58 protein-coding genes and 1 pseudogene (2 of these 59 running past the window's edge) are annotated in these 57,671 nt (G+C 41.2%); 23 read left to right on the top strand and 36 right to left on the bottom strand.

Features of this window, described 5'->3' with window-relative positions:
* The 5 genes from arlF to arlJ form a co-directional block, all read left to right on the top strand.
* Nucleotides 1-290: the 3' portion of an archaellum stator protein ArlF gene (gene arlF / locus PBV53_RS04530; RefSeq protein ID WP_270095992.1), read on the top strand. Its footprint begins 151 nt before the window's first position; only the last 290 of its 441 coding nucleotides appear in the window; its start codon lies off the left edge, out of view; the stop codon is at nt 288-290.
* 44 nt (nt 291-334) lie between these two features.
* Nucleotides 335-838, top strand: a complete 504-nt coding sequence (gene arlG, locus PBV53_RS04525; protein ID WP_270095991.1) for an archaellum stator protein ArlG — start codon at nt 335-337, stop codon at nt 836-838.
* Between the two features lie 11 nt (nt 839-849).
* Complete coding sequence (gene arlH, locus PBV53_RS04520; protein ID WP_270095990.1) at nt 850-1,545, top strand: archaellum protein ArlH; 696 nt, start codon at nt 850-852, stop codon at nt 1,543-1,545.
* A 65-nt stretch (nt 1,546-1,610) separates the two neighbouring features.
* Nucleotides 1,611-3,218 carry an archaellum flagellar ATPase motor FlaI gene (gene flaI, locus PBV53_RS04515; protein WP_270095989.1) on the top strand — a complete coding sequence of 536 codons (1,608 nt, stop codon included), beginning with the start codon at nt 1,611-1,613 and terminating at the stop codon, nt 3,216-3,218.
* Nucleotides 3,219-3,227: 9 nt separating this feature from the next.
* Nucleotides 3,228-4,883 (top strand): archaellar assembly protein ArlJ/FlaJ, encoded by a 1,656-nt coding sequence (arlJ, locus tag PBV53_RS04510; RefSeq protein WP_270095988.1) that lies wholly within the window; start codon nt 3,228-3,230, stop codon nt 4,881-4,883.
* A gap of 55 nt (nt 4,884-4,938) precedes the next feature.
* On the opposite strand, the gene PBV53_RS04505 is transcribed toward arlJ, so the two are convergent.
* From PBV53_RS04505 to galU, 4 genes are all read right to left on the bottom strand, one after another.
* Nucleotides 4,939-5,934: an isocitrate/isopropylmalate family dehydrogenase gene (locus tag PBV53_RS04505; RefSeq protein WP_270096655.1), complete on the bottom strand. Its 996-nt coding sequence runs from the start codon at nt 5,932-5,934 to the stop codon at nt 4,939-4,941.
* A gap of 16 nt (nt 5,935-5,950) precedes the next feature.
* Nucleotides 5,951-6,811, bottom strand: coding sequence for a DUF7714 family protein (locus tag PBV53_RS04500; protein ID WP_270095987.1), 861 nt, complete (start codon nt 6,809-6,811; stop codon nt 5,951-5,953).
* An 8-nt stretch (nt 6,812-6,819) separates the two neighbouring features.
* Nucleotides 6,820-7,311, bottom strand: coding sequence for a LeuD/DmdB family oxidoreductase small subunit (locus PBV53_RS04495; protein ID WP_270095986.1), 492 nt, complete (start codon nt 7,309-7,311; stop codon nt 6,820-6,822).
* 89 nt (nt 7,312-7,400) lie between these two features.
* Nucleotides 7,401-8,267, bottom strand: coding sequence for a UTP--glucose-1-phosphate uridylyltransferase GalU (gene galU / locus PBV53_RS04490; protein WP_270095985.1), 867 nt, complete (start codon nt 8,265-8,267; stop codon nt 7,401-7,403).
* Between the two features lie 131 nt (nt 8,268-8,398).
* Between galU and PBV53_RS04485 the strand changes: the two genes are divergently transcribed.
* The gene (locus PBV53_RS04485; RefSeq protein ID WP_270095984.1) at nt 8,399-9,514 is read left to right on the top strand and encodes an RNA-guided endonuclease InsQ/TnpB family protein; all 1,116 of its coding nucleotides are present in this window, start codon (nt 8,399-8,401) and stop codon (nt 9,512-9,514) included.
* Between the two features lie 171 nt (nt 9,515-9,685).
* On the opposite strand, the gene PBV53_RS04480 is transcribed toward PBV53_RS04485, so the two are convergent.
* The 13 genes and pseudogenes from PBV53_RS04480 to rfbA all read right to left on the bottom strand — a co-directional run bounded on the left by PBV53_RS04480 (nt 9,686) and on the right by rfbA (nt 25,808).
* Nucleotides 9,686-12,142 carry an oligosaccharyl transferase, archaeosortase A system-associated gene (locus PBV53_RS04480; protein WP_270095983.1) on the bottom strand — a complete coding sequence of 819 codons (2,457 nt, stop codon included), beginning with the start codon at nt 12,140-12,142 and terminating at the stop codon, nt 9,686-9,688.
* Nucleotides 12,143-12,477: 335 nt separating this feature from the next.
* Complete coding sequence (locus PBV53_RS04475; protein ID WP_270095982.1) at nt 12,478-13,491, bottom strand: glycosyltransferase family 2 protein; 1,014 nt, start codon at nt 13,489-13,491, stop codon at nt 12,478-12,480.
* Entirely contained in the window at nt 13,484-14,674 is a 1,191-nt protein-coding gene (locus tag PBV53_RS04470; protein WP_270095981.1) for an AGE family epimerase/isomerase, read from the bottom strand. The genes PBV53_RS04475 and PBV53_RS04470 overlap by 8 nt, the downstream gene beginning before the upstream one ends.
* A gap of 1 nt (nt 14,675) precedes the next feature.
* Complete coding sequence (locus PBV53_RS04465) at nt 14,676-15,569, bottom strand: glycosyltransferase family 2 protein (RefSeq protein WP_270095980.1); 894 nt, start codon at nt 15,567-15,569, stop codon at nt 14,676-14,678.
* Nucleotides 15,570-15,594: 25 nt separating this feature from the next.
* Nucleotides 15,595-16,554: pseudogene (locus PBV53_RS04460) on the bottom strand (IS630 family transposase).
* A gap of 764 nt (nt 16,555-17,318) precedes the next feature.
* Entirely contained in the window at nt 17,319-18,482 is a 1,164-nt protein-coding gene (locus tag PBV53_RS04455) for a TDP-N-acetylfucosamine:lipid II N-acetylfucosaminyltransferase family protein (RefSeq protein WP_270095979.1), read from the bottom strand.
* Nucleotides 18,483-18,728: 246 nt separating this feature from the next.
* Nucleotides 18,729-20,210, bottom strand: coding sequence for a lipopolysaccharide biosynthesis protein (locus PBV53_RS04450; protein ID WP_270095978.1), 1,482 nt, complete (start codon nt 20,208-20,210; stop codon nt 18,729-18,731).
* A gap of 110 nt (nt 20,211-20,320) precedes the next feature.
* Nucleotides 20,321-20,725 (bottom strand): GNAT family N-acetyltransferase, encoded by a 405-nt coding sequence (locus PBV53_RS04445; RefSeq protein ID WP_270095977.1) that lies wholly within the window; start codon nt 20,723-20,725, stop codon nt 20,321-20,323.
* A gap of 59 nt (nt 20,726-20,784) precedes the next feature.
* A complete protein-coding gene (locus PBV53_RS04440; RefSeq protein WP_270095976.1) occupies nt 20,785-21,507 on the bottom strand; it encodes a WbqC family protein in 723 nt (240 codons plus the stop codon).
* The gene (locus PBV53_RS04435) at nt 21,508-22,815 is read right to left on the bottom strand and encodes a polysaccharide pyruvyl transferase family protein (protein WP_270095975.1); all 1,308 of its coding nucleotides are present in this window, start codon (nt 22,813-22,815) and stop codon (nt 21,508-21,510) included. It abuts the gene before it with no gap.
* An 11-nt stretch (nt 22,816-22,826) separates the two neighbouring features.
* Nucleotides 22,827-23,894 carry a DegT/DnrJ/EryC1/StrS family aminotransferase gene (locus tag PBV53_RS04430; protein ID WP_270095974.1) on the bottom strand — a complete coding sequence of 356 codons (1,068 nt, stop codon included), beginning with the start codon at nt 23,892-23,894 and terminating at the stop codon, nt 22,827-22,829.
* On the bottom strand, nt 23,891-24,946 hold the full coding sequence (rfbB, locus tag PBV53_RS04425) for a dTDP-glucose 4,6-dehydratase (protein WP_270095973.1): 1,056 nt from the start codon (nt 24,944-24,946) through the stop codon (nt 23,891-23,893). The genes PBV53_RS04430 and rfbB overlap by 4 nt, the downstream gene beginning before the upstream one ends.
* Nucleotides 24,939-25,808, bottom strand: a complete 870-nt coding sequence (gene rfbA / locus PBV53_RS04420) for a glucose-1-phosphate thymidylyltransferase RfbA (protein WP_270095972.1) — start codon at nt 25,806-25,808, stop codon at nt 24,939-24,941. The genes rfbB and rfbA overlap by 8 nt, the downstream gene beginning before the upstream one ends.
* Before the next feature lie 279 nt (nt 25,809-26,087).
* On the opposite strand from rfbA, the gene PBV53_RS04415 reads away from it, so the two are divergent.
* Nucleotides 26,088-27,215 carry a glycosyltransferase gene (locus PBV53_RS04415; protein WP_499846409.1) on the top strand — a complete coding sequence of 376 codons (1,128 nt, stop codon included), beginning with the start codon at nt 26,088-26,090 and terminating at the stop codon, nt 27,213-27,215.
* A gap of 158 nt (nt 27,216-27,373) precedes the next feature.
* Here PBV53_RS04415 and PBV53_RS04410 read toward each other — a convergent pair whose 3' ends face one another.
* Nucleotides 27,374-27,769 (bottom strand): DUF5658 family protein, encoded by a 396-nt coding sequence (locus PBV53_RS04410; RefSeq protein ID WP_270095970.1) that lies wholly within the window; start codon nt 27,767-27,769, stop codon nt 27,374-27,376.
* A gap of 166 nt (nt 27,770-27,935) precedes the next feature.
* On the opposite strand from PBV53_RS04410, the gene PBV53_RS04405 reads away from it, so the two are divergent.
* The 5 genes from PBV53_RS04405 (at nt 27,936) to PBV53_RS04385 (ending at nt 32,096) form a co-directional block, all read left to right on the top strand.
* Nucleotides 27,936-29,111 (top strand): M24 family metallopeptidase, encoded by a 1,176-nt coding sequence (locus PBV53_RS04405; protein ID WP_270095969.1) that lies wholly within the window; start codon nt 27,936-27,938, stop codon nt 29,109-29,111.
* Nucleotides 29,112-29,146: 35 nt separating this feature from the next.
* On the top strand, nt 29,147-30,040 hold the full coding sequence (gene map, locus PBV53_RS04400) for a type II methionyl aminopeptidase (RefSeq protein ID WP_270095968.1): 894 nt from the start codon (nt 29,147-29,149) through the stop codon (nt 30,038-30,040).
* A gap of 12 nt (nt 30,041-30,052) precedes the next feature.
* Nucleotides 30,053-30,670: a hypothetical protein gene (locus PBV53_RS04395; RefSeq protein ID WP_270095967.1), complete on the top strand. Its 618-nt coding sequence runs from the start codon at nt 30,053-30,055 to the stop codon at nt 30,668-30,670.
* A 95-nt stretch (nt 30,671-30,765) separates the two neighbouring features.
* Nucleotides 30,766-31,053, top strand: coding sequence for a YunC family protein (locus tag PBV53_RS04390; RefSeq protein ID WP_270095966.1), 288 nt, complete (start codon nt 30,766-30,768; stop codon nt 31,051-31,053).
* 8 nt (nt 31,054-31,061) lie between these two features.
* Nucleotides 31,062-32,096, top strand: coding sequence for a THUMP domain-containing protein (locus PBV53_RS04385; protein ID WP_270095965.1), 1,035 nt, complete (start codon nt 31,062-31,064; stop codon nt 32,094-32,096).
* A 26-nt stretch (nt 32,097-32,122) separates the two neighbouring features.
* Here the strand turns inward: PBV53_RS04385 and PBV53_RS04380 are convergent, their stop codons facing one another.
* On the bottom strand, nt 32,123-32,686 hold the full coding sequence (locus PBV53_RS04380; RefSeq protein WP_270095964.1) for a M48 family metallopeptidase: 564 nt from the start codon (nt 32,684-32,686) through the stop codon (nt 32,123-32,125).
* A complete protein-coding gene (gene truA / locus PBV53_RS04375) occupies nt 32,683-33,513 on the bottom strand; it encodes a tRNA pseudouridine(38-40) synthase TruA (protein ID WP_270095963.1) in 831 nt (276 codons plus the stop codon). The genes PBV53_RS04380 and truA overlap by 4 nt, the downstream gene beginning before the upstream one ends.
* 206 nt (nt 33,514-33,719) lie before the next feature.
* Here truA and PBV53_RS04370 point away from each other — a divergent pair, with 206 nt between their 5' ends.
* A complete protein-coding gene (locus PBV53_RS04370; RefSeq protein ID WP_270095962.1) occupies nt 33,720-34,787 on the top strand; it encodes a formate--phosphoribosylaminoimidazolecarboxamide ligase in 1,068 nt (355 codons plus the stop codon).
* A 143-nt stretch (nt 34,788-34,930) separates the two neighbouring features.
* Here the strand turns inward: PBV53_RS04370 and PBV53_RS04365 are convergent, their stop codons facing one another.
* Nucleotides 34,931-35,413, bottom strand: a complete 483-nt coding sequence (locus PBV53_RS04365) for a hypothetical protein (RefSeq protein WP_270095961.1) — start codon at nt 35,411-35,413, stop codon at nt 34,931-34,933.
* A gap of 44 nt (nt 35,414-35,457) precedes the next feature.
* On the bottom strand, nt 35,458-36,063 hold the full coding sequence (locus tag PBV53_RS04360; protein WP_270095960.1) for a hypothetical protein: 606 nt from the start codon (nt 36,061-36,063) through the stop codon (nt 35,458-35,460).
* A 51-nt stretch (nt 36,064-36,114) separates the two neighbouring features.
* Between PBV53_RS04360 and PBV53_RS04355 the strand changes: the two genes are divergently transcribed.
* The 8 genes from PBV53_RS04355 to PBV53_RS04320 all read left to right on the top strand — a co-directional run bounded on the left by PBV53_RS04355 (nt 36,115) and on the right by PBV53_RS04320 (nt 42,805).
* Nucleotides 36,115-36,360 carry a hypothetical protein gene (locus PBV53_RS04355; RefSeq protein WP_270095959.1) on the top strand — a complete coding sequence of 82 codons (246 nt, stop codon included), beginning with the start codon at nt 36,115-36,117 and terminating at the stop codon, nt 36,358-36,360.
* A 39-nt stretch (nt 36,361-36,399) separates the two neighbouring features.
* A complete protein-coding gene (locus PBV53_RS04350; RefSeq protein WP_270095958.1) occupies nt 36,400-37,401 on the top strand; it encodes an ATP-binding protein in 1,002 nt (333 codons plus the stop codon).
* Nucleotides 37,401-38,342 carry an aminopeptidase gene (locus PBV53_RS04345; RefSeq protein WP_270095957.1) on the top strand — a complete coding sequence of 314 codons (942 nt, stop codon included), beginning with the start codon at nt 37,401-37,403 and terminating at the stop codon, nt 38,340-38,342. The genes PBV53_RS04350 and PBV53_RS04345 overlap by 1 nt, the downstream gene beginning before the upstream one ends.
* A 122-nt stretch (nt 38,343-38,464) precedes the next feature.
* On the top strand, nt 38,465-38,947 hold the full coding sequence (locus tag PBV53_RS04340; RefSeq protein WP_270095956.1) for a 3-isopropylmalate dehydratase small subunit: 483 nt from the start codon (nt 38,465-38,467) through the stop codon (nt 38,945-38,947).
* A 103-nt stretch (nt 38,948-39,050) separates the two neighbouring features.
* On the top strand, nt 39,051-40,178 hold the full coding sequence (locus PBV53_RS04335) for an isocitrate/isopropylmalate dehydrogenase family protein (RefSeq protein ID WP_270095955.1): 1,128 nt from the start codon (nt 39,051-39,053) through the stop codon (nt 40,176-40,178).
* 148 nt (nt 40,179-40,326) lie between these two features.
* Nucleotides 40,327-40,500, top strand: coding sequence for a hypothetical protein (locus PBV53_RS04330; RefSeq protein WP_270095954.1), 174 nt, complete (start codon nt 40,327-40,329; stop codon nt 40,498-40,500).
* Nucleotides 40,501-40,614: 114 nt separating this feature from the next.
* Nucleotides 40,615-41,970 carry an AAA family ATPase gene (locus PBV53_RS04325; protein WP_270095953.1) on the top strand — a complete coding sequence of 452 codons (1,356 nt, stop codon included), beginning with the start codon at nt 40,615-40,617 and terminating at the stop codon, nt 41,968-41,970.
* Entirely contained in the window at nt 41,948-42,805 is an 858-nt protein-coding gene (locus PBV53_RS04320; protein ID WP_270095952.1) for a DUF4435 domain-containing protein, read from the top strand. The genes PBV53_RS04325 and PBV53_RS04320 overlap by 23 nt, the downstream gene beginning before the upstream one ends.
* Nucleotides 42,806-42,811: 6 nt before the next feature.
* On the opposite strand, the gene PBV53_RS04315 is transcribed toward PBV53_RS04320, so the two are convergent.
* The 11 genes from PBV53_RS04315 to PBV53_RS04265 all read right to left on the bottom strand — a co-directional run bounded on the left by PBV53_RS04315 (nt 42,812) and on the right by PBV53_RS04265 (nt 53,084).
* Nucleotides 42,812-43,786: a DUF128 domain-containing protein gene (locus tag PBV53_RS04315; RefSeq protein WP_270095951.1), complete on the bottom strand. Its 975-nt coding sequence runs from the start codon at nt 43,784-43,786 to the stop codon at nt 42,812-42,814.
* Nucleotides 43,787-43,897: 111 nt separating this feature from the next.
* Nucleotides 43,898-45,577, bottom strand: a complete 1,680-nt coding sequence (locus tag PBV53_RS04310) for an ABC1 kinase family protein (RefSeq protein ID WP_270095950.1) — start codon at nt 45,575-45,577, stop codon at nt 43,898-43,900.
* A 90-nt stretch (nt 45,578-45,667) separates the two neighbouring features.
* Nucleotides 45,668-45,979 (bottom strand): phasin family protein, encoded by a 312-nt coding sequence (locus tag PBV53_RS04305; RefSeq protein WP_270095949.1) that lies wholly within the window; start codon nt 45,977-45,979, stop codon nt 45,668-45,670.
* Between the two features lie 107 nt (nt 45,980-46,086).
* Nucleotides 46,087-47,808, bottom strand: coding sequence for an ABC transporter ATP-binding protein (locus tag PBV53_RS04300; RefSeq protein ID WP_270095948.1), 1,722 nt, complete (start codon nt 47,806-47,808; stop codon nt 46,087-46,089).
* Between the two features lie 29 nt (nt 47,809-47,837).
* The gene (locus PBV53_RS04295) at nt 47,838-48,581 is read right to left on the bottom strand and encodes a phosphoglycerol geranylgeranyltransferase (RefSeq protein WP_270095947.1); all 744 of its coding nucleotides are present in this window, start codon (nt 48,579-48,581) and stop codon (nt 47,838-47,840) included.
* An 8-nt stretch (nt 48,582-48,589) separates the two neighbouring features.
* Complete coding sequence (locus tag PBV53_RS04290; protein ID WP_270095946.1) at nt 48,590-48,739, bottom strand: 50S ribosomal protein L40e; 150 nt, start codon at nt 48,737-48,739, stop codon at nt 48,590-48,592.
* Nucleotides 48,740-48,893: 154 nt separating this feature from the next.
* Complete coding sequence (locus PBV53_RS04285; RefSeq protein WP_270095945.1) at nt 48,894-49,055, bottom strand: hypothetical protein; 162 nt, start codon at nt 49,053-49,055, stop codon at nt 48,894-48,896.
* 209 nt (nt 49,056-49,264) lie between these two features.
* The gene (gene gatB / locus PBV53_RS04280) at nt 49,265-50,776 is read right to left on the bottom strand and encodes an Asp-tRNA(Asn)/Glu-tRNA(Gln) amidotransferase subunit GatB (protein WP_270095944.1); all 1,512 of its coding nucleotides are present in this window, start codon (nt 50,774-50,776) and stop codon (nt 49,265-49,267) included.
* Nucleotides 50,777-52,204: an Asp-tRNA(Asn)/Glu-tRNA(Gln) amidotransferase subunit GatA gene (gene gatA / locus PBV53_RS04275; protein ID WP_270095943.1), complete on the bottom strand. Its 1,428-nt coding sequence runs from the start codon at nt 52,202-52,204 to the stop codon at nt 50,777-50,779.
* Nucleotides 52,205-52,212: 8 nt separating this feature from the next.
* Nucleotides 52,213-52,494: an Asp-tRNA(Asn)/Glu-tRNA(Gln) amidotransferase subunit GatC gene (gene gatC / locus PBV53_RS04270; protein WP_270095942.1), complete on the bottom strand. Its 282-nt coding sequence runs from the start codon at nt 52,492-52,494 to the stop codon at nt 52,213-52,215.
* Between the two features lie 233 nt (nt 52,495-52,727).
* Nucleotides 52,728-53,084 (bottom strand): pyridoxamine 5'-phosphate oxidase family protein, encoded by a 357-nt coding sequence (locus tag PBV53_RS04265; RefSeq protein WP_270095941.1) that lies wholly within the window; start codon nt 53,082-53,084, stop codon nt 52,728-52,730.
* A 128-nt stretch (nt 53,085-53,212) separates the two neighbouring features.
* Between PBV53_RS04265 and PBV53_RS04260 the strand changes: the two genes are divergently transcribed.
* On the top strand, nt 53,213-53,974 hold the full coding sequence (locus PBV53_RS04260) for a winged helix-turn-helix domain-containing protein (protein WP_270095940.1): 762 nt from the start codon (nt 53,213-53,215) through the stop codon (nt 53,972-53,974).
* A 559-nt stretch (nt 53,975-54,533) separates the two neighbouring features.
* On the opposite strand, the gene PBV53_RS04255 is transcribed toward PBV53_RS04260, so the two are convergent.
* The 3 genes from PBV53_RS04255 to PBV53_RS04245 all read right to left on the bottom strand — a co-directional run bounded on the left by PBV53_RS04255 (nt 54,534) and on the right by PBV53_RS04245 (nt 55,949).
* On the bottom strand, nt 54,534-54,701 hold the full coding sequence (locus PBV53_RS04255) for a hypothetical protein (protein WP_270095939.1): 168 nt from the start codon (nt 54,699-54,701) through the stop codon (nt 54,534-54,536).
* 15 nt (nt 54,702-54,716) lie between these two features.
* On the bottom strand, nt 54,717-54,884 hold the full coding sequence (locus tag PBV53_RS04250) for a hypothetical protein (RefSeq protein WP_270095938.1): 168 nt from the start codon (nt 54,882-54,884) through the stop codon (nt 54,717-54,719).
* A gap of 219 nt (nt 54,885-55,103) precedes the next feature.
* Nucleotides 55,104-55,949 carry a DMT family transporter gene (locus tag PBV53_RS04245; RefSeq protein WP_270095937.1) on the bottom strand — a complete coding sequence of 282 codons (846 nt, stop codon included), beginning with the start codon at nt 55,947-55,949 and terminating at the stop codon, nt 55,104-55,106.
* Nucleotides 55,950-56,164: 215 nt separating this feature from the next.
* On the opposite strand from PBV53_RS04245, the gene hcp reads away from it, so the two are divergent.
* A protein-coding gene (gene hcp, locus PBV53_RS04240; RefSeq protein ID WP_270095936.1) for a hydroxylamine reductase crosses the window boundary here: on the top strand, nt 56,165-57,671 show its 5' portion. It continues 182 nt past the right edge of the window; only the first 1,507 of its 1,689 coding nucleotides appear in the window; its start codon is at nt 56,165-56,167; the stop codon falls past the right edge of the window.

Raw genomic sequence — 57,671 nt, 5'->3', positions numbered from 1 at the left:
GCGCAATTGAGATCGATTCAATGATATTGGACAATACGAGCTCAACTTTGAATTTAAACATCACCAACAATGGAAATATTGTACTTGATTCTGATGAAATGAGCATACTCTTAGATGGAAGAGTGATCAGCCACACATATACCCCTAACACTGTAAAATGGTATCCAGGTGAAACCAAGATATTTTCAGTAACAGATGACTCTGGAGACACATACAAAAGAGTGAAAGTTGTAACAGATATTGGTATAATTGCATATGGAACTGGTCATCCGGACATATCTGCAAGTTAAAGATAAGTCATCTGATTTTTTACCCCCATCCTTAAGGTGTATAAATGGCATTCACAAAAAAGTTACATATTTGCACTTTTGCTGATGATAGAAGAGCAGAGACTGCAATTACCCACATGATATTTTTCATAACTGCGATACTCATAGCCATGACAGTTGTAGCGATAATGACATCCAATGTTCAATCCCTCACCAGTTCAAGTGCATCAAGCAGTAAGGTGCTGTCCGAACAACTAAAAACGGATATTACTATCATAAGTGATCCTGAACTTATACCTTATGACACCACCACAAAGGAATACACTTTCTATGCCAAGAACACAGGAAGGACAGAACTCGATACTGAGTATATGGATATCCTCATCGATGGACTATATGTATATTCCGATGACCTCGAGATTTCATTGTTCGACCAAGATGTGCTTTGGCGACCAGGGTATTTGCTGATGATCAATGTCACGGTCACTGAACCATTAAGTAATGGAGACCACAGATTGCTTATAGCCGCAGAGAACGGTAAGTCAGATTCAATGGATTTCAGGATATAAGGGAGGGAAAAATGTCAACAGTTTATTCTTTTGAGATCCAGAGTGATGAATTAAACGACAAACTTGGAGGAGGATTCCCCAAAGGTTCCCTCGTAGTTATCGAAGGTGGCAGTGGTGGTGGAAAAAGTACCATATGCCAGCGTATAACATACGGTCTGATAGAAAAAGATACGAGTGTCACATTCGTCTCGACCCAACTAACAACAAAGGGATACATCAACCAGATGTATTCACTTAATTACCCCATAGCATCACATCTTTTGAAAGGTAGACTACTCTACATTCCGGTCATGCCATTGGTACAGTCTGCAAAATCAAGAATTGATTTCATTGAAAGGCTGATGGGTGCAAAAGAGCTTTTCGAAAAGGATGTTATCGTAATAGACACGATATCCTCACTGATAAAGTACAGCGCAAATACTGAAAAAAGCCTGGAACTCATCTCATTTTTCAAAAAGCTCAACGGAATGGGAAAGGTCATTATACTGACAATAGAACCAAGTGAGCTTGGAGAGGATCTCGCATCCATGTTCCGATCTTCCTGTGATATCTACATGACATTACACTCGAAAGCATTGGGTGCTGAAGTAAAACGTAAGGTAGTTGTGAATAAGTTCACTGGTGCAAAAGGACCTGTTGGGCAGATGATAGGCTTTAGGATAGAACCAAAGGTCGGGCTTGTAGTGGAAATTGCATCTGTAGGCTGAGGCCATGAGTAGAGGTGTTTTAAGTGGAACCTGAGTATCAGAAAGCATTACAAAGAAACCCACATTTGGGGACATATATAAAAGATTTTGTAAACAGAACAGGACATCAACCGGAATTTGTTGCTGGTCTCTCAAAGGAACTGCAGGACGAAGAATATGTCAACGTAATTTTTCCCGTTGGAGACCCGGTCTTTATTCATATTTATGGAACTCCGGAAATGGGAGAGATAGGATACTATTCCATTGAGCCCTTACTTAACGATCTTGAAAAAAAGAAGTATGATGCAATAATGGACCTGATCCTTGAAAGATCGGCAAACGAACCGGTCCCTAAGGACGAGGAAGAACTTAAAGAACTTATTGTCAAACTTTTGAATAGTGCGATCAATGTTGGTGCAGGTGGTCAGATCGATGGAGAAAAAGTGAGCATCATCGAAAAAATACTGCCAAAAATAAAAACCATACCTGTAACACAGCAGGAACTCAACAATCTCCAGTACCACATCGAAAGGAACATTATCGGATCCGGTCCACTTGAACCGATAATCAGAGATCCATATCTTGAAGATATTCATAGCATTGGAATAGTCGGTATTTTTATCGTACATAAGATATTTGGAATGATGAAGACAGACCTTTCCTTCGGAGACGAGGCAGGCCTTGACCAATGGCTCAGGAGCATGAGTGAAAGGATAGGAAGACCTGTCAGTGATGCAAAACCAATTGCTGATGGTGCACTGCCGGATGGATCCCGTATCAATATCATTTACAGTCTTGATGTCAGTAAGCGTGGTAGTAGTTTTACCATGCGTAAGTTCAGTGAAGTTCCTGTAAGTATCATAGAACTTATCATGTGGGGAGCACTCAGTTCTGAAATGGCCGCTTACATGTGGATGTGTCTTGAGAATGGAATGAGCATATTCTTTAGTGGTGAGACTGCTAGTGGAAAGACCACCATGCTGAATGCTTGTCTTCCTTTCGTCAACCCTACTTCCAAGATATTCACAGCAGAAGATACAGCTGAGGTCCAGCCCCCTCACCCAGTATGGCAGCAGTTGATAACACGTGAGGATGGGCCACCCGAATCGAGAGTTGACACTTTCGCTCTTCTAAAAGCGGCTCTAAGGTCCAGACCGAACTATATTATCGTAGGTGAAATTCGTGGTGCAGAAGGAGCAGTGGCTTTCCAGGGTATGCAGACAGGTCACCCTGTATTGGCTACCTTCCACGCATCTGCAGTAACAAAGATGATACAGCGTCTAACAGGTGACCCCATAAATGTTCCTGTCACCTTCATCGATAACCTCAATGTTGCGATGATATTGTCCGCTGTATATCGTAAAGGAAAATTCCTCAGACGATGTCTCGCAGTTGAAGAAATAGAAGGATACTACGAAGATGCTGGCGGTGTGGTCACAAGAGCTGTATTCCAGTGGGATCCGGAAACCGATTCCCATACTTTCAGAGGATTGAACAACAGTTTCATTCTTGAGAACAAGATAGCTACACAGCTTGGATATGAAGATAAAAGGGATATTTACAAGGATCTGATGTTAAGGGCAAGGATACTTGATGAAATGAAAGAGAGAGGCATCAAGGATTATTACGATGTACTCGAGATCATCGTGAACTTCTATAAACATGGTATTGATGGATTGCCATTTGCAGTATGAGGCATATAAATGGATTATCTAAAGGCATTCAATGCAATGGAAATGAACCCTAGGGACTATGCAAGGAAAATTGCAGTTCCAGTAGTAGCTTTTGGATTTATATTCTCAATTGTAATTTATGTATTGTTGCCTGGTCTTTTCACAGGGAACACTATGATGCTTCCGGCACTTCTCCCTGTGATCTGTATAATTTTTGTGTTCTATTACCCATTCTCCATACTTGGAGGGAAAGCCTCCGAAATAGACAACAATATGCACTATTACATTACACATATGGGTGTAATCTCAACCGCGGACACACCAAGACTTGATATAATCAAGATAGTTTCCCAGAATGAGAGTTATGGGTTCCTTGCAAAGGAAAGTGAGAAGATATATGATCTGGTCACGGTATGGAACATGAGCTTGGCTGATGCATGCCGTTTTGGATCGAAAAGAACACCATCTGTCCTTTATGAGGACTTCCTTGACAGATTTGCACACGGACTTCAGTCAGGAGAAGATATACAATCATTCCTTAAAGCCGAACAGAACGTTGTAATGAATGAATACGAAGCAATGTATAACAGTGCCCTCTACGCTGTAGAAGTTATCAAAGAACTGTTCATATCACTTATCATGGCGCTGATATTCCTTGCCTCCTTTGCAATAATCATGCCGGTCATAACCGGAATGGATGTAATAATGCTCATGTCAGTAGTTGTTGTCGTTTTCATTGGTACTGATATGGTAATGATAGCATTTACAAGATCAAAGGTGCCAAATGATCCTATCTGGCAACAAACAAAGATATTGACAAAATCAAAGATCAGACTATATCAGTCAATTCCAATATCAATTGCAGGATGTATCGTTGCAGCTATTGCAGTCATCTTATATGGAAAGCTCGACCTGCCTATCGCTGTTGCCGTGGTACTAACACCTCTTTTCTATATGGGCCATGTTGCATCAGATATAGAAAAGGATATCAAAAGGAAAGACGAGAACTATCCTTCCCTTATACGTTCTCTCGGAAGTTCCGCAGGTGCAAGAGGCGGACTCATAGATGAGGCACTCAAAGCCCTGCGAATACATGATTTTGGTCCCCTTACCAAAGATGTGAATGCATTGTACAAAAGATTGAATACCCGCGTGGATAAGAAAAAATCATGGAACTTCTTTGCAGCTAATACAGGAAGTAATCTTATACAACGTTTCAGTGGCATGTTCGTTGAAGCAACTAACCTCGGCGGAAAACCGGAGGTCATCGGAGAGATGATAGCCAACAACTTTCACCGTATTGTGAGTCTGAGAAAAAAGAGATACCAATCTGCATCGAGCCTCGTAGGAGTGCTTTACGGACTTACAGGTGGCATAGGATTCACACTTTATATTTCGATCGGTGTGGTCGATCTAATGCAGGACATGTTCTCAACGGTCTCCATTCCCGAGGGCATGAGCATGGGCATGGTCATAAACCCTGACATCGGTAGCATAGAGGTGCTCTCTGCAATGATATTGCTCATCATGGTCGCACACTCATTAATGTCAGCCCTCCTCCTACGCTTCGTTGATGGTGGGCACATCCTAAGGGCATCAAAGGACTTTGTGATAATGGTCTGGGTATCAGCATTCAGTGCAGTCATCACAGTTTCAGGAGTTGCAACCTTGTTAGGAACTTCCTGAGAGGATCTTTCAAAAGATATGAACCCCTTGGAATAAGGGGTTACAATTCTATTTTTCAGAGATTGTTCCGAATGTGATCAGCCATCAATTTACCTACATCGGAAGTACTGGAGCTGCCACCAAGGTCAGGGGTAGTAATGTTTTCCTTTATGCTGAATTCCACTGCACTCTCTACCAGAGCCGCTTCCCTTTCGTAGCCCATCCATTCAAGCATCATTTTCATACTAAGGATAGCTGCAATTGGATTTGCGATCCCTTTTCCTGCAATATCCGGAGCACTGCCATGTACCGGTTCAAAAAAAGCATATTTGTCGCCGATATTCGCACTTGGCACAAGCCCAAGGCTACCAACAAGAGCTGCCGACATGTCACTGAGTATATCACCAAAAAGATTCGTGGTCACCACCACATCATACCTTTCCGGATATGACATCAGACTATATGCCATGGCATCCACAAGCATATCCCTGTACTCCACTCCCTCAGAGGCAGCGACCTCCCGGCAAACCCCAAGGAAAAGGGTATCGGATTTCAAAACGTTGGACTTGTGTACGATGGTGATCTCATTCTTTCTATCTTTTGCCAGCTTACATGCGCTTCTTGCAATGCGCTCGGACCCTTTACGGGATACGACACGCTTTGTATATGCAACGTCATCGTGTATCTCTTCAATGGAAGAATACATCCCTTCGGTGTTCTCCCTCACGATCACAAGATCAAAGTCATTCTTTCCTGTCACTCCGACCAGCCCGGGAAGCGGTTTTATCGGGCGAATGTTGGCATACATGTCAAGTTCTTTGCGAATGGTAAGAAGAACACTTTTGTAATTAGGATCAGTAGGAGTGGTGATCGCACCGAATAGCACACAATCACAGCTTTTCAGTATTTCGAGATCCTTCTCATCAATGGCGACACCGCATTTTTCCCATTTACCATATCCAAGTTCAAGCGGGACCTTCTCAATGGGAAGGTCAAGCGCATCAAGAACCTCTACTGCCGCAGGAATAACTTCTTTCCCGATACCATCGCCTTCAACTATCGCAACCCTCATTATTTTAACCATAACATCATGCCTTTTTCTTTGCAATATCAAGTGCCAGGTCCCTGACAGCCTCTGAGACGAAATACTCCGAAGCACCCCAGTGGACCACTACCCCTTCCACACCATTGATGGTGACCCTGCCTGACTTTTCTGAACGGCAACATCGGGTTATGAAAGGCTTTGTCGGTTTGAAAATATCGGACTTGAAAGGACAGATGTTCACCATTGAATAGCTGATATCAGGAAAACGCGTCTCGAAAAGTTTTTTAGAGATCTCACAGCCAACAAGCAATGCCCCATCTTCCATTACAGTATCGCAGTCAAGGAACTTGCCCTTCAGACCGGAACACGAACAAGGGAACACAGTGTTCTCACCCTCGAACTGTGAAAGGTCAATGACATTCTCAGTAAAACGAACTCCAAGGTCCCCGAAAATGCCACTCGTTTCGAGCCGTCTTATAACATGGGAAAGCCACGAAGGGACCGGAGGTATAACATCGACTATTTCGATCTCCACGATCTCAGATAATGACGGAGAGTGGACAAAGGTCACGTGGTTATCAACGCCTGTAAAGATCACAGTGGTCACATCGCCTTTGCACAATTCCACTGCTGTGTCTATAAGAAGGGTCCTGTCCTTTATGTTCAGTTGAGGTCCATATTTTATGACCTGTCCCTTCGAAGCGATAAGCTCAATGCTCTCAATTTCACGCAGAAGGTCAGTTCCTTTCTTGTTCACATGATAAACGGAATATTCGATCTCGGACTCACTTAGTTGATCTTCAACGACCATGTAGTCCGAAAGGAAATAGATAATGTCCTCGTGCACTTCATCAGGAGAGATCCCGGTCACACCTACACACTTATACTCATCAGGAAATATCATAATATCATTTATTGTTCCTTTTTTTGCAACGCTTTCCTGTGCTCAACAAGGCCGCCATCGGTCAGGATCTCAAGAAGGAAATCAGGAAGTTTGTTGCCTTTGAAAACTTTACCGTTAACGGTCACCAAGCCTTCATGCAGATCGACCTCAACAGTATCACCTTCATTGCACTCAATATCAGCCTCCATGAGAGGAAGGCCTACATTGATAGCATTACGGAAGAAGATACGCCCAAAGAACTTCGCGATAACACAAGAAACGCCCCCATATTTTAAAGCAAGAGCTGCCTGTTCCCTTGAAGAACCGCAACCAAAATTGCTTCCACCAACGACCACATCGCCTTTGTGGACCTTCTTCGAAAAATCAGGATCTATGCCCTCCATCGCATGGTCAGCGAAAACCTGCATATCAGTTGTCCTGAGATACTTACCAGGGATAATGACATCAGTATCGACATCATCGCCAAATACCCAAGCTTTTCCTTTGATCTTACTTTCCAATGTTGTCACCTGAAGAGTAGGTTTTACACAATGATATTAGTAAGTAGCGGAAAAAAAGAAAAAAGAATGGAAATGTTATCAGATGTTGATCATATATCTGGAATGGTCTTCAGATAGTCCCTTACCTTAGGCCCGAAGTCCTCATTGCATAATGCAAAGTCAATGACCGCCTGAACATACCCGAACTTGTCCCCGGTATCATATCGCTTCCCTGCAAACTTGTAAGCATAGACCTTCTGCATATCATTGAGCATGCGTATACCATCTGTTAGCTGGATCTCCCCACCAGCGCCCACTCCAGCATCTTTGATACAATCGAATATCTCCGGAGTGAACACATACCTGCCTATGGCACCAATGTTCGAGGGTGCTTCTTCAATGGAAGGCTTTTCCACAATGTCTTCGAGAATACTCAATGAACCTTCCAGTGGTTTACCCTTAATAATACCATAACTGCTTACCTTCTCCCGTGGAACTTCTTCAACTGCAATGGTAGAGCACCTGTATTTTTTAAAGACCTCGATGAGCTGCCGGATGCAAGGGGTATGGTTGACAATGATATCATCACCAAGAAGAACTGCGAAAGGATCCCCACTAATGTGTTTCCTGGCGGTCATGATAGCATCCCCTAGCCCTCTTGGCTCTTTCTGCCTGATGTAGTGAATGTCCACCATAGAAGAGATATCCTCCACCATTTTCAGAAGATCATCCTTATGTTGCTCCTTAAGGTGCATCTCCAGCTCAGGGGAACCATCAAAATAATCCTCAATAGAACGTTTGCTCCTCCCCGTAACAAAGATAATATCATTAATACCAGATGCAATAGCCTCCTCCACAACATAGTGAATCACCGGTTTGTCAATTATTGGAAGCATTTCTTTAGGCATGGACTTTGTCACCGGCAAGAACCGGGTCCCAAGACCTGCAACAGGAATTACAGCTTTTTTTATATCCATCAAATTCCCTCCTGGGACTCCTTGCATAAGCTGGGAGGGGATGGAGTGGTTATCTTATTTTTGTTCATGTTATCACTTCTTGTATATTCAAGTTAACTATCCTTTTAAGCTATCCGTGCATATATATGTACATGGATAGAACCATTAAACTTAAGCTAGAGATGCCGGATGAAGGCAAAGAAAATCTCAGGCAGACAGTTGTACTTTTCAACCAAGTTTTCAACGAGGTTGCTAAGTATGGGTTTGAGAATCATACTTATTCCAAAGTTTCTATCCACCATGCTACTTATTATGACATTCGTGAACGGTACCCTGAACTCAATTCCTCTCATGTTCAGGGTGCTCGTGATGTTGCATGTGAAGCTCTTAAGGGTGTCAAACTTAAGAGACTTCCACAGAGTTTCCCTTTCTCTGCAATCAGATACAACAAGAATACAATCCGTATTGTTTTCGAACATGGATATGCTTCTGTTTCGTCAGTTAATGGCAGAGTCAAGGTTTGCTTTACAATTCCCAAATACTATGAACAGTATCTTGGATTGGAGGTTCGAAGTTCTACTCTGAATTATGACAGCAGAAATGATTTGTTCTATCTGCATGTTACACTTCGAACAGAATCTCCTAAACCATCCGGTAATACTGTTCTTGGTATTGATCGTGGAATTGTCAATGTCGCAGTTTGTTCTAATAATGTCTTTTTCAATGACAGCAAGGTCAAGAATGCAAGAGCTAAATATGCATATCTGAGGAAGGAACTCCAATCCAAAGGCACCAAGTCTGCTAAAAGTCTTCTTAAGAAGATTCGCAGAAAGGAAAGACGGTTTGTGACGGATGTTAACCATTGTATTGCCAAAGATATTGTCAATATGCCCTTTGATGTGATCGCTCTTGAAGATCTTACAAGTATCAGAGTCCAGAAACGTAAAGGCAAGAACTTTAACAGGAAACTCAACAATTGGAGTTTCTACCAGCTTGAACAGTTTATCCGCTACAAAGCGGAAGCTCTGGGCAAGCGGGTTATCTCGGTCGATCCCAGATTTCCCAGTCAGAAGTGTTCCAAATGTGGACACACTTACAAAGGGAATCGGGATGGTAGTTCTTACCGTTGTCGTAATTGTGGATTTCAGATACATGCTGACCTCAATGCTGCTCGTAACATAGCTCAAGCAGGCATATCCTGCCTGAGTAGGCTGTCTGTCAATCAGCCGAATGTAGGGATGAGTGCTGTACAAGATACGGCGCAGTGATTTACTTACAAGCTCCTTTCGTTAGATGAGAGCAGTTGACTTAAACATCCCTTATAATGATCATAACATTGGACCTTATCGACCTTACATAGACCTTCGTTGTCAAATCATGATGGTTGGCCCAGCAAAGCAATAAAGATGCATTGCTGGAAGATGCACAAAACCTGTGCATCAGACCTCTATCACATTTCCATCCAGTACGTCCCTTTCACTTACATCCACTTCTTCCACAACACTACCATAGGTTACCTTGTAAGGTCCAACCGGCATGGTATCGAACTGGGTCTCCCCTTCAATTGGTCCCTGTGTGGAATATGGCACTGTAAATGAGTAAGTTCCATCCGAGACAGTTGACTGTGAATATACGAAGGTTCTGCCAATGTTGGTCTGTATAGTTGTGGAGATTACAACTTCCTCACCTTCAGGTGCTTCACCAACGATCTGTGCACCCTCAACATACTCGAAGATCTTGACATATCCGGTATCTTCCAAAGCGAGATCTCCTTCAAAGAGTGCATTGTAAATGTTCTTGTAACCGGTCTCTGCAGAGTTGCCAACAGGGGATTCGTAAACCATACGATATTGTTCAAGGCCCCTCGCATCAAAGATATGTAGCCGTGATTCCATGGAATTGAAATACCTTGGCCCCGGTACTGTCTGTGTACCCATATCTGTCTGTACAGGAATGTAATAATCGTTGGTATCAAGGGTCCATGCAGCCATTGCATAGAACTTACCGGTAGCCATCTCCACATCAGAGACGATGTATCTTGCACCGGCCTTCTCCGGATCAGGATGTATTGCCTCAAGAACTGCTGTGGCTTCTTCTTCAGACTGTGCTGTGAAGAATGTGGATGCACCCGGGCGGTTCTCTTCCTCCATGCTGTTCCTGCGGCCTCCGACTCCCTGCTGGAACGGATTGGCATTTGGGATACGGTGACCGATCACTTCTATCCAGTGCCCGTAGTCCCACCAGGACATCACACCGTATGCAGCATCAGGATACTGGTAGCTCTCACCTTTTGCAGGCACTTCATAGCTCTCGTAATAATCCAAGCCAGGGTCGGGTGTGTTAGAGTTCAGCCACATTGTAGTTTCGATCCAGTAGCCATTGGGACCACCTGTATACTGGGACTGTTGCATTGACATATTGTAACTTGGATACATGAAGACAAGTATTATCACCAGAACTGAAAGTATATGCCAGATCTTGATGTTCTTGATGTCGAACTTATTCTTTGATCTTATATCCTCGAGCAGGCCTTTCCAGCCTGCAAGCTCCAGAACCTTGATACCGACATAAGCAGACAAGATCGCAGCGTTCACTGAATAATAGTATGCAAAACGGTTCTGCTGTAGCATGGCCCATATGATCATGAAGGTCCAGACCAACAGGAACGTTCTTTCGGGAGAGTTGTTCTTCTTGAATGTTTCATAACCGAGAAAGACTATTGCTAAGAGTGATATGTATCCAAGGGTTGTGAAATTGCCCCAGAATGGAGCGAAGGAGAACTGACCACCCATGGAGAGGAGAGGGGATGCTTCGGCTATGGTGAGACCACCGCCTGTTCGTGTGAAGTAACTGAAAACACTTGTCACCAGTGAATATGCAGAAGGAGACACCTGTTTTGAAATTATGATCCCGCCTACAAAAAGAACTGCAGCTAAACCGGGATAATAATATTTGTTGAGTTTTTTCCGGCTCATAGCTATCGACATTCCAGTAAGGACAGGGAATGCAACGATACCCGCAAGCAACCCTTTAATGTGTAGTGCTTTTGTGCCTCCCAGATGTGGTGTCAATAGAACAATAATAAGCGCGACAGCAAATATGACCATTCCACTGATAGCCAGATAATCGGTAGATCGACCATTCAGATGATCCATTACATGCTGAACCGCTATGTAAACACCTATAATAAAACTGAAGAAAAGTGCCCCTTTCCATGCCAGTGAGTAGGCACCCAGTGCAATACCTGATAGTACAAGATATGGGAGAGCTGGTTTCAAATTCTTAAACTTTGAATTTTTCAAATCATCAAAAGAGAGCCCAGAATCATTTGCCTTCTTTATTGCGATTATGAGAAACATTGCTGCAACCGTACTCAACAGAGTTTCAGCAATGTGGTGATCATTGAATCCCAAAATCGACCTGGAGAGAAATTGACCGGATGATATTGCAACGAGCAGTGATGCTAATAGTCCAGTCTCACGGTTGAACAACCATTTGGCAACAAAATATGTTGGAACTACCACCAATGCCCCTAAGAATGCAGGGTAGTACGCGGAAACTGTATAAATTAAGTCCTGACTTGGGTTTCCACCTCCAAGTATCCAGATAATGGTTCCGAGTACAAGGTCAAATAACGGTGCAAATACCTGATCAGTACCATTTGGATACTGGGTATATGCATCAAACCACAGCATATTCGGGAAATTATTCACAATTGATTCGACATTCCTGAGATGGTACCATGGATCATTACCCCCGAATCGAACAAAGCCGTTAGAGAGAAACACACTTGCTTTAGGGATAGTTCTTATGTACAGTGCTATTAGGAAAGCTAGGATTACGCCTGCAAGATATGGAAGAATATGTATAATGTTGTCTTTGCCTTCATTGGTCATGGGGTCCACTCATTATTGTTATTAATATTCGGATTATAATATTGTATTGTGTCATATAATTTAAGCGTTTTGAATTTAATATGTTTTAAGATTGAAATAACTATGCCTAATTTAATTTTCAATCATTTTCGCATGATACTCTCAGAATCATTTTTTTAAATTAACCAAATATGGGCTCTGTAGAAAACCTATGAAAATCAACACCTATGGACTGGAACTGGGATTGTATTCCAACATCATATAACATATTCCATAATCTTTTAAATTGGATTAGTGTCCGAATAGCGAGAATATATACAGAGCCCAAATATGGAATGATGTAAAAATAAGTATCTTTAATTTATCTTTTGGAAGTGTTTTTCATAAACATAGCCTATGGGCTTTGCTAACTTATTTGTGATATCTATCAAGTACAAACCAAGTTTATTCAAAATTGTTAAATCTTGCCAAATTTGACTATCTTTTTTGAACGTAAACAGATTCCACGAACTTTTATGTGACCTGGACATTGAGGTTGTAATGCCTCGATTCATCTTTGTATAAAGTTCAGGATTATAGTACGACAGCTGATAGAATCCTCTGCCTATACGGAACGACTTTTTGAGAAGTTGCTTATATGAGGTTCTTGCTGGATGGTTCATAACTATATCTAGATCATAATCCAATTTATACCCAGAATCGAAAGCCCTGTTTCCAAATTCGTAATCCCCGCTTGAAATCAAATTTGGATTGAATAAACCCACTTTATCAAAAACTGTTGCTCTGACAACCAAACAACAAGTAGGTGCAAAATGACGATTATTTATGTATTCTACGATTGGGAAACCAGATAATTTGTTATATAATGCAGACAGAGAGTTGCTTTCCGAATAAATATCAACCCCACAGGCAAGATAATCGGTTTGATATTTTTTTAACGATGTATCTATCCTTGTGAGCCAATCCATCTCCACAGACATGTCAGAATCGATAAAAGCAATTATATCTCCTTTAGCAGCCGTTATACCTTTGTTACGTGCTGCATAAGAACTTTGGATAGAATCCTCAATAACAATCTTTATTAATTCTGGATATTCTTGGAGAAACTCTCTTGCAACATCCAACGTTTTATCCGTAGACCCATTATCAGCTACAATTATCTCAAAATAATCTTGAGGATAATCCTGGTTTACTAATGATTTTAATGTATCCTTAAGACCTTTAGGGTCATTATATACAGGCGTGATAACGGATATAAATGGAATTCTTGAATCTTGTTCAAAACTGTTGGCCATATTCTCAATTACCATTTTTGATATAATAAATTGCATTTGAACTATTTGTAAAACCTGATTGATTATTTTACCCAACCAATTCCACATCATCAATTTCGGTTGTTTTTAACAAATTTATTGGCAAGCGAGTTAATTCATATATTCTTGCGGTATGTGTTGATGGGTCTTCGTTATTTCTGTCCATAGAATATGTTTTTTTATTGTAACACCTACTGAATTGCTCATTTACCCAAAATTCAATGGTTTTAATCAATTTATTTTTGCCCATATCTTTTAAAGTGAACAATGAATAAGGCACTTCAAAGCCAGGAGGATTGTAAGGATATCCATATATATTTTGATCTAATGCTTTTATGTACTCGTCTTTGGACATATAATCAATAGCTCTTTTAAATGGTTCAGAATTCCAGAATTTATGTGAAGGAATTTGACTTTCCAAAAGAGCAAAAGCATGCATATTGAAAGAATGATAACCAATTGATTTATATAATTGTTTTTGAATTCGTTTTTCTTTTGTTTGTCCCATTAATGGGATAAATTTTAACAAATTTGTGTATCTTATTTTTTGAAGAGTATTCAATAATTCCTTATCCAATTTGTTATGATACTTTAGATCACTCAATAATGTATTTTCTCTTAATTTCTCGATGTGGTGATGAATAAGGCCATTGTCATGTACTGTTAAATTTTGTGGTAAGCAGCTCATGAATCTTTTTATTCTGGAATTAATTTCTGAGTTTTTATTACCATTAATAAGTGAGCCACATGCAGCAAACCATAACTGATGGTTGAAAGTTTCGTCCATTGTCAGAATTTGACCATTGATCTCAAGTCGATTCCAGAGACCGCACTCATAATTGAATGGATGCTGTAGAAACACCTCTTCTGCAAGTGAAGCATATTTACTATCACCTAGGATTTTTGTAGCCTCTGCCAGCGCTTCAATTGTCCAGGCCTGACCTACCACACCATTGCATTTATCCTTCCCTTTGCTGTTCCGATGATAAAAGGAATAACCTTTAGGTCTTGCATTTTTTGAATATAAGTATTCAGCTATTTCGGATACTTTTTGTATATACCTGTCTTCTCCAGTTAATTCATAGCATTTAGCAAAGGTTATGAGCCAGTGCCCTGAATTGCGTACTGGTGTTTCCAGATCATGATAAGGACCATTGTGGCCTCCAGGGAACGAACCATCCTTATTCTGAAGTTCAAATGCTTTTTCAGAGATGTGTATCAATATCTCGCTTAGCATCATTTTATTTTCCCTTCTTAAGATTGCTCAAAGATATTGCCAAAATCCCGAATCCGGTTGCCACATTGCACAGAAACGCAACACACCAGACCCTAAGTAGTTTTTTATTCATTCCCTTGTTCCCTCTTTCATTGATCAAGTTTTTTATATCTGCAATTTTTGGGAACAGAGATTTTAATAGGGATTTTTTATCAGAATCCCTGTCCTCTGAATTCAGGGCTTTCATTTTACCCTTGCCAACTCGATATTGCTTTTTAAGCAATTCTTTCAATTTCCTTGTAGGATGTTTAACAACGGCTTCCGGTGCATAGACAAGTTTGTAGCCTGCTCTGGTTGCCCTTGCAGTCCATTGAACATCCCCTCCAGAAGTTACGTTGTCCGGGAACATGCCAATTTCATCAAACAAAGATGATCTTACAAACAGGTTTGCAGTTTTAGCTACCTTCCTGTCCCTGATGTTATGTTCCACCTGCATATTAGTCATAGAATCATACATCTCAGCAGCTGTTTCTTTTTCTGAAAAATAGAACTCAACCTTCCCCCCTACAAGATCAGCACCATCCGAAAATAGTTTTATACCCTCATTCAACCACTTCGATGAAGCAATACAATCAGAATCAATAAAAACTAAAAGATAACCATTTGCATATTTTATGCCCTTATTTCGAGCAGCATAAGAACTTTGAATCTCATTTTCATCCAGACGTTTAACGGGATATTTTTTTATGATTTCACTTGTGTTATCTGTAGATTTGTTATCAACTATGATAATTTCCAGTAGGTCTTGCGGATACTCCAGATTCATGAGGGAATCAAGTAGTTTATCTACCTCCTTCTCTGCATTGTAAACAGGAGCAATAATAGATACTGATGGAAGTTCTGTGTTGCTAGTGGACATTTGTACTCACAATATATAATTATAGTTAATAACCTAATATTTTTTGCTTATAATCTTCATCAACAAACTTTTCAATCCATCTCTTTGCAAAACTAATTTTTGATGAATATTTGATGAACGCATCAAATATCAGATGCTTCATATGATTTGCATCAATTATGAATATAGATGAAATGACTCTCTTTATACTTTCCTATATATGCTCGATTGGATTTAGGTCTGGGGAATATGGTGGAAGATAAATCAGTTCGATCTTATTTTTCACTGCATACTCAATCGTATCTTTTGCCCTTGATATCTTTCAGAAACTCACACACATCTTCTTTTTTTGAATGTTCTTTGAAATCAATAACAGAATTTCCATTTATGGAATAGAATCCAAATGCATTTACTTTTATTCTTGTTGTATTCTTGGATATCTTTGGTTTATTGAATGACCAGAGTCTTTGAGTATTTGCTGTGGTTTGAGGTGAAGATTCATCAAGAAAGCCCATGATAATATTTTCATCGATTAGAGGTATCTTTTTTTAAAGTGTCTTCTGCATTGACAGGTTTTCTGTAATCATGAGGATAAGGTTTTGCAAATTTCATGCCAAATTTCTTCAAAATTCCATGAATCTGCATCAGACTATATTCGACAACAAATTCTTTGAGTATAAGATATTTGATCTCTTTTGTTATCCAATCATCTCTTTCCTTAAGAATCTCTTTGAGTTGAACTTTCTGTTCATCTGAAAGCTTTGATGGTCTTCCCCCACTATACTTTGGAATCAATCCATCATAACCATCTTCTCTGCCAGATATGACCAACATTTCTCGATACGCCTACCCTTTCAGATGAAACTTTTACACTGTTGCCTTCATAGCGATACTTGACAGAGTACAGCCTTTTAAGAACTCTTGCATTTTTCTCAGTCTTTATTTAATCTAAAAGTTCATCATCGTTGATAGGCTTTTGAATAGGTATTTGTTCAAGTTTTGTCATAAAAGAATATTGTAGATGATGTACCATAAATTATGTGATTGGCTATAATATATTTGTTAGACAGACAAAACATATTTATGTTTATGGAACGTAATTATATTTAGACTCTAAATATGTTTTTTTAATAAGATATAGATGGATATAATTGTGGCTCTGTAGAAATCTGAGTTTATAATTAATTTTACATAAAATTTTAAAAATAATCTCCTTAGTAGTATGTATCACAGAAAACACGAAGTTGATGAATATGTTTTTACTAACGAATGTTTAAAGCTTCTTGATATAGTACTATTTTTATAAAGTAACTCACATCTTCAGATCCATGGTTGCAAGTATTCCAAAAAAAGAAACACGCCATCATATGTTGATATTGGTTTTATTGAAAGAGTAACTGAATGAAGATTATAGAGATATTTTTATAATTGTCGAAGTAATGAATAAACTTAAATTAAGAATCAAAATTAAACAGATTCCAAACTTCACCTCACTTCACAAATTAGTTACAAGACTTAACTCGATTTATTTCGTAGATTGCTACAGTAAAAATTGAAATTCGGCTCTGTAGAAATCCTCATTTGAATAATAAAAATTATCCTGGCATACCTATCAAGGTTATGCACTAATACCTTGATAATTATGTAAGGGTTATTTTTAGTATCAAACTAGGAATTTTACAAAGCTATATTTTATTTAATAATTAGATCCATGTATCTCAGCTATTTTATCCTTTTATTATTTTTTTTAATAAACTGATTTTTAATGGATTAATCGGAAAGCTCTGAAGAGATTACTTTTTTTATTAACTTTTCTGTTTTATCTAGTATTGCCTTTTCATTAAATGCCAACTTTATAATTTGTCTATTTTTTTCAATATCTTCTTCTGATAAATGTAAATCTAATAATTTAGGATTATTATATAACTCATCTAAAGAAAACACAACTGCACCCTTTCCTTTATAAAATGTATAAAATGGGTTCAGCGTATTCAAAAAAACTTTGGCTCCCATGTACAACATAGCTGTAATATTGCCTCCGCCTTGCTGCCTATGATGATTCATTATCACATTAGAGCAAGAACTTATTATACTAATATAATTATCATATGGAATGAATTTATCTACAGCTAAAAAACGATTGCCAAAATAAATACTGGCAGCATTTTTTATAATGTGTGCATACTCAGAATTACCATAACTCAACGGACAGATTATTTTTTTCCCTTTTAAATTTTGAGTTCTTAGAAAATCAAACACTTCCAAATGATTATTTGTAGGTGTAGCGCTATTGCCTACAAGTATATCATTATTATTTAGTTTACAATGCTTTATTTTTCCTTCAATCATCCTCACTGTGCTACCATAGTTCCAGTCTACATAATTTGGAAAATTAAAGGCAAATTTAGAAGCAACCATTTCGTATTCATTTTCTAGAACAGGTGCAAAAAAGTTTATTTTCTCAACAATTGATTTTTTTTCTAATTGTTTATGCAATATATTATTTGCAATCTGTTTTAAAATGCCATCGTTTGATTTTTTTTTGATGTGTAGATTTTTAACAATATCTCTAGTTCGTTTTTGATATAGGCACTCCGGATTTTCATATATAAGATCATAGTAATCATAACCCATCCCAATCCACACAAATTTTAAACACGGGTTGGCATGTGCTACAATTTCTTGATTAAATACACTAAGTGAGTGAAGAACAATAATATCATATTTATTTAATGATTTCATAAAAAATGGATTTTTGAATGAAATAGGGTTGATAAATTCAACAGGTGTTTTCTCAATGTATTTCAAATTTTTAGTCATTGAAGGTACAAAAAATGTATTACATGAAGGCGCGACGGACTCAAAATTTAGATAAGCAGTATCCGTAAATTTATCATCTGGGACAAAGTGAAGAATTTTTATATTCTCAATCATATTACATCACATTTTAGTATTATTTAATAAACCGAAACCTACATTCGTATAGATATATTCTCTGTGGATCACTTTATTATCAGAGGATATTTACTCCTTATTCTCTGATAATATCGACTGTTATGTCTGTTGATTCATCATCACGTATGATAATTCCAACAGAAAATTGGTTTATTCTAGTATGAAAACATTCACTAGCATCTCTTATAGCTATGACTGTATGTGAATACTAAAAGTGCTTGTGTTTCATCCATGATTATGACCCGTTTTAAGATATTGTTCTTTTATTATCTGCAACATTAGTAATTGTGCCGGCATTTTTAATAAGTGGTTGATTAGCACATAGAATACAGTTCCTGCTAACCCAATAACTAAAAGATAAGCAAAGTTTCCAATTGGTAATACCGAGCCTGTGACATACATAAAAACTCCCATTGTAATAGATAATAAAAGTGTGGGTATGAAGTCTTTTAACTGTTCTGATACAGAGTAGTCAATCATTTTTACTGAAAAATAGCTGTTGGGAATATAAGCCAATACTGAGCTAACAATCTGTCCCACTAGAATCCCAAAAATACCAAACTGTACACTAATTAATATAATTATCACAATCATGAGTTTTTTAATAATTTCTAAATACAAGAAGAGATCAGATCTACCTTTAACTTTGAGAATATTCAAGTTGATTGCATGCAGGGGGTATAACAAACCCGCTATACACAAAAGCTGTAAATAAGGTACTGCAGGCAGCCAATCATCCTTTAACATAACACTGAATAGAGGCTCGGCTAGCACTACAAGAGCTATCATACAAGGAAAAACAATGTAGGTAACAACCTGAATGATTTTACGATAAAATTCCTTAAGAGCTTTGTTGTCATCCTGTATTGTTGATAGTGCCGGATAGGTAACCTTTTGGATTGCATTTGTTAATTGTGTCACAACAACTTGTTGAAGTTTCTGGGCGAAGAAATAATAACCCACCAGTGTTGCTAAAAAGAGTTTGCCAATAACTATGATATAAATATTTTGGAAAACGGTATTTATTAGGCTAGATAGAAAAAGTTTTGACCCAAAACCAAACATCTCATTAAGTGATTCTACACTGAAATCTTTACTGGGCCTCCATTTATTAACAATCCAGTAAAGTGCTGTAGCAGCAAAAGATGACATTAGCATCTGAGCTACCAGACTCCAGATCCCAAATCCCATTACTGCCATTGATATTGCTACAACACCGGAAAAGATTGCTGAAGGCATAGTAACTTTGAATTGGATTTTAAAGTTCAAATTTCGGGTTAGGTCTGCTACTTGAACCATTTGGAAAGAATTGATAATCACTACCAAGCCCACTACACGAACTAACATTACCAACCTTGGTTCATTGTAAAAACTTGCTATTAGGGATGCAGAAGCGAAAAGAAGTAAGTAAGCCAAAAGCCCCAACACTAAATTTGCATAGAAAGCCGTGGAATAATCTGTTTGATCAACCTCTTTTTTACGAATGAGGGCCTGACTAAACCCAGAATCCATCAAGGAGTTGGCAATAGCAAAGAAGACTGCGGTCATGGCCATAAGACCAAAATCTGCCGGCAGTAGGAACCACGCTAATATGATTGTAGTGATTGTCTGAATCCCAACTCGAAGTAGTTGTTCAAAGAAAGTCCAGATTACTCCGGTAATTGTTTTGTGGCGGAGGTTATTGCTAGAATTCATAGTTGTTCGCATGTTTGAAAGCTGACTCAATTATTTTTAAAAATAACAATTTATAAACTAATCTCATTATAATTGATTCAGTAGTGTAACTAGTGAAAAATTATTATTTTTGATTAACATCGTCATATATTCTTAACCATTATGATATTATTATGGTTAACAGATTCAATTTTAAATAAATTTTTGATATAAAATTTTATTGCTTTAGTATTGTTTTTATTTACTTCAAGTTTCATAAAGTTCATTCCTTTTTTCCTTGAATACTCAATTGAAAAATCAATCAATTTCTGAGAGATTCCAGTACTTTGATATTCAGGCATAATCGAAATCGAGCTAATGAAAGCTATTTTTTTCGAATAATCATTTGCATAGACTGCCAAAAAACCGATAGTTTTTCCATTATTTTGGATGAAAAAACAGTCAGCGTTTTGAACAAGTTTATCTGAATATTTATTTATATCAACTACTTGATCCAAAGGTGGAATAAAGGAATCACACATAGCATTCAAATAGCTTTTTATTGCCATTAAACTCGATTCTCTATTAATATTTTGACACATTTTAATGATGATTTAGGTAGCATTCTTCAATTACGAATAATATCATACATGCCAAGCATCTTTTTAATATCGTTCTTTGAATTGAACATCATAACATCTATGATTGAGAGGTTCGGTACAAATTCATTTCCAAACTGGTCATATTCACCAGTTTCTGATTTTATAAATTTAAGTTCAATTCCTTTGGCTTCAAATGTTTCTTTATCATAAAGTTCCAAGCCTCCAATTGCATTTATATAGGAGGTAGCCGATAGATGTCTGCAAATCTCTAGAACTCTTTCTTGGCCTTTTAATAAGTGGTCCATTTCAACTTGTGATGAAATGATAATTTCAGTATGTATTTCAAGATATTCGGAAATTGTTTTTATTGAGTTCCAAATGAATGTAAAAAGGTTTTTTTCATCACATCTGATACATTTTTCAATAGATGGCATTGCTTCGTTAAAATATGGCGCTTTCCGATATCCATCTCTCATTTTTCGTATAAATTTATCTGCATCTGTGTCAAAATATTTATCAGAAATTAATCTTTCACGAATGTCTAAATAATCTGAACCAGATTTAAGAGGAATTGTAAACAAGAAATCTTTACCATTTTGAAGGATGCGATTACGACGTATCCAGCTTTTCTTGGTAAACTGAATATTGTCATAAACTACAAACTTATCAACCGCATTAATAAGTTGCCAGTAACCAATATAAGGCAAAAAATATGGCTGCATAATGGCAATATTTACTGTTTTACCCATTTAAAAAAGCCCCTTCAACATTTCAAAATTGTTCTTAGACATCTGTTTCACTTTTGAAATGTGTTGATTAAGATGGTTTTTGTATGATTCTTTATTGTCCCAACACTTCTTAATTTTTAGTTTCAAGTCATTTTCATTAGATGGGTCTGCCACATATTCTCGAGCACCAGCTACTGTCGCAAAGCCTATCAACTTATGCGCTTTCGGTTCATGTCCGTAATCAATAATGACAGTTGGAACTGATTGTGAAAGACCTGCAACTGCACCATGAACACGACCACTAACCAACATATCAAATGAACCCACAATTGCTTTGGTTTGCCAAGTATCGTACACACCATTAAGTGTAAAGAAATCTTTAGCAATACCTCGCTCTTCGATGACTTTTTGAAGCTGCTTAATAATTGGATAATCACGACCATGCCTTAATACAAAAGGTGCTGGTGGAATATCAAAACCATTTGAATGGGACATTAGGCAAACTTGAACCCCCAGTATATCAGTCATATATTCCACTGCTTCAGCGAATTTAACATAATCCTGATCATCTCTTGGACACTTATCAAATGGACCAGTTTCAAAATTCCAACCACACAAAATAAAGCCAATAATTGGTTTTTTTCTGTCGGTTTTTGCTAATCCTTCGCTTTCTAGAAGTTGTTCAACTTCTGGACCAATGGCTGGTTCGAATAAAAATGCAGGGCATGCTAGACTTTGTGTCTTGCTAAGATCAAAACCATCTTTATTTAAGAGTTCTGTACTAATTGGTTCACGATTCGTTACAAGATCAAATTGCTGGTATACTTTTTTGGCAAGTAACTTGTTCTCATCATCAGAAAATGGGCCTGGTGAACCCGCAAGCATAACAGTCTTCTTACCGAGGTTCATAGATACTTGATCTTTTATCAAGCCAATTTTAAAACGATCTTGTCCAAGAAAATTTGCATTATCACCCCATATATCACCACTAAAATCAATGACTAAGTCAGCCCACATCACAGCTTCAATGTACGGCGTAGTGCTATCAAGCTTTCCTGTTGATTTATATAACTCAGATATGACCAATTCTTGTTCTACTGAAGCCAACTCATTTTCTTTCCAGCCATAGTACAATTCCATCGGCAACACCTCTACCCGCTCAGCATCACAGAAACGTTGTGACATTTGCATCGTTGTCCGTATTGTACTACCAGAAAATGCTGCATGTAGCTCACGCATAAAAGGCTCTATTATATAGTAGTTGCCTATGTTTCCAAACTCCATTCTCCCCCAATGCAAGGTGCATTGACCCATTACTAATATATTCATATTTTGCCCCTTTATAATTTTGAGATGTCAATTATCTCTTTCATTTTATCTATTGGTAAACTTGGATATAATGGCAAGCAAAGAACCCTGTTCGCAATATCCCCAGAAACCGTTTGCAGTTCTTTTGGCTTTAAATATCCAAGATTATCCAGGGAGGGAGAAAAGTAACGTCTTGGATTGATACCATTAGTATTCATAGCTGCTTTGACCTTCATAAGCCTTTCCTTGCTCTCAAACAACACAGGAAAATAACTGTAATTATTGGTACATTGTAAGTGGCGTTTTTGTAGTTGTACATGATCCTTGAGAGCGTTTTCGTAGTAGTCCCATATTTCAGACCTTTGTTCCAATATTATATCCATTTCATCAAGAACACAAAGACCCATAGCAGCCTGAAATTCGTTCATTTTAGCATTGATACCCAGTTCTGCAATCAAATTAGAATCATTAATACCAAAGTTGATCATCAACTTAGCCCTTTCATAATCTTCTCTATTTTTGAAGATTATAGCTCCACCTTCTATAGTGTGGAAAAGTTTGGTAGCGTGAAAACTAAGCGTTGTTGCATCACCACAAGACAACAGACTTTCACCTTTATACTTGACCCCAAAAGCGTGTGCTCCATCATAAATCGTCTTTAGATTATGTTTTTTTGCAATAGACTCAATTTCTTCCACTTCACATGCATTCCCAAACACATGAACTGGCACTATTGCTGTAGTTTTTACTGTAATGGCATCTTCTACTTTGAATGGATCAATGCAAAATGTATCAGGGTCAATATCCACGAAAATAGGTTCAATACCTTCCCATACAAGAGAACTTGTGGTTGCCACGAAGCTAAATGGGGTTGTTATGGTATTACCTTTTATTCCAAGAACCTTGTAAGCAACTTGGAGTGCAAGAGTCCCATTGCAAACCAATAGTAAATTCTCTACTCCAAGGTATTCTTCCAATCTTTTAGTTAATTCCTGAACTAAAGGGCCATTATTGGTAAGCCAAGCAGTGTCATATATCTTATCAATATATTCATTGAGCTTTTTTCTATCTGGTAAATATGGTTTTGTTATATTTATCAATTTGAAACCTCTTTATATTTACGAAGGTACCAATCAATTGTTTTTACAATCCCACTTTCAAAGTCCTCATCGGCCTTCCAGCCAAGAAGGCTTTCTATTTTCGTTGCATCAATAGCATATCTTCTGTCATGTCCGGCACGTTCTTCGACATAAGTAATAAGATCTTTGTAGCTCCCATTGTTCCTTGGCTTCAACTCATCCAGCAAGTCACAGATCTTATTGGCTACGCTATTATTATTTCGTTCGTTATGACCACCAATATTGTAAGTATCTCCGACTTTACCCTTGTGATAGGTGAGATCAATGGCTTTACAATGGTCAAGAACATAAAGCCAGTCCCTAATATTTTTTCCATCACCATATATCGGAATTGGATTTCCCTTCACGGCATTTCGTATGATGATTGGAATTAGTTTTTCATCATGCTGTTTTGGCCCGTAGTTGTTAGAGCAGTTTGTTATCACAGCATTCATTCCGTATGTATGATGATAACTTCTAACTATCATATCACTACTTGCTTTGCTGGCACTATATGGAGAATTTGGGGAATAAGGAGTTTTTTCAGTAAAAAGTCCTGTTTCATCCAATGACCCATATACTTCATCTGTTGATATGTGGTGAAAGCGTGGTAGGATAGTATTCGGAGTTTTAGTGGAAGATTCTCGAATATATTGATCCTTGTACACAAATGGCTTATCCATCCAGTTCTTATAAGCCACATCAAGTAAAGTGTATGTTCCATTTACATTTGTCTTCACAAAAATACCAGGATTCTTTATTGAATTGTCAACATGTGACTCCGCTGCGAAATGTATAACTCCCTCAATTAAATATTCTTTAAAGATGAAATCTACCAGATCACGATTGCAAATATCACCTTTAATGAATTTGTATCTTGGATCGTCCTCCACTTCTTTGAGGTTATCCAAGTTCCCTGCATAAGTTAGATCATCAAGGTTTACTAGGTTATATTCCGGATACTGTTTCAAAAAGTATGGTATAAAGTTGCTTCCAATGAAACCTGCTCCGCCTGTAACTAATATATTAGTCATTTGTCAACAGCTCTTTCAAGTATGTTCCATAGTCTGTTTTTCCAAGCAGATTTGCAATCTTTAATACCTGCTCCCTGCCAATCCATCCATTATTATATGCTATTTCTTCCAGACAAGCTATCTTGTATCCCTGTCTTTGTTCTATAGTTTGTACAAAATGTCCGGCAGAGATCAAACTATCATGGGTCCCAGTGTCAAGCCATGCAAATCCTCTTCCGAGAAGTTCAACTTTGAGCTTTCCCCTCTCAAGGTATTCTATATTTATAGAAGTTATCTCAAGCTCTCCTCTATGTGATGGTTTTACATTCTTTGCGATCTCAATGACATCATTGTCATAGAAATATAATCCAGTTACAGCATAATGGGACTTTGGATTCTTTGGCTTTTCTTCTATACTGATAGCATTTTTGTTCTCATCGAATTCTACAACCCCAAACCTTTCAGGATCTTTGACCTGATATCCAAAGACAACAGCACCTTCTTGCAGGTTTGCAGATCTTTTTAACAATGGTGAAAAGTTTTGTCCATAATATACGTTGTCTCCAAGTATAAGGCATACATTATCTTCTCCAATGAACTCTTCACCGATTATGAATGCCTGAGCCAGTCCATCAGGGGATGGCTGGACCTCGTAGGAGATATCAAGTCCCCAATTCGATCCATCTCCAAGAAGTTTTTCAAAGAAAGGCAAGTCTTCAGGAGTAGATATTATGAGTATATCTCTAATACCCGATAGCATGAGGACAGATAATGGATAATATATCATCGGTTTATCATAGATCGGTAAAAGATGTTTGCTAATTGGAAGCGTCACAGGATGCAATCTTGTTCCATTGCCACCTGCTAAGATTATACCTTTCATGTTTTATTCCCCACTTTTTTGCCTGCATCCGAACTTATCTTTATTTCATAATATATTTAGTTGTGACAGATTCTATACATATAAAGAAGTTGGTATTTTGATGCATCAAAGCTACCGTATTATCCACTAGTACATCATCTGGATTATGCATGTAATACTTTGTATTATCGTAATTTCAATATCCTTACTATAAGTTCCAATCATTGGTCCTCATTATTTTCAAAATATAGATAAAATATATCTTAAAGACTTATATCCTATCATTGTGTAGAAAAAAACATGAATCTTCTGGTACTATCAACTTTGTTCATAACTACAATTCCCATATTTGTTTACTTTCTCTATATAGTTGCAATAATATTGGTAAGAGATTCATCTCCTAAAACAATTAAAAGTAATCCAAATCTCACTGTTGTTATTCCCACCTACAACGAAAGTGAGGTGATAGATCACCGTATTAAAAATCTAAACGATATTAACTACCCCACAAAAAATATCGATGTCATCGTTGTAGATGATCAGTCCTCTGATGGTACAGTTGAACTTGCAAAGGAGGCATTCGAAAAATACGGAATATCCGGAGAAGTTATTGTCAAAGAGAAACGTACAGGGACAAACGCATCGGTTAATCTGGGAGTTTCAAAAGCCAACACCGACATAGTTGTGACAACCGATGCTGACGTGACCTTTGAAGAGAATGCTCTTAATTATGCTATTGGAAGATTGTTGAGTGATGAGCAGATCGGTGCTGTATGTGGTGAACTTGAACCCATAATAAAAGAAAAATCTTTCACTACCAGCTCAGAAAAAGCATATCGAACAGTATATGGAAAAATGTGTACATGGGAAAGCAACATCCATTCAACATACTGTTTCAATGGACCACTAATTGTCCTTAAGAAAAAAGCGTTCTCACCAATCCCTGAGACCCATGGAGCATCAGATGCAGGAATGGCACTCAAGATCATTCATAATGGTTATCGATGTATTTACGAAGCAAATGCAAGATTCTATGAATACATAACAGATGACCTCAGCCAACAACGTCGTCAGAAACTGCGCCGTTCAGCAAGACTTCTTGAAGCAACACTATACAATTTAGATCTCATATCTCCAAAGTATGGGAAATTCGGACTGTTCGTTTTTCCGTTAAGATTTATGATGTTCTTTATAGCTCCGACTGCTTTTTTCACAAGTGTGATATTGTGGTCATACTTACTTGCACAAATTAATTTATTATATGGAATCATGATATGGATTGCTTTTTTCCTAGCGTTGCTATCAGGAAATGTGCGCTCTAATCTGGTATCATCTTTTATATGGCATCAGATATACTTGCTTGTTAGCCTGACACGCATGTTTAGGGGAATGCATGTATGGAAAGCAGTAGAAAGAGAAAAAGTTTGATTTTCATAAAAAGAGATGAATAGGTGAGTTGCACCTATTTTCCTTATTTCCCCCATAATCATCATCAACCCGCTCACAAGATTATATATATAATATTTGGAGTCAGATCCCATTTAATTTAAGGTGTTGCCTCCCCCTTAAATAAAAAGATATGCAGCTCACAACAGAACGATCCCAAACAACTGCAAAATACTGAAAGACCCCCATATTACCAGAAGATTGTTGACCACAAGAAAAACACCAACAAATGTGATCAAACCCTTCATCATTGCCCAAATATCGTTATTTTGCTTATCACAGGACGAAAATGAGCCCTTATAGATCCAGTAAACTATAAGGACAAAAACCAATTTTAAAGCAAAAAGCGCCCACACCCCGAACTCTGCCATTACCAAAGCCATGAACCCATTTGCCTCAACACCACAATAAAGGGCTTTAGCTGTGGTTATGAAGTCGCCCAGCACATAGAATACAAGGATGTATCTGATATCGTAAAGGAAAGCATTGAATTCTTTTACAGATTCCAGATCATGTGTGGAAAGCACTTGCTGCATAGATAATAAGATCCCATGTTCATTGTTATGTACCGTATGTCCACATATACAATGCTGATGTCCACAACGATTCCAATGATAGCTTCTGAAAGTGGCATTTAAAAATATAAGCCTCCTGAATGATAAAAACTGCAAGCTTATGTACTATTACAACAATCCCAATAATATGGAACAGAAAGAAAACAACATGGACATAACCCCTCAGCTTGCAGAAAAGGGATGTGATGCTTTCCTGATAATGGGGAACTCGAATAATGCAGATGTGTATTACACGACACATTTTCTGGCAGCGGACCCATTCACATACATGCAGACAAAAAATGGAGAAGAGACCCTTATCGTTTCCAGCATGGAACTGGGCAGGGCAAAGATAGAGTCCCGTGTCGAGACCGTACGAACAATGCAGGAATATGGATTTAGTGAGAAGATGAAAGAGAGGAAGGATGGCGAACTCGCATACTGTGATTGCCTGGCAGCGGTCTTCCAGAGAATGGGTGCTAAACACATCATGGTACCGCGCGATTTCCCCCTTTTTACGGCCCAGACACTGAAAGAACTGGGATTCACGGTCATTCCTGCAAAAAGCCCTTTCAAGGAACTGAGGACAAGGAAGGACAAGGAACAGATCGAGAAGATAAAAGAGGCACAATTTGCTTGTGAGAAAGCAATGGAAACTGCCATTAGTATGATTGCAGGGTCTGAGGTCAAAGAAGGTGTTCTATACAATAATGAAGTAGCCATAACCTCTGAGGCCATACGTGCTTCCATCGAACACACCCTTTTGGACCAGGGCTGTGAAGCAGAAAGCACGATTGTGGCCTGCGGTATAAAATCCGCAAACCCCCATTGGGAAGGGGAGGGAGAGATAAAGGCGGACCAACCCATAGTCATTGACATATTCCCCCGCAACAAAAGAAATCGCTATTTTGCAGATATGACACGAACGGTCCTTAAAGGGGAAGCTCCTGAAAAACTAAAGGAAATGTATGAAGCAGTCCATGCAGCACAGGAAGCAGCATTTGCCATCTTAAGACCAGGGATCCTTTATAGTGATGTGCATAATGCCGTCTGTGACGAGTTCGAAAAGAGAGGGTATGGCACCATAAGAAGTGATTCGAAGGTAGGTTTCATTCACTCGACCGGGCATGGCGTAGGATTGGACATACATGAATTTCCTTCTGTTTCCCAACAGGAAATAGAGGTAGAGCAAGGCCATGTTGTTACCATAGAACCAGGACTCTACTATCCAGAGCTTGGGGGTATACGGATAGAAGATATGGTAGTCATAACCGCAGATGGTTTTGAGAATCTGACTAAAATGGAAAAGGAATTTGTAGTTTGAACATTTACCCTATTATCAAAAGCTGGTGCACACATATGAATGAGAAAATTGAGGATATTGAAGCGATTATCGGTAAATACATGCAGGCAGGAGAAATACTCTCAACTGTGAGAAGTGAGGCTAAAGAGAAGGTAAAGATAGGCACGACCCTTCTGGAAGTTGCGGATTTTGTCGAGCAGAGGACCATCGAACTTGGAGGATTGCCTGCATTCCCATGTAACATTTCAAGAAATGATGAAGCAGCCCATGCCACTCCATTGATAGGAGATAAAACGGTCTTTGGAGAGGATGTGGTAAAACTTGACCTTGGCGTGCATATTGACGGCTATATTGCAGATTCGGCCATTACGGTGGATCTTACGAATGAGAACTCCGATCTTGTAAAGGCTTCCGAAGATGCGTTATATGCAGCCATTGATATAATCAAAAACGGGATAAATACTGCAGAGATAGGGGCTGTCATCGAGGATACGATCAAAGGACACGGCTTCAAGCCTATTGCAAACCTTACAGGTCATGGTGTCGGCCAATATCTCGCACATGTACCACCCAGCATCCCAAATCGCCATATTGGCCAAGGGGTGACGATCAAAACAGGAGATATCTTTGCAATAGAACCTTTTGCCACCGATGGTGCAGGAAAAGTGGCAGATGGGACCCTGACAGAGATATTCCAGGTAATTGGACACAAACCAATACGATTGCCTGCGGTCAGAAAAGTTCTCAAGGAACTGGAGCAGTACAGAACTTTGCCTTTTGCCAAAAGGTGGCTCAAGTCGGATAAGCTCGATTATTCATTGTTGCAACTTGAGAAAGCAGGAATTCTCACATCCTACCCGGTCCTAAAGGATGTTGGTGGCGGGCTGGTATCACAAACAGAGCATACGGTCATTGTCACTGACGATGGTTGTAAAGTGACAACCAAGTAAGGATAGGATAGAATGCGGTATATTCCGACATTGTTGCTGGCATTGCTCACCGTAGCCATGATAGCATCCCCCTCATCTGCCTTCGAATGGAAGAACACCATTGTCTTGGAAGAAGATGGGATGTCATGGAACTATGAAGAGAACTATTCCGGTGAAGATGTCGGAGCATTTCGTTCTTATGCGAACAAGAACGTTGGGAATGGGGATGGATATATCAGTGCATGGGAACTCATGAAGCTGGATCATCGTATACGTAGTAGGCTTTATGGTTCACTTGAAAAGGAACTGGATGTGATGTTCGACAATTCTGCAAAGAATGTAAACGTTTTTGAGGTGGATGCAGAAATATCCAGAAGTGTTCTGGGAAGTACTGACAAGAACGATAGTATCAATAACAGATATTTTGTCACATACACTTTTGAGAAGGATATTTTCGAGCTGGGAGATAGTGTGAGCTTTGATGGAGAAGCAAATACTGACCTGATCATCACAATGCCTCAAGGAATGGAAGTAATTGCCACCGAAGGCATTGATAGTCGATTTGTTGAAACAATTAACAATCGTACAGTGATTTGTGGTCATTTTGGAATTGAAGGTTTAGCAACTGTTGAGTTTAGCAGGAAAGACTGATCAACGGATGCATTCGGACATCTTCCACCATCAGCTCTTTTTGATGCGACTATCCTATCAAAACATTAATCTAAATTGAAATTGTTTTTTCAATCATGATCATAGAACAGATACCACTTGAAAATGGTACGGCCATTGGCCTTAAGTTCGACATGGGGAATGCTCCACTGCTTGTTATAAAAGCTGACAAGGGATTTGTCATGTGCGGATACCTTGACACCGAGATAGCAGAAAAGTTAGGTGATGTTGCCGCTAAGGTCAGAGGCGTTAACGATCTTGAAGATGTACTGCATACCGAAGTTATCGATGTCACAGGGCATGCGAAGGCACTTGGTGTTAAACCCGGCATGAAGGGACATGAAGCCCTTGAGCTGATGTTCTGAAAATTCTCATGTTATACGCTTTTGAACTGTCAGGGGAACACGAGGACCTGCCACGCGCAGAGGTCCTCGCCTGCCTTGACCTTGTAGAGTTGGAATATAGAGAGAGTGAATACTTTGAGCACTGCCTTGTTGTGGATATTGAAGGTGAACCACAGGAAGTATTACATAAGCTGGGGGAAGTGGCAAAAAGGATAGCAATGACACACCACATCCTGAAGGTCATAGATGTCTGCCCCACAGAAATAGAAAGCATAGTTAAGGTCGCGGAAGGATGTGATATTTCTGAGCACCTCAATGAAGGGCAGAAGTATGTGGTGCGGGCAAAACGTGTCAGGCACAATACGACCATCAAATGTGTTGATATCGAAAGACGTGTCGGAGGAGCCATATACAGGAAGGGATTCAATGCCGATCTAAAGGACCCTGATGTGGAATTCAGGGCAATCCTTTCTGAAAAATGCGTTTTGGGCAGTGTTATCGCTTCAGTGGACAGAAGTGCTTACGAAGCACGGGCACCGCATAAGAAGCCATTCTTTTACCCGGGGGTATTGCGTCCACGTGTTGCACGGGCTCTTGTGAACATGGCATTGATAAAAGAGGGAGATGTTGTATTCGATCCGTTCTGTGGAACAGCGGGGATACTCGTTGAAGCAGGCCTTGTGGGAGCTACTGTGCTCGGGCTGGAGGTTCGTTACAAGATAGCCGTTGGGGCAGACATGAACCTGCGGCACTTCAATGCAGACCAGACCATGATGATGGGAGATGCCTGTAAAGTGCCCCTAGTGGACGAGTCTGTGGATGCGGTCATTGCTGACCCGCCATACGGAAGGTCGGCAAGGATAGAGGGAGAGTCATTGCATCACCTTTACGAACACTCGTTTGCGGAGATGTCCAGGGTTTTGAAACCGGGAAAACTGGCGATAATCGTTTCAGAGATAGATGTCACTGAGCTTGTGGAAAAGGCAGGCTTTACCATAAAGGACAGATACTTGCAAAGGGTACACAAAAGCCTCACACGCAAGATAACGGTACTGCAAAAGTAAAGGGAATTTTGACCGGTGTTTCAGCATCAATTGGCCTCTTGTATCAGATGCCAGTATGCTGAAAGCTGACGGTCATATTCTTTCCGGTCTGCGTACCTTGAATCAATGACATCCCAGAAACGGAGGCTGTGATTTAGTTCGATCAAATGTGCCATCTCGTGGAAGACCACATATTCAATGAAAGATTCGGGGAGATGCATTAAATGCCTGTTGAGATTCACCCTTTTCTTTGAGCTGCAACTGCCCCATTTGGTCTTCATTTTACGAAAGGTCACTTTTTCAGGTATTACCCCAAGTTCATCAGATATGTTTTTGACATGAAACATCACAATTTCCTTAAATTCTTCCTCCGACCTATTCAGAAGTTCTTTTGAGGAAGATTCATGAATAGTAGTTGTATATTCCACATGTCTCCTGTAGATCCACAATTTATGTTTATGGAGAAGCTCTTCGGGTTTTTTGAAATTTAGAGGAACCGATACCTCCAGTTTGCCAGAACTATATTTCAGTCTTGGGGCCTTCACCCTACCATAGTTGAGACTATAAGGAATATCCAGCCCATTGAGACTAATAGAATGTGCCGTACTCATAGTAGTTCATCGGAAGATTCCGAAGGGAACAGATGACTGAGTATATCTGCCATTACCCGGTAGCGAACAAGATGATCGTGCACGCGCTCATGTGCTCTTCGTATTGCATAGCCATCTTCGACCCATTCGAGAGGGATCGGATACTTCACATCCATGAGAACCAGACCATAAGCTTGTGCCGGTTCAAGCCCTTCTTCATATGATTCCGGATCTAGCATCTGAGCAAGCCACTCTTCGTCACGGACCCCGCTTCCCACCATCATCAAAGCAGACACTATCTTGCGAACCATGTTCCAAAGGAAACTGTTAGCTTCGACATCTATGCGGGTTAGATTGCCACTGACCCTTATATCAATACGTTCAACGATCCTAACGGTCCCCTTACATTCCCCCCTAGAAGTACAAAAATTAGCAAAATCGTGAGAACCAATAAGGAGCTTTGATGCGGAACGGATCTTGGAAATGTCGAACTGCTCGCCATACACTATATAACGATAGCTGCGACTTAAGGCATGTCTTCGGGGATCGAAATTATCAGGAACTATCGCATGCGCCCATGCCCAAACGGTACCTGGAAGTATGGAATTTATAACACGGGGCATTGCAAGGTTTGGTGCATCCGTGTCGAAGGCCACTACCTGCCCCATGGCATGTACACCTGAATCGGTCCTTCCTGAAGTTCTAAAATTAGCTGATCGTGGATCTTCTATAATCCCAAGTTCTTTCAATGCTTTGAAAAGTTCGCCTTCCACGGTCGGATCATTAAGCTGGACCTGGGACCCGCGGAAATTCGACCCTATGTATGCGATTTTAAGTGCAACTCTCATGGAATCACTTATGGCACATATGGAACTATCACTATAATATAGTTCCGATTTAAATTAGTAATTCCTATTTAAATTAGTAATTTCTTTATAAATGACGGACAGTTGAAATATCCTAATTAAACATGATATTTCTATCCATTGTTTATTTATGCCGTAAAGTTAAATAACAGATAATACAATTTGTTGTAAATTTTTGAGGCGAAACTATGATATCAAAACAACAAATCTCTGAGATACTCAGCAAATATGATCTAAATGATCTTGCTATTGCAACTGTTTGCTCACACTCAAGCCTCCAGATATTCGATGGAGCACGAAAAGAGGGACTAAGAACAATAGGGATTTGTGTGGGTCAGCCACCACGTTTTTATGATGCATTTCCAAAAGCAAAACCTGACGAGTATATTGTCGTAGAAAGCTATTCCGACATACCAAAGATAGCGGAAGAACTTGTCAGCAAGAACGCTATTATAATACCTCACGGCTCTTTTGTTGAATATATGGGTACAGAGAGTTTCGCCGAGTTAGCCGTACCAACCTTTGGGAACAGGGCAGTGCTTGAATGGGAGTCTGACAGGGACAAGGAAAGAGAATGGCTTGAAGGCGCAGGTATCCACATGCCAAAGATAGTCGATCCTGAAAAGATCGAAAGCCCGGTAATGGTCAAGTACCATGGTGCAAAGGGTGGCAGGGGATTCTTTATTGCCAAGGACTATGAAGAGTTCAAGCAATATATTGACCCTAACGAGAAGCACACCGTACAGGAATTCATTGTCGGCACACGTTATTATCTCCACTTCTTCTACTCCCCAATAAGAGAAGAAGGATACAAGTTAAGCGAAGGAATACTTGAGATGCTCAGCATGGACCGCAGGGTCGAGTCGAACGCTGACGAGATATTCAGGCTCGGATCCCCGAAGGAACTTGAAGACGCAGGCATTCACCCTACATACGTAGTTACAGGAAATGTCCCACTTGTCGCAAGAGAATCCCTTTTGCCACGCATATTCTCACTTGGAGAGAAGGTTGTTGAGGAGTCCCTCGGCCTGTTTGGCGGTATGATCGGACCGTTCTGTCTTGAGACCGTGTTCACTGACAAACTTGAGATCAAGGTCTTTGAGATCTCAGCCCGTATAGTTGCAGGCACCAATCTCTACACATCAGGCTCTCCCTACTCAGACATGATCGAGGAAGATCTTTCCACAGGAAAGAGGATCGCACAGGAAATTAAGTTGGGAGCCAGGACAGGCAAGCTGGACCTTATTTTATCATAAATGCCCTTGCATTTTTCATAAGCGCCATTGATGCGGCACTCGGCCGGAACTCAATGGCATATTTTATATTTTATCATTGTAACGATGAAGGATGTGTTACAAAAATGCAGTATTGCAACCATACGTGTACCACTTCAAAGAGCTTAATTTCTTTGTTCAGCCATCTCTGAGATCTCACTGAACAGGTCTGAAGTTTCATTTATCATCTCAAGGGTCTTTTCCAGTGCTTCAAGATCTAAGGTCTGAGAGTTGGTTTCTACGAAATCCCCAAAATTGTAGGACCGTTGCAGAAAATCCCTGTATTCGGCCACTACATCTTGAAGGGAAGGAGAAACTGAAAAGCTGTCCAGCTCAGTGAGAGCTTTCTCTGAATCTTCCTTCAAGGCCCTGCCAGATCCTTCCATCAAAACAGTGTTTCGCTCAGAAGTTGCATTCTTGATATTGCTATAATCATCAAGAATGGTCCCAGTGGAATTGGCTGCCCATTGTAAGAACTGAAGGTCTGCCCTGGCCTGAGATATCGAGTCCCCAAGCTCATCCACATCATTGCCGATATCCGTACATCCACCGGCTACAATGGACAGAATGAGGCATGCGATAATCAAAAGATGCTGATAGGGTACCATGTTCACAACTCCATTAATAATGACTTGTCAATATATTAATTTTTTTATATATAAACATTTACCAATACATGTACAATAAGCATAGCTAACAGAGCTGAAAAGGGAACTGTTATATTATCCAGCTTTTTGGACCTCAATTCAAGATACATTCCCACAAGCCCACCGACTATCGAAAGATATCCCACAAACGGATAGCTGAAAATGATAGCACCGATCAGCCCTGCAAGAGTACCTTCCACCGTTTTAGAGGAACTACCATAGCACATTTTCCCATGTACCCCGAAAATCGTTGAAAGCCCATCCCCCATGGTAAGCACGATTATGGATGCATAACAGATACCTTCGTTCAACCTAGATGAAAGAAGCAGGAGGGCAAGGATAGAGATCAGATACAAAAAAGGTGCCAATGCAAATCGATTCGATTCGTTTTCACGCCAGAGGTAAGAGAAGAATGAATATTCTTTTAATACCGGTTTGACGAACTCTGCAACCAAAAAAAGAATGAGCAGAGCACTTACTGTCCCCATTGCAACATTCTTGCCAAAATAGATAGCTGTCAATGGAAAAAGAGACCCGCTGATATGCACTGCTTTCCTTATTGGCAAATAAGAACGGACCTTTTGCACACTACATGCGAAATATTCTGACATGTGAGCTCACCAAAGAAAAATCATATATGTTTAGTTATTGATTAGAACTAAATGATAAAACCAAAGGATGACATTAGTGCCGGTGTTGTGAAGAAGCAATACATACTCGGCAGGAGAGACGATAACGAGGAGGGAGTTCTCAATATTGGGAGATATCTCGCCCTTGACCGGTCTTCAGGCTCCCATGTTGCCATCGATGCCCTCAAGCCCCATGCCATCCTTATATGCGGTAAACGGGGATACGGCAAATCCTATACCATGGGAACCTTGATCGAAGAGATGGCATTGCTTCCATAGGAGATCAAGCAGAACATAGCGACTCTTGTCATTGACACCATGGGAATATTCTGGACCCTTGGCAAAGGCAACGAACCGCAAAAGGAACTTCTCAAGGATTGGGGATTAGAGCCAAAGGGATTCGATGTCAATGTGTTCGTGCCTGCAGGACATGTAAATGAATATACTAAACGGCATATTGACGTCATACCTTTTTCAGTTCCTGTTGCTCACTTACAGGGATATGACTGGTGCGACCTTTTCAATATCGAGGAAACATCCCCTCTTGGAGTTCTACTTGTAAGGACCATTGAGGACATGCGTGAAGCAGAGAATGAGTTCTCCCTGGGAGATGTTGTCAGCAGAATAAATGAGGACGAGCGGTCGGATGAGATTACAAAAATGGCGGCAGAGAACTATTTCAGGACAGCTGCTTCCTGGGGGATCTTTGAGAAGAACGCAAACGGTTTTTCAGAGATTATAAAGAGCGGCTCCACCGCCATACTTGACGTGAGTTCCATAGAGAACAAAATCGTGCGCTCTGCTGTGGTGGCGATCATTTCAAGGGACATCTATGCCAGACGCTTGCAGGAGAGGCGCACTTATGAAAGAATGAGCATGGGGGACGGAGAGGTCGTGCAGGAGATGCCCATGGTCTGGATGTTCATAGATGAAGCGCATCTTTTCGTGCCTTCTGAAGGGAAAACACTTGCATCCGAGGTCCTTATCAATGAATGGGTGCGCCAGGGAAGGCAACCGGGATTGTCGATAATCTTTGCAACCCAGAGACCTGCGGCACTTCATCCGGATATAATCTCCCAGTCAGACCTTGTGATGTGCCACAGACTCACAGCAAAGGACGATATCGAGGCCCTGGAAGCCATGCGTCCTACATATATGAGAGAGAACATAGGAGATTCCATAAAGAAAATGGGAGCCGAACGAGGTATTGCTTTTGTTGTTGATGATACATCAGAGAGCACGCATCTTGTAAAAGTGAGACCAAGATACAGCTGGCATGGTGGCAATGAGCCAAATGCATTGAACCGAAGGGATATTTAATGGAACTTAAAAAAAGCGCAGATATGGTAATTAACACCTGTATGGGTGCGAAGAAAGGTGAGACAGTGCTTATTGTCACCGATACATGCACTGATAAGATGATCTCAAAGGCACTCTATGATTCCGCAGTGGGTGCAGGTTGTGAGGCCGTATTGCTTACAATGGAACCCAGAGAACAGCACGGTGCTGAACCGCCTGCCCTTGTGGAAGAGGCCATGAAAAACGCAGATGTACTTCTTGCCCCGGCTTCAAAGTCACTGACCCATACCCAGGCACGTAAGAGAGCTTCTGATAACGGTACCCGGACAGCTACGATGCCAGGGATCAATCTGGCCATGATGCAGGAAGGAGGTTTGAATGCAGATTATGAGGATATCGGAAAGCTTGCGGACGAACTCTTGGAGACGCTTAAAGGATCGAAGGAGGTTCGCATCACCACTGAGATGGGTACAGACCTTGTCCTTGATGTGGAAGGGTGTGAATGGATGGCCGATACAGGAATGTGCCATGAGAAAGGTACGACATCCAATCTTCCAGCAGGGGAGATGTACATTGCCCCGAAGAATGTGAACGGCAGGGCTGTCATTGATGGCTCCATGGGTGGCATCGGGTTACTGGACAAGCCATTGATCATAGAGATCAGGAACAGGTCAGCAGTTAGCTTTGAAGGAGAAGGTGCGGAAAAACTTGAAGCAATGGTGGAAAATGTAGGGCCTGACGGGCGTAATATTGCAGAACTCGGCATAGGGATAAATCCTGCAGCAAGCATTATCGGAGTCATTCTCGAAGATGAAAAAGTGGGAGGAACGATACATATTGCATTGGGAGATAATTCCACCTTTGGAGGCTATGTGAAAGTTGACCTTCACCTTGATGGCATAATTACTGGCCCAACGGTCCTAGTCGATGGAATTGACCTGAATGTCAAGCGTTTTGCTTAAGAGAACTGCATCAACTTTTTATGCCGGCAGTGATATGCCGGTAGAAAGTACTTAAATAACTAAACGTTATAATCAGAGCATAGGATATTGCATTTATATTTAGAATATCACCGGTGATCATAATGAAAGGAAGAGTTTGGAAATTCGGAGATGATGTGGATACTGATGCAGTCATCCCGGGCAGATACCTCGTGATGAACACACCAGAGGAACTTGCCCCATATACTTTTGTTGGCGTACGCCCTGAATTTGCAGGGAATGTGAAGGAAAACGACATCGTTGTTGCAGGTAACAATTTTGGTTGTGGCTCTTCAAGGGAACATGCACCTATTGCACTTAAGGGATCAAAGATAGGTTGCGTCATCGCAAAGTCGTTCGCAAGGATCTTTTTCAGGAATGCGATCAATATCGGGGTTGCGCTTCTGGAATGCCCTGAGACAGACAAGATCGACGATGGGGACGAGCTTACCGTTGATATTGCATCTGGCATTATTGAGAACATTACAAAGGGTGAGAAGTACAAGGCTACACCTTTACCTGATTTTGTCCGCGGGATCGTAGATGCCGGCGGTTTAAAGGAATACACAAGGCAGATCATTAACTGATCTTCCTATTCCTTGTTTTTGATTTGATATTTTGTTGAGTTTTTTGCTGAACGACTAAAATATAAAAAAATGAGACATTACATAATTAATAAGGAGGATAAATATGGCACAATATAAAATTCCGGTCCTGCCGGGTGACGGTATAGGCCCTGAGATCATTACCGAGGGTAAGAAGGTAATCGATGCAGCTGGAGAGAGATTTGGATTCGATGTTGACTGGATAGAGTACCCCCAGGGTGCTGACCACTACCTTGAGACAGGAGAGCTTATCTCCGAAGATACGCTCAAAGAGCTTTCAGCATATGATGCGATCTACCTCGGTTCCATTGGGGACGACAGGATCGCACCTGGTGTGCTTGAGAAAGGTATCCTGCTCGCTGCAAGGTTCTACTTAGACCAGTACATCAACCTGCGCCCTATCAAGCTTCTGGAAGGCGTCTGGTGCCCGCTTAAAGACAAGACCCCAGCAGACATCGACTTCACTGTTGTAAGGGAAAACACAGAGGATTTCTACATTGGCATTGGCGGACGTGCAAAGACCGGAACTAGCAAGGACTTGCTCGAGGTCTCAAGAACACTGTACTCTGCAAAGTTCGGACTCGACATTGAGACCGACAGCGAAGAGATCGCATACCAGATAGGCATGATCTCAAAGGAAGGAACCCAGAGGGTCATTGACTACTCCTTCGACCTTGCTGAGAAGAGCGACAAACACGTTTCATCAGTTGACAAGGCGAACGTCCTTTCAGACATCTACGGATTCTGGAGAGAGGAGTTCAACACAATAGCAGCTAAGCACCCTGATGTTAAGACAGACTTCAACTATGTCGATGCTATCACAATGTGGTTCGTCAAGAACCCTGAATGGTTCGATATCGTAGTCACACCTAACATGTTCGGTGACATCATCACTGACCTTGGCGCAATGGTACAGGGCGGTCTCGGACTCGCACCTGGCGGAAACATCAACCCTAACGGTACCAGCATGTTCGAGCCTATCCACGGTTCAGCACCAAAGTACAAGGGCATGAACAAGGTCAATCCTATCGCAACCATCTGGGCAGGTTCAATGCTCATTGAACAACTCGGTGAGAAGGAAGCAGCAGATGCTATCGTCTCCGCCATCGAGAAGAACATTCTCGAAGCAAAGGTCCAGACCTACGACATGGGCGGCTCAAACACTACCACTGATGTTGGTAGCGATATCGCAAGAATTCTGCTCGAGATGTAATTTAGCATCTCACTTTTTCTTTTTGGCCTTCACGTCAGGATCGGCGTGGAGGAGCTTTCTTTTTTTATGACCATGGTAGAAAAGAAGATATTTTGCCAAATCGCAGCTCTTCGATAAATTTTTAATATATGACACTCAGTTTTATAGTATGTCACATTCAACCTTACATCCCCTCGTCTGGGGACTTATCACATTCGTAATGGGAATCCCCATAGTCTATTTCATGAGCGAAGAACCTCAATTAAGATCAGTGATAAAAAGAGCGTTTTTGATGGCACTTGGATTTACCATTGGTGCAACTATTGGATATTTTTATCCATGAACAATTTCCCACACATTAAAGCAAACTATATACAACAAAAACGAGATATTATTAATCATCGAGACTAATGTTGTAGTATCATATTCGTTTTTAGAGATGCTTTGGGGAGCTTTCATGAAAATAAAGAGGATCGTTGTTAAGAACCTATTTGGAACGTTCGACCATGATGTTCCGTTGAACACAGAAGAGCATATCACTATTCTCCACGGACCGAACGGTATTGGCAAGACGGTCCTACTTCAGATATTGAACTCGCTGTTCCGTTCCAACTATTATGAGCTTTATCGCATTCCTTTCAGCCGGCTCGAAATCGAGTTCAGTGACAGGAGCAAACTTGTTGTAAGGAAAAAACTATATCTGGACGAAACTGAACCCATCAAAGCTGAGAACAGCAGTTATCGCGAACTGGCATTCGAATGGCTTAAACCCACAAAGAAAAAGGTTCGTTATACAGTCAAGCCGATTGATATTGAAGAAGTTTTCTCGACACCTAAGGTCGAGCATATGATACCTGAGCTTGAGAAGATAGATGATAACACCTGGGTACATTTCACCACGCAGGAAAAGCTCACATCCGAAGAGGTCATGAGCCTTTTCAGTGACAAGCTCCCACAAAAGAGAAAGGACGAACCTGCATGGCTCAGGGAAGTGCTGGCTTCCATCAACATCTGTTTCATTAAGACACAGCGACTGCTAAGTATTTCATTCTCCCAATCCGTGGAGACAGAAAGAAGAACCTCCGTCATACCTTCTGTGATCAGTTATTCCGATGAACTTGCAGGCTCCATGCAGAAGAAACTTGCAGAATATGCAGCACTTTCACAATCCCTTGACCGTACATTCCCTTCGAGACTACTAAAGACGGACAGTAAACATGTGGACACGTCCATAGAAGAACTAAAGGTCAAACTTACCGAACTGGAAGAAAAAAGAAAACAACTCATCGAAGCGGGATTCATCGAGGCAGAAGGCGGTCTTGACATAGAGGAGATCACAGATATCGATGAGAGCAACAGGAATTTTCTCCAGCTTTACATAGAAGATGTCAAACAAAAGCTCAGCGTATTCAATGATCTTACTCAAAGGATAGACCTTCTTATAAAAATAATCAATTGCAGATTCCTTTACAAGAAACTCTCGGTCAGCAAAAAAAATGGTTTTGTTTTTACAACGGCAGAAAATATGCCCCTTTCACCGACCAAGCTCTCATCCGGAGAACAGCAGGAACTGGTACTGTTCTACGAGCTGTTGTTCCATGTAGAACCTGAAGCTTTGATACTTATTGATGAGCCCGAGATATCACTACATGTCCTATGGCAACAACAGTTCCTGAGAGACTTACAGGCAATAACCCAGCTCGCAGGTTTTGATGTCCTGATAGCCACACATTCGCCACAGATAATTCATGACCGCTGGGACCTTACCGTTGAGCTTAGAGGACGCGATAATGAAGAGATACTTAACAGCTGACGATATCGCGAACAACGTTCGAATGATGCGAACCCAGTTCAGGGGTAGTGTATTGATAATCGAAGGCAGCACCGACATGAGGCTCTACCAGCGATTTGTGGATGATAAAAGATGCAAGGTCATCCCCGCCAATGGAAAGGAGAATGCTATCAAGGTCATACATATCCTTAAACGTTCAAAAATGGAAGGTGTCCTAACCATCGTAGATGCTGATTTCTGGCGGGTTGACGGAATAAGGAACAATAATAGTGATGTGCTTGTCACTGACACTCATGATCTTGAGACAATGCTTATTGCATCAGAAGCACTGGAGCGTCTTCTTGAAGAATTCACATCACCATACAAAGTCGAAGCGCTTCATATGTCCATAAGACAACTCTTGCTTTATACAGCAATGCCATTGGGACTTTTCAGATGGCTTTCGTCCTCTGGCAAAGATAAACTGTCACTCAGGTTCAAGGATGTCGATTTTGAACAGTTCATGGAAGTACAGCCACTATCGATAAACCTCAAACGTCTCATACGAGAAGTAAAGGTCAACTCAAACAGACATTCCCTGAACGAGAGGATCATACGCAAAAAGCTTATGAAAATGCTCGATGAGGATCACGACCCCTGGCAGATATGTTCCGGTCACGATGTTGTAGAGATACTGGCATTCGGACTACGCGAGATCTTTGGCAATTTGGATGCACATCATACGAACGAAGGAATAATAGACAGAAGCCTGCGGCTTGCCTATGATATAACAATGTTCAAGAAGACCGAACTATATAGCTCTATCCTGAATTGGGAAGAAGAGAATGTACCTTACATCGTCCTCACTGAAGCTTGACCAATATCAGAGCTTTGACATCTCCTTATAATCCAGTACTTTTGAGACAGGGCTTGTTGATACCTGAATACCTGCTTCCTCTACAGCAGAGATCATGTTCACGCCAACGCCTACAAGGATCCCGGATAAACCTTCTTCAACCGGAGCACCACATAGATCATAAGCTGAAGAGCCAATGTTCATTACATTACCTATGCCGGAAGCCTCAAGCTGATGCAAGACATCCTTTGCTTTTTCAACTGCAGAAGATGGAATTGTGCGTATATTGGCAAGGATGCGACCGTTGCCTGTATCAAGCACGTCCAGAACTGAAGTTGCATGTCTTATCATGAATATCTTTACCGGATCAATGGAAGTACCGGAATACGAGATCAAGTCCCTGAATTGCACAGGGTCGTTATGCTCCATTTCCAATATACCGCCATATGCCGGTTTTACTGGAATGCCGTTTCTGAGAAGCACACCGTCATATGTAATACTGCAAACAGTTGCTATGCCCACACTACCTTCAGGCACATATACCCCGGAATCTGAATCCTCTTCGAAGATCTTAATGTTAGGACTTATGCACATGCCACCTGATGCAGCATATTTCATGACATCGAGAGCATTATCGAAGTCGTCCTTGTCGAGAGTGGAAAGGTTGACTATCACATTGCCTTCTTTGGAGATGGGGTCGTAATCGGTTTTATAGATGAGCTCTTCGATCCTTGTGATAACAAAACCCAAGCGGTCACCTATAAGAGCATCATCGAGTTCCTTCCTGCCGAAAGTGGTGATGGTACGCCCGTTATAACCGTGTTTTTCAGTAAATCCCCTTTCGTCAAGTATCCTTAAATGATAGCGTACGGCACGTTCGCCTAAATTGTAACCACGGCTTTGAAGCTCATCGGCAATGTTCCTTGCGCCTATAGGTTTATCGCTTTCGCTAATAACACGCATGATCTCAATTAATTTACGCTGAATCTGTGGATCGGTCATTTATAGGCACCTGATGTGTATTATAGGTCACAGCAATTTCCATTGGCATTACTCATTTAATGAAAGCAACGGGTATATACCGGACATCAACTTAAAATTAACTATTGCCGGTTATATCTTTCCTGTTTTTAGTATATAAACCATAAGCCATATGCCCATAAAAGCAGCCACTAAAAATCCCATTAAGCCAAAAAGAGGAACACTCCAAATATGTGGTTCCATCCCGGTCTGAATAATAAGGGAGGAACCAACGATAATGGCAGATATGATGAAACTGAATGCAAGACGATTGCTCGAGGAACTTATTTCCGCAACTATACGATCCATCTCATGAGGATCGAATTTGAGATTGAGATATCCTTTTTCTGCTGTTGCAAGTATATGAGATATCTGTAATGGCGCTTTGTGCAACATCCTTGCCGTCTGCCAGAGATCACTGTAGAGCGATTCTGTCATTTGCTTTGGTTTCAGACGATTGCGCATAATCCCCTTCGCGTAAGGTTCAGCAACAATGGTCACATTGAAATCAGGTACCATTTGTAATGCGAACCCGCTGACCGTCATCACACCTTTAAAGAGCAATGCAATATTTGGAGGGATACGGATACGGAATTTTCGCAGCAGGGTCATCATTTCAGCGATCATTTCGGGCGTGTCAAGTTGTTTTAAGGACCTGCCATAATATTTACTCAGGATGTAACCGTATTCGATCTTAAAGGAATGAACGTCCAGTTCATCAGGAACCATTCCAAAGTCCCTCATAACTTCAAGATATTGTGTTACGTCCTCCCTGGTGATGGCAAGAAGAGCGTCCACAAGGAGGTTCTTCATCTCATTGGATATGCTGCCCACCATTCCAAAATCAAGAAGACAGATCCGCCCATCTTCCAGTATCAGAACATTCCCAGAATGCATGTCCGCATGGAAGAAGCCATCCTCGAATATCTGTTTCATGAAAGCCTTGGTTCCGTTCTCCGCTATCTTGTAACGGTCCAGACCCATTTCCTCGAGGGTCTCGAAATTGTTACATTTGACACCATCGATATACTCCATTGTGAGCACGCGGCGAGTGCTGTATTCCAAATAGACATTTGGAATTACAATGTCAGGATCATTCTCAAAATTTCTGCGGAAACGTTCAATGTTCCGGGCTTCCTGCACATAGTCCATCTCAGCATGTATAGAGTGGTAGATTTCATCCACAACATCCACAGGACTGTAGAGTTTTGCTTCTTCCACATGTTCTTCTGCAAAACCTGCCATGCTGTAAAGGATATCAAGGTCAGAACTTATGACCTTACGGATACCCGGTCTTTGAACCTTAACAACAACCTCCGTTCCGTCAAGAAGTTTAGCACGGTGAACCTGACCGATGGAAGCCGCAGCAATAGAGTTACTGTCAAATGAAAGAAAAATGTCCTCGATCTTTTTTCCAAATTCCTCTTCGACGACCCGTTTGACCTCATCAAAACTAAAAGGCGGCACTTCGTTCTGGAGTTTAGCAAATTCCTCAGCATACTCTTTAGGAATTAGGTCCTGACGCATGCTCATGAGCTGACCGAATTTTACATAGGTAGGACCGAGTTCTTCCAGTACTTTTCGCACCCTTTCAGGACCTGAACACGGACGAGGAGGGGTAGCGAAGCGACCTTTGAATCTAGACCTGAAAGAGCCAAGTGATCTGATGCCCATCTGGTCTACAAAATAACCGAACCCATACTTTATCAGGGTATCAATGATGATCCCATAGCGTTTTACCATGGAATACCTGCGTACGAGCTTGGTGGGCATTCGCGATCCGGCCTGCTATCAGATTCTATATGGCAACCTACTGCGAAGTTGCTAGTGTATTAAAAAGTGATTAAATGATAGAAGACGAATTTATTCGTCTTTCATCTTTTCCTTTAACATGGTTTCAAGATCTTCGATCTTCTTATGGAGGGCATTGATCTCTTCTTTTGTAGCGAGATCAGCCTTGCCAAAGACGTCCTGTACTTTTTCAGAAACTGCCTCTTCGAAGTCCTTCTGCTGTTGTTTTTGCTTTTCTATCAGATCCTCTACGAACTTCTTACCTTCTTCCTTGTTAAACTCCCCCTCCTCAACAAGGTTCTTTACGAGCTCATCGACCTTCTCTTGAGTAATGGCGTACATACCTAAGCCAAAAAGTCCCAATTTCTTTATGCTATCGATCATCAAATTATAACCTCCCATATAGAGTTTAACTTTTTTATGATATATAGTTTGTTAAAAAACAAAAAGAGAGAAAAGAAGAAAGGATGCTCAAAGCAATAAAAGGAACGTTATTGATCTGCAAGACTTTCAAGATTATTCTCAAGATAGGTTGCACCACACATCTCAATGAACTTGCCGCAAACATCCCTCGCATCGCCATCCATAATGATCGAGCCATTTTCAAACAGCACTGCACGGTGTGCCACTTCCTTGACAAAGTCCATGTGATGACTGACAAGTACAATGGTAGTTCCAAAACGTGCGTTTATTCTTTTCAGGGAGTTTGTGACATCCCTTAATGTCACAGGATCAAGGTCTCCGAATGGCTCATCGAGCATGAGGAACTCAGGTTCTGTTGCAAGAGCAAGGGCAATGTAGGCCCTTACATGTTCACCACCACTTATCTGGTAAGGGGTCTTGTCAAGAATTTCCAGTGGAAGGTCAAGTGCTTCAAATACCGGAACTGCGTATACATCAACATCAGTATTTGGTATAACAGGGAATAGTTTGGAATAAACATCCATTGAAAGACGCATACTATTCAATGTATTCGTTCTTTCAATCTCACCCATGTCCGGAAGGATATAGATCTTATCAAGCATCTCATCAGAAATACCCATCTCTGCGGCTTTTTGACGTGCAAACTCAAGTGCACCATGCATCTTCATGCTTAGTCTGAAACCGATCTGCTGGCGTACTGTGGAATGCGGGGAAAGTGAGAATTCCTGATGCATTATACTGATCTTTTTCCAAAGTTCCAGGCGCTGTCTGGTAAAACTGGATATGTTAACCCACTCATCTTCATGCAAGTAGGAAACTGAGCCTTCCTTTGGCTCCTTCAGGCCTTCCATTATTTTCAAAAATGTAGTTTTGCCTGCACCGGAAGAACCTATGAAACTTACGATCTCGCCTTTATTTATCGAAAGAGATTGGTCCTTTATGTTAAGTACCTCACCGACACGGATCAGGACCAGTCTTTTAGAGATATTCTCCGCTTTTATGCAGGGACTCTTCTCAGACAATTCAGAGAGCATTTCCTTTGGGGAAAGGTCCTTTAAGAAGTTCTTGAGAACAGAGGCAGGTTTCCCGTCATCAACGACCTTACCATCTTCGATGTATATGACCCGGTCTGCAAGATAAGCATGTACTTCCGGAAGATGTGAGACTACGATTATAGGAATGTTCAGCCTGTCCTTAAGCTGAAGAATAACATCCATAATCTCCTGTTTGGTATCTGGTCCTGTCATTGTGACAGGTTCATCCAGTAACAGAAGACGAGGCTGTGCCGCAAGTTGACGGGCAATTATCAAACGCTGTTTTTCGCCGCCACTTAGCAAACTTGAAGAATGAAGGGCTTTATGGTCAAGGCCTACCAGCCTTAAGTATGCCATGGACCTCTCATACAGTTCATCATAAAAGGGTGCATCCGGTTCCGGCATGCCCTCATAGCCTGCATATTGAATGTTCAGTCTGCGGATTATATTTTCAATGGCAGGGCCTGCCCATAATCCAAAATTACGCTGAAAATGAATAGCCGTACTTCTTCCGAGTAATTTTTTCCCTTCTGCACCCGAAAGTTCAGTGATTATGGAACCATCAATTTCAATGCTTCCACTGTCGAATGGTTCGGCTCCCCTCAATATCTTGAGGAGGGTGGTCTTTCCACTGCCACTCTTTCCCGTTATGCCAAGGATCTCGCCATCTGCCACATCAAAACTTATTCCGTTAAGGATACGGAGTTCGTTTTCGCCAACTTCATAATTCTTTACAATATCAGAAACTCTGAGCATAAGTGAAAACCCCGTTAGAATTCAGGAGATCATTTCTTGATAGCAGAAACAATTTCTTCTATCTTTTTCTTGACATCGTCCGTCTCTTCGACAATAGTACCGGTTACGATCATATCGGCACCGGCATCAGCACATATCTTTGCTGTTTTACCGTCACGGATACCGCCACCAACGATAAGTTTGTTGTCGCCGAGAACGTGTTTTACCGCACCTATAGTTTCAGGAGTGATCGGTCGGTCTGCGCCTGAACCCGCTTCAAGATAAGTGTAATGCATACCCATGTATTTGCCTGCAAGAGAATAAGCAGCTGCAAGCTCTGGTTTGTTGCGTGGAATGAGTTTCGCATCGCCTACCCAGCCAACGGTACCACCAGGCTCGGATATTATGTAGGCCATGGAAATAGGCTCAATTCCAGACTTATAGACAATAGGGGCGCCCATCACCTGATTCGTTGTGATATAATTGATATCACGTGAATTAAGAAGGCTCATAAAAAAGATAGCATCGGCATGAGTGCTCACGCCGCCGGCATTACCCGGAAAAAGAATAGTAGGAACATCAACCTGTTCCTTTATTTTGATCAGTGTCTGATCCAATGCTACGCCACCGGCTCCTGTAGAGCCACCGATCAGTATGGCATCAGTACCTCCAGCTACAGCCGCTTTTGCAATCTCTGCAGCGGCTTCCGGAGATTGTGATGCCGGATCGATAAGCGTTAAGTGAACTGTACCTTCGCGTTCTGCGATATCGTTGAGGTACTCTTCCACTTGCATTGTTAGGATCAGCCTCTTCTGACTTCCTTGTTTTTCACACGTAGATTTGAGTAACCACACTTTCTGCATCTTGTTGCCCTAACAGCATTGCGGGCACTGCACTTCATACAGATCTTCTTATTGAGGATCCTTTCTTCTGCTTCTGGGAATCTTGCCATGTTCTCACCTTGATTAATATTAATTGAATATGTATGATAATGTGTTAGTTAGAATGTGATATACATCAGTATACCGGCTGGCTACATGCATTTCAAAACATATAACTGTTTTGGGATAGACAAAGCACATCCACAAAATAAATAATAGAATATTTCAACTAAATGCAACAAATAAAGAACAAAAAAGGAGATGAATGGCAGCGACCAGACTCCGGCAGACCGGAGTGAAAGCAACTTCCCCAATAGACGACTCCCCAAAGTCACTCTGAAAGCGATTGCGGTGATACCTTGCATGGTCATGGGATCTTACACCCATACGCACATCACCATCTAATCAACTGCCTCACCACATCATTGATGATATGGTAATACTAAATCTGACTCCACCATATTAATACTTACTCTAAATTTACAGAATGTACAAATATATTTTACATTGTTAATAACTGTTGAGATAAAATAATTAAAATTTGATCAAAAAAGAAAGAGAAGGGAAAGAAAAAGAGAAGAAAGGACCATATGGTCTTAACTTTTGAGTGCCGCAACAAGTAACTCGCGTGCCTGGCGTGCATCTGCACGTCCTTTCGTCTTTTTCATGACCTGCCCAACAAGGAAATTGAGGGACTTTTCCGCCCCACCAAGATAATCCTGAACAGCAGCTTCGTTCTCAGCAATTGTTTCAGAGACCGCAGTTGCAACAATATCATCCTCAACCTTACGAAGTCCCTTAGCATCAATGACCTCATTGGCCGATCCACCCTCATCCAGAATTATACGGATAACTTCAATACCACTGTTATCACTGATCTCCCCATTATTCACAGATCCAATGATGTATATCAGATCATCTGACCCAATCGATGACGTGATCGTAGGATCTTTGCGATTTGCACCTGATAGTTTGACCCAACTATATGGTGGCGTTACAGGATCATTTGTTCTGCCATGAATTGCCAGATCACGATAGTTCCATTCGCCTTTGAAAATGTCAGCAACCCATACAGCAGCATCCTTTGAATCGATATTTTCGTTCTGCGCAACAGCTTCATAGAAATCTGCAATATCCTGATCAGATGTCAATGCCTTTGCATGCATATCCGTCATATCGTATTCTTCAAGGAATCTATTACGTTTTGCATCAGGAAGTTCCGGCAACGTTGCTGCAACAGCAGGTACGCGGTCTGCAACCCTCATTGGCATAAGATCAGGTTCAGGGAAATAACGATAGTCATTCTCGGTTTCCTTTGTACGCATAGAAAGAGTGACTCCCCTTGCTTCGTCAAAATGCCGGGTTTCCAGAGTGATCTCCCCACCACGGCGGATCTGATTTTTCTGCCTCATAATTTCATATAGCAGAGCTCGCTCAGCTCCCTTAAAAGAGGAAATGTTCTTGACCTCAACACGCTCCCCCATAAAGACAGAAACATTAGCATCCACCCTCATAGCACCCTCAAGATCACCATTAAAAACATCAAGGTAATCAAGAATGCTCCTGAGCTTGTCCAGATATCTCCTTGCTTCCTTTGGACTTCTCATATCCGGTTCACTTACAATTTCGATAAGTGTCATGCCTGAACGGTTGTAATTGATAAGTGTACCCTTTGACTTGTCAATACTTCCCATATGTTGCAATCTTCCAGGATCCTCTTCCATGTGAGCACGGGTTATTCCAATATCACGTTCACCATCCTCGCCCTCAATAACGACCTTTCCTTCACCAGCTATTGGAAAATCGTACTGTGTTGTCTGGAATCCTTTTGGAAGATCAGGATAATAGTAATTCTTTCTGTGGAACTGGGTCTGTTCAACAATGTCACAGCCAAGTGCAAGTCCGATCTTCATTGCATACTCCACAGCTTTTTCATTGATAACTGGCAATGCGCCGGGCAACCCCAGACACACAGGACACACATGAGTGTTCGGTTCAGAATCATGGTAATCCGTGGAACATCCACAGAAAAGCTTTGTGTTGAGCTTGTTAAGCTGAACGTGAACCTCAAGTCCGATCCTTACTCCATCAGGATTTTCATATACCATTTAAGCCACCTCCCCTGGTCGTGCTTTATGATGATCGGTATTTTTCTCAAAAGAATATGCTGCACGGATAAGGGTTGCCTCATCGAAATGATTTCCTATGATCTGTAAACCTACCGGCAGACCATCAGAAGAACCACATGGAACCGAGATACACGGAACTCCGGCAAGGTTCATCGGAACAGTGTTCACGTCTGTTAGGTATTGGGACAGCGGATCTTCCACCTTCTCACCGATCTTGAATGCAGGCAATGGCATAGTAGGGGCCATAAGAACATCGAAATTTGCAAATGCCTTTTCAAAGTCCTGCTTTACAAGGGTTCGCACTTGCAGTGCCTTAAGGTAATACTTATCCTGATATCCTGCAGACAACGCATACGTTCCAAGAAGGATCCTGCGCTGCACTTCTTTGCCAAAGTTCTCTGCGCGTGTCCTTGATGCCATAACATGCCAGTTCTCACCCTCGCTCCTCGGACCGTAGCGAGTACCATCGAAACGTGCAAGATTGGATGAAGCTTCGCTCATGGCTATCGTATAGTAAGCTGCAAGGGCGTACTTCGTGTTCGGCATAGAGACCTTCCCCCAGGAAGCACCCATTTCCTCGTACTTGGCGATCGCATCCCACACAGCCTTCTCGGTACTGCTGTCAACGCCTTCGCCAAAATACTCATCCGGCACACCGATCTTAAGACCCTTCACATCATCGACCAGTGCCGCCTGGTAATCGATCTTATTATCAATGGAAGTGCTGTCACGAGCATCATACCCGCCTATCACATCCATAACGGCTGCGATATCCTCAACACAGGTCGCCATTGGACCTATCTGTTCGAGGGAGTTAGCATATGAGATCAGGCCATACCGTGAAACTGCACCATAGGTCGGTTTAAGGCCTACGACACCACAGAAAGCAGCTGGGCATCTTACAGAACCACCTGTATCGGAACCAAGTGATATAGGAGATTCACCTGCTGCAACCACTGCGGCACTGCCACCGGAAGAACCTCCGGGAACTCTCTCATGGTCCCAGGGATTAAGAGTGACACCATAGCAGCTTGACTCGGTGGATGTACCCATAGCAAACTCGTCCATGTTCGTCTTGCCTATGATGACCGCTCCAGCCGCTTTGAGCCTCTCGATAACATGGGCATCATAAGGAGGCACATAACCTTCCAGTATCTTCGAACTGCAAGTTGTTGCAAGCCCTTTTGTAGAAATATTATCCTTGATAGCAATAGGGACCCCGGCAAGAGGACCAGCGACTTCACCTTTATCGACCATCTTAGCAGTATCCAGTGCACCATCAGAGGTACAAGTGTATCCATTGATACTGCTCTTTTCGATGAGCTCAAGGTATGAAGCGGTCACTTCTTCTGCGGAGGTCGCAGCAATTATCTCTTTAACATCAGAAATGCTTAACCATTTAGTCATTCTACACCTCAAATGATCCTCGGCGCTTTGATATAGCCGTCCTTTTCTTCAGCAGTGTTCGTCAACACATCTTTCTGGTCAAGTGACGGTGTGACAACATCCTCCCGGAATACATTCATGATATCTGCTACATGATATGTAGGTTCAACACCTTCAGTGTCCACTTCGTCAAGCTGACCAAAATAATCCAATACAGAACTTAACTTCACAGCGTATTCTTCTGCCTCTGCATCATTTATCTCGATGCGACAAAGCCATCCTACGTGTTCTACCTCGTCTTTTGTGATCATAAGGAATTCCTCAAATAATTGGAATAATAAAACATAGTGTGTTCTAATATGACTGATAGAAATCAAGTACTTAATATTAATATGTTGGGTTGACCGAGCAGATCAATATTAATAATTTGTGAAAACGGCCGAGGATATCAAAAAAGGAGGAAACTCCACATGGATAAAATATAGCATTTCATGAAATGACCATATCCTTTGTGGAGAGAGATATGAGAGAAATTTAAAACAGCTTATCCCCTGCAGTCGTAGACATCTGTGATCTTCACGATAAGAAGACCTTTTGCCGGAGACTTTCCCTTAATTGTTCCAAATTCGGGACCACTTGTCTTTAACTCTACATCGCCTTTGATCTGGAAAGAACCTTTTGTCTCTGGCCCCCAGACGTAGATGGGAACCTTTGGATCCTCCAGGACATTTGAGAGGGTCTTTTTCATGAAATTGTCTGCGATCCATATAGTACTGTCATCGACCAATGAAATAACTCCGATAGGGACAACGTTTGGGACTCCCTCTTTTGAGGCAGTGGCAACAGGAAAGATTTTTATTGTATTGAATGCGGCTTTCATCTCTTCTGTAAGTGTTATCATTTTGATCACCACAGATACTTAATACATGCATGTAAATATAGTAAAATGTTATAAAAGTGTACAAAACTGTATTCTGATACATATTTCTAACCAAAAAATAATAAATTCACCAGGGAGATCATGGCATTATGAGCAAACAAAAAGTAACATCAGAAGATATTTCCTTGTTGCATGAGGAGATCACTGGACTTCGTTCGGAACTGAATCGTTTCAGGAGTGAAGTTGCCGGAAGTCAAACCAATTCATTGTTCAATGAGTTCAAGAACCAGTGCGCTGTAGAAATACTCAACAGATCTTTGGAGAATGCCTATGAGATCATCGGGAACGAAGAGAAGGAATGTCCGATGCGTACACAGTGCATACCGCATTTAGTCGACTTTTTTGAGGATCTGGCGGACTATACCAGAAAAGGACAGGTAACTGATGAAAATATCGAAAAAATACGTGGGAACTTTGATAAAGTGAAGGAGTTGGCACCATTCGATCACTGTCCCAACTGTATCCAACGGGCTGAAGGATATTTCAACCAGCAGGTAGGGATGCTACAGACAATAGGGGTCTACCGAAATGAGAGCGGTACGCATTTGCAGGTTCAGGACCTCCATGAAGAGCAGGTATCCAACTTGATAGGGGACCCGTTAAGCAGCGCAGTACGCATCCAGATCTTAAAAGCATTGTACGATGAAGGAAGATCGTTCACCGAACTTTCAAAGCGCACAAAACTTCGGGGAGGAAATCTTCTTTTCCATCTGGAAAAACTGCAGAACAGAGGAATGATCCGACAGCGTGGCGAACGAGGTGAATACCAGATAAGTGTGCAGGGGTATGAGATACTCAATTCCATAGCTGAACTTGTGGGAAAAATAGGGGTGAACTGTAGCGAAATATGATTCGTTGGTCATATACCAGAGAGATGATCTGGAGTCAGGGCAGAGATCACAGCTAGAAAAAGAAAAAGGAAGAGAATTGGATCATCATACCCCATTTTCAACAGTGATCTATCACTGACCAGACAAATTTCCCCGTTTGAGTTACTTTTTAGAAATATACCAGAATATTTTATCTTTTTAAAAATCGAGTTCATGAAATGCAATTAATATTATGTGATGTGAATATTCGAATTGATCCCTATGATTAGCATGCGCACCAATGAATTAACTCGATAATATATAAGTAGTAGTATTACTGATTGTTAATTAGGAATGGAAAAAAAGGTGGTACTTACTATGAGAACATCGAGCTTCAAACTGGAACTTGTGGATTCCACATGGGGAACCATTAAACTCTCTTTTGTGGAAGTTGAGGGAGATTCTGAAAAACCCCCTTAACACAGCCTTCCCTTAGGCAAAACCATAACAAAAGCATAATGGTATTGTGAAATAAAAAATATCCATTCAGGAAATTTCCCGAACGGATGGTCTCACAGGATGAGTTGTAACAAGGTATTGATCACAGATTATCCTGCATCTTATCTATTTTAAAAAGACCACTACTATCTATCTTACCAGCTGTACCTACATTTATGGAAAACACCAGTGTAGAATCACTATTCTCGACCGGCTGTAGATATAGCAAGGTCATATCTTCCATGCCACCACCATTTTCAGAACTCCTCATTTTATAATACCCCCATTAATTGGACCTATTATACCCATGCCCGGAATAAATGCGATACAATCGGTTTCTTTTTACAGTGCCATCCTCTTTCACTATAGAAGAGAAAACAACCGCAGGATCACTTCCCTTTTGTGGACTATACAGCAAGACATTGTTCAAAAGATTTTCACATTTATCAACCATATTATTACCCTCCAAATACTGAATTTAATCCCAGCTACTTTTAAAAGCAGTACAGGAAAATCTAAAAGGCAGGGAATGTATGGATTTACGCTTTGTAAGTTTCCACATACCCCCAAACTAACCTTAAAACTAAGTTAGCTATCTCAGTATAAATAGTATTGTAAATGGATAACTAATCTTATCTAAAGAGATAACATGGTATACAATATATTCAAACACTTACAAAGAGATAAAGACGATAGCCACCAGAGCCAGAACCACACCCATCCATTGCTTCAGAGCAAGCCTTTCCTTCAGGAATATCCATGCAAGCAACACAGTGCTGCCGGGATAAAGAGATGCAACGACCGTGGCGATATCGACCCTTCCTACCTGAGAGGCAAGTGCAAAGAAAAGATTTCCCCCTGCATCGAATATTCCTGCAAGGATTATCAGCGGAAGTGCCCCCCGAGTAGGGATTCCCTGGGATCTTGTGAGAATTGAGATCAGCAATATAGTTATGACCGAAGATAACTTTGCAACCGTAAGAGGCCAGAATACAGCATCCTCACTGAACATATCAACTGAAATAAAGAAGATACCAAACCCTACCCCTGCCAACAAAGGCAGCACAATGTCCTGCCTTCTTATATCCCCATTATCATCACTGCTACTTATCATCCACATTGCCACAAGGGCCACCATGAACCCCGCCATTTGATACCCCGACGGCAACCCTTCCTTAACAGCACCATATATCACCGGCAAAGCCACCGTGATGATCGCAGAGACAGGAGCTACCACTCCCATCTTCCCCTGAGAAAGAGCACGGTATAAAAAGACAAGACCAAGGCTTCCTGCCACACCTGCGACAAAGCCCCAGAAGATACCACCGCCCTGTGGGAACTGTTCTGAGAAACCCATAGCCAGTATTGGAAGCAGTATCAGACCTACAGCCTGCATTAGAATTACAACAGAGTACTCACTGGTACGCTTTGAAGCAAAACCTCCTCCGAAATCAGCCGCACCCCATGCTGCAGCGGAAGCAAGACCTAAGAGAATGACAAGGAATTCAGCGGGGATCATTTTAGTAACTCCTGATAAAGTATCGGGCCTTTCCGGCTAAATTCCCTCATTTCTATAAATAGATTCTCACAAGAGAAAAATTAAGAATCGATGCCAGGCCATTGTTCACTGATAGCAGGTATCAACCGGGAAACTAGTCATTTATATAGTAGTATCATTAATGTAGTTAATATCCTAATGATACTTAACTGATGCAGCAAAAAGGAGAGAAAAAAATGTATTGCTATCAATGTGAAGAAACTATTAACGGACAATCCTGTACCAAAGCCGGAGCATGTGGAAAGACAGCGGATGTCGCAGATCTACAGGACCAACTTACATACATCCTCAAGGGGATCGCATACTATAATCAGAAAGCAAGGGAGAATGGGATAAAAGACAAAAATGTCGATAGCTTCCTCATGAAAGCACTATTCTCAACTGTCACTAACACTAATTTCAGTTCAAGTGACTTTAATAAGTTCATCAATGAAGGCATCTCACTGAGAGAGAGCATCAAAAAGAACCTCACAACAAGGAACATCAACCTTGGAGAAACAAAGGACATGTCCTTCGGTGAAAAAGTAAAAGCAACTCTTGGAGTAAGCCATCCGGAGACAAGGTTCAACATCCCGGAAGCTGCAATAATCAATACTGAAGCATTGAAGACAGCAAGCGTAGGAGTTCTTAACACCCAGAACGAGGACATCAGGTCCCTCAGAGAGCTGATGGTATACGGTCTGAAAGGTCTGGCTGCATATGCACACCACGCAGAGGTCCTTGGATACACCGAGGAAACACTATCCGAATTCGCCGAAAAGGCCCTTGCTTCAACCCTTGATGACAGCCTGAGCGTTGACGACCTGGTAGGACTTGTCCTCGAATGTGGAAAATATGGTGTCAATGCAATGGCACTTCTTGACAAAGCGAACACATCCACCTACGGCAATCCCGAACCAACGGAAGTTTTCCTGGGCACAAGGGACAATCCGGGCATCCTCATCAGTGGACATGACCTTAAGGACATGGAACAGTTGCTCAAACAGACCGAAGGCACAGGTGTCGATGTTTATACCCACGGCGAGATGCTTCCTGCAAACTGCTATCCCGCATTCAAGAAATATGACCACTTTGTCGGAAACTATGGCGGTTCATGGTGGAACCAGAAGAGCGAATTCGAAACGTTCAATGGCCCTATACTCATGACGACCAACTGTCTTGTCCCTCCAAAAAACAGTTACATCAACAGGGTCTACACCACAAGCGTAGTCGGTTTCGATGGGGTAAAACACATCGATGCTAAAGAGGATGGCTCAAAGGACTTCTCCGCCATAGTAGAACAGGCGATTGCATGCCAGCCCCCAAAACAACTTGAAGACGGCACCATTGTCGGAGGATTCGCACACGCTGCTGCCCTCTCTGTGGCAGATAAGATCGTCGAAGCTGTAAAGGGTGGAAAGATCACACGCTTTATCGTCATGGCAGGCTGTGACGGAAGGCATAAGGAAAGGGACTACTACACCAAATTTGCAGAAGCCCTTCCTGAGAGTGCGGTCATACTGACAGCAGGTTGTGCAAAATACCGTTACAATAAACTGAACCTTGGTGACATCGATGGGATCCCAAGGGTACTGGACGCAGGACAGTGTAATGACTCGTACTCCCTTGTGGTCATTGCACAGAAGCTTGCCGAAGCTTTCGGTCTTGAGGACATAAACGACCTGCCGGTATCATACAACATCG

Source organism: Methanococcoides alaskense, assembly GCF_027594145.1.
Classification (GTDB): domain Archaea; phylum Halobacteriota; class Methanosarcinia; order Methanosarcinales; family Methanosarcinaceae; genus Methanococcoides; species Methanococcoides alaskense.
This window is presented reverse-complemented; position numbering and strand designations above follow the sequence as displayed.

Excerpts from the sequence above, each read along its gene's own strand:
- PBV53_RS04365 (WP_270095961.1), bottom strand. The coding sequence starts at position 35,413 with ATGGTACCCTATCAGCATCTTTTGATTATCGCATGCCTCATTCTGTCC.
- PBV53_RS04370 (WP_270095962.1), top strand. The coding sequence starts at position 33,720 with ATGATATCAAAACAACAAATCTCTGAGATACTCAGCAAATATGATCTA.
- arlG (WP_270095991.1), top strand. The coding sequence starts at position 335 with ATGGCATTCACAAAAAAGTTACATATTTGCACTTTTGCTGATGATAGA.
- galU (WP_270095985.1), bottom strand. The coding sequence starts at position 8,267 with ATGGATATAAAAAAAGCTGTAATTCCTGTTGCAGGTCTTGGGACCCGG.
- map (WP_270095968.1), top strand. The coding sequence starts at position 29,147 with ATGAATGAGAAAATTGAGGATATTGAAGCGATTATCGGTAAATACATG.
- PBV53_RS04380 (WP_270095964.1), bottom strand. The coding sequence starts at position 32,686 with ATGAGTACGGCACATTCTATTAGTCTCAATGGGCTGGATATTCCTTAT.
- PBV53_RS04265 (WP_270095941.1), bottom strand. The coding sequence starts at position 53,084 with ATGATAACACTTACAGAAGAGATGAAAGCCGCATTCAATACAATAAAA.
- PBV53_RS04470 (WP_270095981.1), bottom strand. The coding sequence starts at position 14,674 with ATGATGCTAAGCGAGATATTGATACACATCTCTGAAAAAGCATTTGAA.
- PBV53_RS04345 (WP_270095957.1), top strand. The coding sequence starts at position 37,401 with ATGGAACTTAAAAAAAGCGCAGATATGGTAATTAACACCTGTATGGGT.
- PBV53_RS04295 (WP_270095947.1), bottom strand. The coding sequence starts at position 48,581 with ATGCAAGTGGAAGAGTACCTCAACGATATCGCAGAACGCGAAGGTACA.
- PBV53_RS04350 (WP_270095958.1), top strand. The coding sequence starts at position 36,400 with ATGGGAATATTCTGGACCCTTGGCAAAGGCAACGAACCGCAAAAGGAA.
- PBV53_RS04330 (WP_270095954.1), top strand. The coding sequence starts at position 40,327 with ATGTCACATTCAACCTTACATCCCCTCGTCTGGGGACTTATCACATTC.
- PBV53_RS04245 (WP_270095937.1), bottom strand. The coding sequence starts at position 55,949 with ATGATCCCCGCTGAATTCCTTGTCATTCTCTTAGGTCTTGCTTCCGCT.
- PBV53_RS04320 (WP_270095952.1), top strand. The coding sequence starts at position 41,948 with ATGAAGAGATACTTAACAGCTGACGATATCGCGAACAACGTTCGAATG.
- rfbB (WP_270095973.1), bottom strand. The coding sequence starts at position 24,946 with ATGACTAATATATTAGTTACAGGCGGAGCAGGTTTCATTGGAAGCAAC.
- PBV53_RS04435 (WP_270095975.1), bottom strand. The coding sequence starts at position 22,815 with ATGAATATATTAGTAATGGGTCAATGCACCTTGCATTGGGGGAGAATG.
- PBV53_RS04325 (WP_270095953.1), top strand. The coding sequence starts at position 40,615 with ATGAAAATAAAGAGGATCGTTGTTAAGAACCTATTTGGAACGTTCGAC.
- PBV53_RS04450 (WP_270095978.1), bottom strand. The coding sequence starts at position 20,210 with ATGCGAACAACTATGAATTCTAGCAATAACCTCCGCCACAAAACAATT.
- PBV53_RS04500 (WP_270095987.1), bottom strand. The coding sequence starts at position 6,811 with ATGATATTTCCTGATGAGTATAAGTGTGTAGGTGTGACCGGGATCTCT.
- PBV53_RS04390 (WP_270095966.1), top strand. The coding sequence starts at position 30,766 with ATGATCATAGAACAGATACCACTTGAAAATGGTACGGCCATTGGCCTT.
- PBV53_RS04290 (WP_270095946.1), bottom strand. The coding sequence starts at position 48,739 with ATGGCAAGATTCCCAGAAGCAGAAGAAAGGATCCTCAATAAGAAGATC.
- PBV53_RS04395 (WP_270095967.1), top strand. The coding sequence starts at position 30,053 with ATGCGGTATATTCCGACATTGTTGCTGGCATTGCTCACCGTAGCCATG.
- gatB (WP_270095944.1), bottom strand. The coding sequence starts at position 50,776 with ATGGTATATGAAAATCCTGATGGAGTAAGGATCGGACTTGAGGTTCAC.
- PBV53_RS04405 (WP_270095969.1), top strand. The coding sequence starts at position 27,936 with ATGGAACAGAAAGAAAACAACATGGACATAACCCCTCAGCTTGCAGAA.
- PBV53_RS04410 (WP_270095970.1), bottom strand. The coding sequence starts at position 27,769 with ATGCAGCAAGTGCTTTCCACACATGATCTGGAATCTGTAAAAGAATTC.
- PBV53_RS04360 (WP_270095960.1), bottom strand. The coding sequence starts at position 36,063 with ATGTCAGAATATTTCGCATGTAGTGTGCAAAAGGTCCGTTCTTATTTG.
- PBV53_RS04340 (WP_270095956.1), top strand. The coding sequence starts at position 38,465 with ATGAAAGGAAGAGTTTGGAAATTCGGAGATGATGTGGATACTGATGCA.
- PBV53_RS04285 (WP_270095945.1), bottom strand. The coding sequence starts at position 49,055 with ATGGGTGTAAGATCCCATGACCATGCAAGGTATCACCGCAATCGCTTT.
- PBV53_RS04415 (WP_499846409.1), top strand. The coding sequence starts at position 26,088 with ATGAATCTTCTGGTACTATCAACTTTGTTCATAACTACAATTCCCATA.
- PBV53_RS04260 (WP_270095940.1), top strand. The coding sequence starts at position 53,213 with ATGAGCAAACAAAAAGTAACATCAGAAGATATTTCCTTGTTGCATGAG.
- truA (WP_270095963.1), bottom strand. The coding sequence starts at position 33,513 with ATGAGAGTTGCACTTAAAATCGCATACATAGGGTCGAATTTCCGCGGG.
- PBV53_RS04300 (WP_270095948.1), bottom strand. The coding sequence starts at position 47,808 with ATGCTCAGAGTTTCTGATATTGTAAAGAATTATGAAGTTGGCGAAAAC.
- PBV53_RS04445 (WP_270095977.1), bottom strand. The coding sequence starts at position 20,725 with ATGGCAATAAAAAGCTATTTGAATGCTATGTGTGATTCCTTTATTCCA.
- PBV53_RS04485 (WP_270095984.1), top strand. The coding sequence starts at position 8,399 with ATGGATAGAACCATTAAACTTAAGCTAGAGATGCCGGATGAAGGCAAA.
- arlJ (WP_270095988.1), top strand. The coding sequence starts at position 3,228 with ATGGATTATCTAAAGGCATTCAATGCAATGGAAATGAACCCTAGGGAC.
- PBV53_RS04455 (WP_270095979.1), bottom strand. The coding sequence starts at position 18,482 with ATGATTGAGAATATAAAAATTCTTCACTTTGTCCCAGATGATAAATTT.
- PBV53_RS04335 (WP_270095955.1), top strand. The coding sequence starts at position 39,051 with ATGGCACAATATAAAATTCCGGTCCTGCCGGGTGACGGTATAGGCCCT.
- PBV53_RS04355 (WP_270095959.1), top strand. The coding sequence starts at position 36,115 with ATGATAAAACCAAAGGATGACATTAGTGCCGGTGTTGTGAAGAAGCAA.
- PBV53_RS04310 (WP_270095950.1), bottom strand. The coding sequence starts at position 45,577 with ATGCCCACCAAGCTCGTACGCAGGTATTCCATGGTAAAACGCTATGGG.
- PBV53_RS04385 (WP_270095965.1), top strand. The coding sequence starts at position 31,062 with ATGTTATACGCTTTTGAACTGTCAGGGGAACACGAGGACCTGCCACGC.
- PBV53_RS04465 (WP_270095980.1), bottom strand. The coding sequence starts at position 15,569 with ATGTCCACTAGCAACACAGAACTTCCATCAGTATCTATTATTGCTCCT.
- gatC (WP_270095942.1), bottom strand. The coding sequence starts at position 52,494 with ATGATCACAAAAGACGAGGTAGAACACGTAGGATGGCTTTGTCGCATC.
- PBV53_RS04305 (WP_270095949.1), bottom strand. The coding sequence starts at position 45,979 with ATGATCGATAGCATAAAGAAATTGGGACTTTTTGGCTTAGGTATGTAC.
- PBV53_RS04480 (WP_270095983.1), bottom strand. The coding sequence starts at position 12,142 with ATGACCAATGAAGGCAAAGACAACATTATACATATTCTTCCATATCTT.
- PBV53_RS04255 (WP_270095939.1), bottom strand. The coding sequence starts at position 54,701 with ATGAGGAGTTCTGAAAATGGTGGTGGCATGGAAGATATGACCTTGCTA.
- PBV53_RS04250 (WP_270095938.1), bottom strand. The coding sequence starts at position 54,884 with ATGGTTGATAAATGTGAAAATCTTTTGAACAATGTCTTGCTGTATAGT.
- PBV53_RS04505 (WP_270096655.1), bottom strand. The coding sequence starts at position 5,934 with ATGAGGGTTGCGATAGTTGAAGGCGATGGTATCGGGAAAGAAGTTATT.
- PBV53_RS04440 (WP_270095976.1), bottom strand. The coding sequence starts at position 21,507 with ATGGGTAAAACAGTAAATATTGCCATTATGCAGCCATATTTTTTGCCT.
- arlH (WP_270095990.1), top strand. The coding sequence starts at position 850 with ATGTCAACAGTTTATTCTTTTGAGATCCAGAGTGATGAATTAAACGAC.
- gatA (WP_270095943.1), bottom strand. The coding sequence starts at position 52,204 with ATGACTAAATGGTTAAGCATTTCTGATGTTAAAGAGATAATTGCTGCG.
- rfbA (WP_270095972.1), bottom strand. The coding sequence starts at position 25,808 with ATGAAAGGTATAATCTTAGCAGGTGGCAATGGAACAAGATTGCATCCT.
- PBV53_RS04315 (WP_270095951.1), bottom strand. The coding sequence starts at position 43,786 with ATGACCGATCCACAGATTCAGCGTAAATTAATTGAGATCATGCGTGTT.